General features: G+C 59.0%; 51 protein-coding genes and 3 pseudogenes (2 of these 54 running past the window's edge). 24 read left to right on the forward strand and 30 right to left on the reverse strand.

The window, feature by feature from the left end; translation table 11 throughout:
* Positions 1-3,609, reverse strand: the 5' portion of a protein-coding gene (locus AC1RL4_RS10730; RefSeq protein ID WP_230172595.1) for a M35 family metallopeptidase. Its footprint begins 1,215 nt before the window's first position; 3,609 of the gene's 4,824 nt are visible here — the first part of the coding sequence; its start codon is at positions 3,607-3,609; its stop codon lies beyond the left edge, outside the window.
* Between the two features lie 229 nt (positions 3,610-3,838).
* On the opposite strand from AC1RL4_RS10730, the gene AC1RL4_RS10735 reads away from it, so the two are divergent.
* Positions 3,839-4,879, forward strand: coding sequence for an Ldh family oxidoreductase (locus tag AC1RL4_RS10735; protein WP_230172596.1), 1,041 nt, complete (start codon positions 3,839-3,841; stop codon positions 4,877-4,879).
* Between the two features lie 34 nt (positions 4,880-4,913).
* Here the strand turns inward: AC1RL4_RS10735 and AC1RL4_RS10740 are convergent, their stop codons facing one another.
* Complete coding sequence (locus AC1RL4_RS10740) at positions 4,914-5,231, reverse strand: ElaB/YgaM/YqjD family protein (RefSeq protein ID WP_019579237.1); 318 nt, start codon at positions 5,229-5,231, stop codon at positions 4,914-4,916.
* Between the two features lie 166 nt (positions 5,232-5,397).
* On the opposite strand from AC1RL4_RS10740, the gene AC1RL4_RS10745 reads away from it, so the two are divergent.
* Positions 5,398-5,649: a hypothetical protein gene (locus AC1RL4_RS10745; protein ID WP_007937833.1), complete on the forward strand. Its 252-nt coding sequence runs from the start codon at positions 5,398-5,400 to the stop codon at positions 5,647-5,649.
* Here the strand turns inward: AC1RL4_RS10745 and AC1RL4_RS10750 are convergent.
* Entirely contained in the window at positions 5,642-6,562 is a 921-nt protein-coding gene (locus AC1RL4_RS10750) for a LysR family transcriptional regulator (protein ID WP_096480135.1), read from the reverse strand. The two genes, AC1RL4_RS10745 and AC1RL4_RS10750, sit on opposite strands and share 8 nt — an antisense overlap.
* An 85-nt stretch (positions 6,563-6,647) precedes the next feature.
* On the opposite strand from AC1RL4_RS10750, the gene AC1RL4_RS10755 reads away from it, so the two are divergent.
* The gene (locus AC1RL4_RS10755) at positions 6,648-7,571 is read left to right on the forward strand and encodes a carbon-nitrogen hydrolase family protein (RefSeq protein WP_019579235.1); all 924 of its coding nucleotides are present in this window, start codon (positions 6,648-6,650) and stop codon (positions 7,569-7,571) included.
* Positions 7,572-7,639: 68 nt separating this feature from the next.
* Positions 7,640-9,202, forward strand: coding sequence for an alkaline phosphatase D family protein (locus AC1RL4_RS10760; RefSeq protein ID WP_019579234.1), 1,563 nt, complete (start codon positions 7,640-7,642; stop codon positions 9,200-9,202).
* Positions 9,203-9,437: 235 nt separating this feature from the next.
* On the opposite strand, the gene AC1RL4_RS10765 is transcribed toward AC1RL4_RS10760, so the two are convergent.
* From AC1RL4_RS10765 to AC1RL4_RS10775, 3 genes are all read right to left on the reverse strand, one after another.
* Positions 9,438-9,911: an LEA/WHy family protein gene (locus AC1RL4_RS10765; protein ID WP_026331693.1), complete on the reverse strand. Its 474-nt coding sequence runs from the start codon at positions 9,909-9,911 to the stop codon at positions 9,438-9,440.
* A 54-nt stretch (positions 9,912-9,965) separates the two neighbouring features.
* On the reverse strand, positions 9,966-11,441 hold the full coding sequence (locus AC1RL4_RS10770; protein WP_019579232.1) for a nucleobase:cation symporter-2 family protein: 1,476 nt from the start codon (positions 11,439-11,441) through the stop codon (positions 9,966-9,968).
* Between the two features lie 212 nt (positions 11,442-11,653).
* Positions 11,654-12,547, reverse strand: coding sequence for a LysR family transcriptional regulator (locus AC1RL4_RS10775; RefSeq protein WP_230172598.1), 894 nt, complete (start codon positions 12,545-12,547; stop codon positions 11,654-11,656).
* 101 nt (positions 12,548-12,648) lie between these two features.
* On the opposite strand from AC1RL4_RS10775, the gene AC1RL4_RS10780 reads away from it, so the two are divergent.
* The 7 genes from AC1RL4_RS10780 to AC1RL4_RS10810 all read left to right on the forward strand — a co-directional run bounded on the left by AC1RL4_RS10780 (position 12,649) and on the right by AC1RL4_RS10810 (position 18,669).
* Positions 12,649-13,740: a polyamine ABC transporter substrate-binding protein gene (locus AC1RL4_RS10780; protein WP_019579230.1), complete on the forward strand. Its 1,092-nt coding sequence runs from the start codon at positions 12,649-12,651 to the stop codon at positions 13,738-13,740.
* Positions 13,741-13,762: 22 nt separating this feature from the next.
* Positions 13,763-14,722 (forward strand): agmatinase, encoded by a 960-nt coding sequence (gene speB / locus AC1RL4_RS10785; protein ID WP_230172599.1) that lies wholly within the window; start codon positions 13,763-13,765, stop codon positions 14,720-14,722.
* A 275-nt stretch (positions 14,723-14,997) separates the two neighbouring features.
* Positions 14,998-15,714, forward strand: a complete 717-nt coding sequence (locus AC1RL4_RS10790; RefSeq protein WP_019579228.1) for a helix-turn-helix transcriptional regulator — start codon at positions 14,998-15,000, stop codon at positions 15,712-15,714.
* Positions 15,715-15,766: 52 nt separating this feature from the next.
* A complete protein-coding gene (locus AC1RL4_RS10795) occupies positions 15,767-16,108 on the forward strand; it encodes a nuclear transport factor 2 family protein (protein ID WP_019579227.1) in 342 nt (113 codons plus the stop codon).
* Between the two features lie 231 nt (positions 16,109-16,339).
* The gene (gene zapE, locus AC1RL4_RS10800; protein WP_096480139.1) at positions 16,340-17,458 is read left to right on the forward strand and encodes a cell division protein ZapE; all 1,119 of its coding nucleotides are present in this window, start codon (positions 16,340-16,342) and stop codon (positions 17,456-17,458) included.
* Positions 17,459-17,476: 18 nt separating this feature from the next.
* The gene (locus tag AC1RL4_RS10805) at positions 17,477-18,058 is read left to right on the forward strand and encodes a DinB family protein (RefSeq protein WP_028940506.1); all 582 of its coding nucleotides are present in this window, start codon (positions 17,477-17,479) and stop codon (positions 18,056-18,058) included.
* Positions 18,059-18,177: 119 nt separating this feature from the next.
* Positions 18,178-18,669, forward strand: a complete 492-nt coding sequence (locus AC1RL4_RS10810) for a GNAT family N-acetyltransferase (protein WP_019579224.1) — start codon at positions 18,178-18,180, stop codon at positions 18,667-18,669.
* A 206-nt stretch (positions 18,670-18,875) separates the two neighbouring features.
* On the opposite strand, the gene AC1RL4_RS10815 is transcribed toward AC1RL4_RS10810, so the two are convergent.
* On the reverse strand, positions 18,876-20,621 hold the full coding sequence (locus tag AC1RL4_RS10815; protein WP_230172600.1) for a phosphoethanolamine transferase CptA: 1,746 nt from the start codon (positions 20,619-20,621) through the stop codon (positions 18,876-18,878).
* A gap of 192 nt (positions 20,622-20,813) precedes the next feature.
* A complete protein-coding gene (locus AC1RL4_RS10820) occupies positions 20,814-20,996 on the reverse strand; it encodes a DUF6026 family protein (protein ID WP_019579222.1) in 183 nt (60 codons plus the stop codon).
* Positions 20,997-21,268: 272 nt separating this feature from the next.
* Between AC1RL4_RS10820 and gnd the strand changes: the two genes are divergently transcribed.
* Genes gnd through AC1RL4_RS10835 form a run of 3 tightly spaced genes read left to right on the forward strand, consistent with a single transcriptional unit; the run spans position 21,269 to position 24,590 of the window.
* Positions 21,269-22,249, forward strand: a complete 981-nt coding sequence (gene gnd / locus AC1RL4_RS10825) for a phosphogluconate dehydrogenase (NAD(+)-dependent, decarboxylating) (RefSeq protein ID WP_018926087.1) — start codon at positions 21,269-21,271, stop codon at positions 22,247-22,249.
* A complete protein-coding gene (gene zwf, locus AC1RL4_RS10830) occupies positions 22,246-23,769 on the forward strand; it encodes a glucose-6-phosphate dehydrogenase (protein ID WP_230172604.1) in 1,524 nt (507 codons plus the stop codon). The genes gnd and zwf overlap by 4 nt, the downstream gene beginning before the upstream one ends.
* Complete coding sequence (locus AC1RL4_RS10835) at positions 23,766-24,590, forward strand: HAD family hydrolase (protein ID WP_096480142.1); 825 nt, start codon at positions 23,766-23,768, stop codon at positions 24,588-24,590. The genes zwf and AC1RL4_RS10835 overlap by 4 nt, the downstream gene beginning before the upstream one ends.
* A gap of 97 nt (positions 24,591-24,687) precedes the next feature.
* On the opposite strand, the gene nhaB is transcribed toward AC1RL4_RS10835, so the two are convergent.
* The 3 genes from nhaB to AC1RL4_RS10850 form a co-directional block, all read right to left on the reverse strand.
* Entirely contained in the window at positions 24,688-26,190 is a 1,503-nt protein-coding gene (gene nhaB, locus AC1RL4_RS10840; protein ID WP_204123726.1) for a sodium/proton antiporter NhaB, read from the reverse strand.
* Between the two features lie 67 nt (positions 26,191-26,257).
* Positions 26,258-27,547 (reverse strand): NHL repeat-containing protein, encoded by a 1,290-nt coding sequence (locus AC1RL4_RS10845; RefSeq protein WP_230172606.1) that lies wholly within the window; start codon positions 27,545-27,547, stop codon positions 26,258-26,260.
* A 283-nt stretch (positions 27,548-27,830) separates the two neighbouring features.
* Positions 27,831-28,097 (reverse strand): hypothetical protein, encoded by a 267-nt coding sequence (locus AC1RL4_RS10850; RefSeq protein WP_018926082.1) that lies wholly within the window; start codon positions 28,095-28,097, stop codon positions 27,831-27,833.
* A 343-nt stretch (positions 28,098-28,440) separates the two neighbouring features.
* Between AC1RL4_RS10850 and AC1RL4_RS10855 the strand changes: the two genes are divergently transcribed.
* Positions 28,441-29,766, forward strand: a complete 1,326-nt coding sequence (locus tag AC1RL4_RS10855; RefSeq protein ID WP_096480145.1) for a sigma-54 dependent transcriptional regulator — start codon at positions 28,441-28,443, stop codon at positions 29,764-29,766.
* 67 nt (positions 29,767-29,833) lie between these two features.
* Here AC1RL4_RS10855 and fapF read toward each other — a convergent pair whose 3' ends face one another.
* The 9 genes from fapF to AC1RL4_RS10900 all read right to left on the reverse strand — a co-directional run bounded on the left by fapF (position 29,834) and on the right by AC1RL4_RS10900 (position 38,133).
* The gene (gene fapF, locus AC1RL4_RS10860; RefSeq protein ID WP_019579216.1) at positions 29,834-31,138 is read right to left on the reverse strand and encodes a fibril amyloid transporter FapF; all 1,305 of its coding nucleotides are present in this window, start codon (positions 31,136-31,138) and stop codon (positions 29,834-29,836) included.
* Between the two features lie 46 nt (positions 31,139-31,184).
* Positions 31,185-31,931 carry a fibril amyloid subunit FapE gene (gene fapE / locus AC1RL4_RS10865; protein WP_019579215.1) on the reverse strand — a complete coding sequence of 249 codons (747 nt, stop codon included), beginning with the start codon at positions 31,929-31,931 and terminating at the stop codon, positions 31,185-31,187.
* 45 nt (positions 31,932-31,976) lie between these two features.
* Entirely contained in the window at positions 31,977-32,657 is a 681-nt protein-coding gene (fapD, locus tag AC1RL4_RS10870) for a fibril amyloid maturation endopeptidase FapD (RefSeq protein ID WP_019579214.1), read from the reverse strand.
* Between the two features lie 67 nt (positions 32,658-32,724).
* Positions 32,725-33,672, reverse strand: coding sequence for an amyloid-like fimbrin subunit FapC (fapC, locus tag AC1RL4_RS10875; protein ID WP_028940514.1), 948 nt, complete (start codon positions 33,670-33,672; stop codon positions 32,725-32,727).
* A gap of 64 nt (positions 33,673-33,736) precedes the next feature.
* Entirely contained in the window at positions 33,737-34,327 is a 591-nt protein-coding gene (gene fapB / locus AC1RL4_RS10880; RefSeq protein ID WP_019649954.1) for a fibril amyloid subunit FapB, read from the reverse strand.
* Position 34,328: 1 nt separating this feature from the next.
* Complete coding sequence (gene fapA / locus AC1RL4_RS10885; RefSeq protein WP_493119596.1) at positions 34,329-34,781, reverse strand: functional amyloid chaperone FapA; 453 nt, start codon at positions 34,779-34,781, stop codon at positions 34,329-34,331.
* A gap of 386 nt (positions 34,782-35,167) precedes the next feature.
* Entirely contained in the window at positions 35,168-35,692 is a 525-nt protein-coding gene (locus AC1RL4_RS10890) for an AAA family ATPase (RefSeq protein ID WP_230172607.1), read from the reverse strand.
* Complete coding sequence (gene pnuC, locus AC1RL4_RS10895) at positions 35,689-36,252, reverse strand: nicotinamide riboside transporter PnuC (protein ID WP_028940517.1); 564 nt, start codon at positions 36,250-36,252, stop codon at positions 35,689-35,691. Before pnuC ends, AC1RL4_RS10890 begins: the two co-directional genes overlap by 4 nt.
* A gap of 246 nt (positions 36,253-36,498) precedes the next feature.
* On the reverse strand, positions 36,499-38,133 hold the full coding sequence (locus AC1RL4_RS10900) for a methyl-accepting chemotaxis protein (RefSeq protein WP_096480150.1): 1,635 nt from the start codon (positions 38,131-38,133) through the stop codon (positions 36,499-36,501).
* 295 nt (positions 38,134-38,428) lie between these two features.
* Here AC1RL4_RS10900 and AC1RL4_RS10905 point away from each other — a divergent pair, with 295 nt between their 5' ends.
* Entirely contained in the window at positions 38,429-39,259 is an 831-nt protein-coding gene (locus tag AC1RL4_RS10905) for an undecaprenyl-diphosphate phosphatase (protein WP_019579207.1), read from the forward strand.
* A complete protein-coding gene (locus tag AC1RL4_RS10910; RefSeq protein ID WP_019579206.1) occupies positions 39,256-39,684 on the forward strand; it encodes a DUF1294 domain-containing protein in 429 nt (142 codons plus the stop codon). Before AC1RL4_RS10905 ends, AC1RL4_RS10910 begins: the two co-directional genes overlap by 4 nt.
* A 7-nt stretch (positions 39,685-39,691) precedes the next feature.
* On the opposite strand, the gene AC1RL4_RS10915 is transcribed toward AC1RL4_RS10910, so the two are convergent.
* Both AC1RL4_RS10915 and AC1RL4_RS10920 read right to left on the reverse strand, forming a co-directional pair.
* A complete protein-coding gene (locus AC1RL4_RS10915) occupies positions 39,692-40,051 on the reverse strand; it encodes an MmcQ/YjbR family DNA-binding protein (RefSeq protein ID WP_026286414.1) in 360 nt (119 codons plus the stop codon).
* A complete protein-coding gene (locus tag AC1RL4_RS10920) occupies positions 40,048-40,956 on the reverse strand; it encodes a LysR substrate-binding domain-containing protein (protein ID WP_019649947.1) in 909 nt (302 codons plus the stop codon). The genes AC1RL4_RS10915 and AC1RL4_RS10920 overlap by 4 nt, the downstream gene beginning before the upstream one ends.
* Before the next feature lie 130 nt (positions 40,957-41,086).
* On the opposite strand from AC1RL4_RS10920, the gene AC1RL4_RS10925 reads away from it, so the two are divergent.
* Positions 41,087-41,698: an FMN-dependent NADH-azoreductase gene (locus AC1RL4_RS10925; RefSeq protein WP_230172609.1), complete on the forward strand. Its 612-nt coding sequence runs from the start codon at positions 41,087-41,089 to the stop codon at positions 41,696-41,698.
* Between the two features lie 170 nt (positions 41,699-41,868).
* On the forward strand, positions 41,869-42,906 hold the full coding sequence (locus AC1RL4_RS10930) for an alpha/beta hydrolase family protein (protein ID WP_019579088.1): 1,038 nt from the start codon (positions 41,869-41,871) through the stop codon (positions 42,904-42,906).
* Position 42,907: 1 nt separating this feature from the next.
* On the opposite strand, the gene AC1RL4_RS10935 is transcribed toward AC1RL4_RS10930, so the two are convergent.
* From AC1RL4_RS10935 to AC1RL4_RS10960, 6 genes and pseudogenes are all read right to left on the reverse strand, one after another.
* A complete protein-coding gene (locus AC1RL4_RS10935) occupies positions 42,908-44,101 on the reverse strand; it encodes an MFS transporter (protein WP_204123721.1) in 1,194 nt (397 codons plus the stop codon).
* 169 nt (positions 44,102-44,270) lie between these two features.
* Positions 44,271-45,860, reverse strand: a complete 1,590-nt coding sequence (locus tag AC1RL4_RS10940) for an ABC-F family ATPase (protein WP_026286413.1) — start codon at positions 45,858-45,860, stop codon at positions 44,271-44,273.
* Positions 45,844-46,115, reverse strand: a pseudogene (locus AC1RL4_RS10945) (hypothetical protein); the annotation flags it as partial. The gene AC1RL4_RS10940 and the pseudogene AC1RL4_RS10945, both read right to left, overlap by 17 nt.
* Before the next feature lie 214 nt (positions 46,116-46,329).
* The gene (dapF, locus tag AC1RL4_RS10950; protein ID WP_019579086.1) at positions 46,330-47,166 is read right to left on the reverse strand and encodes a diaminopimelate epimerase; all 837 of its coding nucleotides are present in this window, start codon (positions 47,164-47,166) and stop codon (positions 46,330-46,332) included.
* A gap of 168 nt (positions 47,167-47,334) precedes the next feature.
* Positions 47,335-47,541 carry a hypothetical protein gene (locus tag AC1RL4_RS10955; RefSeq protein ID WP_019579085.1) on the reverse strand — a complete coding sequence of 69 codons (207 nt, stop codon included), beginning with the start codon at positions 47,539-47,541 and terminating at the stop codon, positions 47,335-47,337.
* 182 nt (positions 47,542-47,723) lie between these two features.
* Positions 47,724-48,401 (reverse strand): SOS response-associated peptidase family protein, encoded by a 678-nt coding sequence (locus AC1RL4_RS10960; RefSeq protein WP_019579084.1) that lies wholly within the window; start codon positions 48,399-48,401, stop codon positions 47,724-47,726.
* Positions 48,402-48,635: 234 nt separating this feature from the next.
* Here AC1RL4_RS10960 and lpxO point away from each other — a divergent pair, with 234 nt between their 5' ends.
* Positions 48,636-49,535 carry a lipid A hydroxylase LpxO gene (gene lpxO / locus AC1RL4_RS10965; RefSeq protein ID WP_204123856.1) on the forward strand — a complete coding sequence of 300 codons (900 nt, stop codon included), beginning with the start codon at positions 48,636-48,638 and terminating at the stop codon, positions 49,533-49,535.
* Positions 49,536-49,615: 80 nt separating this feature from the next.
* Here lpxO and ku read toward each other — a convergent pair whose 3' ends face one another.
* Positions 49,616-50,476, reverse strand: a complete 861-nt coding sequence (gene ku, locus AC1RL4_RS10970; RefSeq protein WP_028940523.1) for a non-homologous end joining protein Ku — start codon at positions 50,474-50,476, stop codon at positions 49,616-49,618.
* 213 nt (positions 50,477-50,689) lie between these two features.
* Between ku and AC1RL4_RS10975 the strand changes: the two genes are divergently transcribed.
* Together AC1RL4_RS10975 and AC1RL4_RS10980 are read left to right on the forward strand one after the other, a co-directional pair.
* On the forward strand, positions 50,690-51,052 hold the full coding sequence (locus tag AC1RL4_RS10975) for a hypothetical protein (RefSeq protein ID WP_230172615.1): 363 nt from the start codon (positions 50,690-50,692) through the stop codon (positions 51,050-51,052).
* A gap of 51 nt (positions 51,053-51,103) precedes the next feature.
* Positions 51,104-52,252, forward strand: coding sequence for a PQQ-dependent sugar dehydrogenase (locus tag AC1RL4_RS10980; protein WP_204123717.1), 1,149 nt, complete (start codon positions 51,104-51,106; stop codon positions 52,250-52,252).
* A gap of 55 nt (positions 52,253-52,307) precedes the next feature.
* Here AC1RL4_RS10980 and rimI read toward each other — a convergent pair.
* Positions 52,308-52,754, reverse strand: a pseudogene (gene rimI / locus AC1RL4_RS10985) (ribosomal protein S18-alanine N-acetyltransferase); the annotation flags it as partial.
* 200 nt (positions 52,755-52,954) lie between these two features.
* Here rimI and AC1RL4_RS10990 point away from each other — a divergent pair.
* Both AC1RL4_RS10990 and ilvA read left to right on the forward strand, forming a co-directional pair.
* Positions 52,955-54,433: a RimK family ATP-grasp domain-containing protein gene (locus AC1RL4_RS10990; RefSeq protein ID WP_169342465.1), complete on the forward strand. Its 1,479-nt coding sequence runs from the start codon at positions 52,955-52,957 to the stop codon at positions 54,431-54,433.
* Between the two features lie 222 nt (positions 54,434-54,655).
* Positions 54,656-55,536 (forward strand): annotated as a pseudogene (gene ilvA, locus AC1RL4_RS10995) (threonine ammonia-lyase, biosynthetic) (its annotated part continues 115 nt past the right edge of the window); the annotation flags it as partial.

A 55,536-nucleotide genomic window follows, 5' to 3' on the forward strand; every position in this document is an offset into this window, starting at 1 on the left:
CCGGGTGTCGGGTGCTGCGGGTGTCGGCTCAGTCACGGACAAGGATGAGGGCGTCTGGTTTTCCATCGATTGACGCAAGGTGGCGAGTTGCGCAATACCGCTGATGAACGCCTTTATCGCGGGCCCCCACTTGTGCGTTTGCAGGTCTTCGGCAGACTGCTTGATGTCCCGGTAACTGCGCCATACCGTGATCGGATAAGCGAGTTTGCCCATGAAAAACGTAAAAGCCTGATGCAAGTCCTCACCCAATACATGCTTGATGGTTGCCCATTCGCCCTGAGCATGGTTGTCCGACTGACACCCCAGTAAACGAGCGAGTAATGCGGCGTTGTCGTTGAATAAGTGCCTGAACAGGTTTCCCTTGATCGGACTGGACGCCAGGGTGACTTCGTTGAGGCGATGACTGGTGTGCGCCATCCGGTTTTCCACCAGGATCCGATCAGGCTGCGGCAGATTCTTGAGTACCCAGTGATGCAGCGCGCCCCGGGTCTTCATTTCGGTCACCAGTTGTTGTTCATTGTCATATTCTTTCACCCCATGCCGAGGACTATAGGGCGCTATAAGCACCTGTGGTCCTGCGCTGTCCGACGTTGAACCGATCAAATAGAGGCTTGGCACTTTGATGGTCTGGCCACTCTTGATACCGATGAACTCAAGTGGGCGGATGATCGCATTTGCACCGTCGACTGCGGCACGGGCGATGGCGTCGGGCATGTCCATGACTTGCCGGATCAGATCAAACCCGGTCTCGCTCAGGCGCTCCTGCAGTTTTTCCGAATGGGCGTAGTGCATCAATTGCCAGGGCAATTGCGTGGCGAACCGCTTTCTGCGATCCACCGCGCTGATGTGTGTATCGGCAAACTCTGTGTTCAATATCACTTGCTGATGCTCGCCCAGCTTCAGGTTACGTATCAGGTCTTTGATGTAACTCTGGTCCATGTCGTCAGGAATGGTGGTGGCATTAAGCGACACCAGCTTGAAGGCGGCTTGTTCCAGATCCTTAATGTGGGTCAGCGCAAACTCTGTCAGGGTTTGTATCACTGGCCCAGATGTCGGACGTGGTCTGATGTGTATCTCCACATTGTCTGGGTCAATGTCGAAGGCGTCTGCCTTGAGTTGCTTCTGCAATTCATGGTGTGCCGTGCGCGCCAACGTGCGAACGCCGCTCAGGTAGTCCTTGTCGTCGGTGGTGTTATTCAGATATTGCTGAAGCAGTTCTCCGTGCAGCATCTGGTCTGCGATAGAGGCCTTTGCCAGCCATGCCGGAAGCATTTGCTGGGTTGTCAGGGACCGGGCGATGTCCGTTGCACGTTGTAACCCTGTCTTCGGTTCACGCAGTGCCACCAGGTTCAGCAACCTGGATAGGTTCGTAACGCAAAGCGGTGTCTTCAGCGCATCCTCGATGGACGTCAGGTCGAGGTGGACATTGGGCCTTTGTACATGATCGAAGAAATTGCCGTGTACCCGCTGCAGAGGTGCCAGGTTCACTATCTGCCTGGGCAATCGCTGGTCGCGTCCGAGGTTTTCCAGCAGCGTGCTACGTTCATCTTGGTCTTGCAGGCGTCTTTCTAGTTCGGTCAGCAAGGGTTTGAGTGACGGGAATGCTTCGAAGCCAAGCGCCGGGGTCCATACAATGGCCTTGCCCGAATGTATCGGGTCCAGTCCGCCTCGTTCAGTCAGCACAAAACAACTGGCCAGTTTCAATAAGTCGGCGGAGTCGTCCACCTTGAGCGCCAGAGAAAACACGTCGGGCAGAAAACCGTTAAGTGCAGTGCGTTGCAGGTGCACCGGGGCATCGAGCACCGTTTTGATGATCGCCTGTTCCGTTGCACCTAACGTATGGGCGACGGTTCGCAGTTTGAGTTCGCTGCGCAGTGCCGTTGACAGGGTATGGGTGAAGCTCGATTGCAAGCCTTCCAGCGATGAACCGACAATACGTTGCGCTTCAGCGACCGTACGGGTTAGGGCGGGAATGGCGGGGTGGTTTTCAAGGCGTTGTTCGAGCGCCTGTTCGACCGTGGAGAGCAGGCTCAGCTGTTCTTTGGCCGACTCGGCGCGCACGGTGGCCGGTTGCGCGCTCCAGCGCTGGTCTGCTTGGGTGCTCCAGCGCCCGGCAGTGTCGGGGACCAGCAGCCGATCGTCGATCAGGCCTCGAACATCCAGCGCCTTGTCGAGCAGGGCGTGGAGGTTGAGCGTGCCTTCGCTTTCACGGTACCGGCTCAAGGCGTAGCTCAGGTTTTGCGATTGTTTGGCAAGCACGTCCGCCATCAGTTGTTCAAACACCGGACCGACAATCGGTTCACCGATAAGCATTGTGTCATGGGGTTTCAGGTCAAGAAACGTGCCGCGCTCATCCAGCGACATGAAATTGAGCAGCGTGTCTTCATGACCTTCGCTTTTCAGCATGCGCAACACGATGCTCTTGATGGCGGGCAGGTCGCTCGTGGCTTCGATGCCTCGGGATTGGGTGTACAAAAAACCGAGCGTATCGTCACCGCCAATCATCAAGGTCGAGGCCAGTTCCGCATAGTGCTTATAGGGGGCGGTGACGCGCACTTTTTCAATACGCAGAGACGCGCCCGGGGTGGGCATGAGGCTGATGTTCATAAGGCGCAGGTATTGCTGCACGGACAAAACACCTTGCTGGCATCTGAGCAACAGATTCACGTGATAGGTGTCGCGCATGCACTCGGTTAAAAACTCAGCACGAGATTGTCCGCCATTCATGGGCATGTTCCAGAACGTCTGGAGCAGGCTTTGCAGGTGTGGTGTAAAACTTTGCGCGATTTCCGTGATCGCACTTTCCCATACCTGGTTATCGGCGTCGCTGCTCACGCCGTGTCGGGGGTGGGAAAAAATCCGGTAGTCGCCAACGGGCCATTGATTGGTCAGGTAGTACTGCAGGAGGGCGGTGCCCAGCGGTAGCGCGGACATCTTGTGGCTATATTCGGTATTGTCGAAGGCGGAAACGGTGTTGATAAAGCTCTCCAGTCGCGTGTGGCGTTGGTCCAATTCGGGGAAGGACCTGGCCAAGGCAATCTTGAGGGTTTCATCGAGCATCGCCTGCAGGGTCGGAGTCTTTATCAGCTCGCCCATCATTACCTGGATGTTGTGGGCCCCATTGCGTTCGAGGACAGCCTCCTGATCCTGAAATACCGCCCCTTCGATGGCTTGTAGGGTGATGTCTGGCGTGGCGGCTGCCAGCACAGCGGTGCGTTGTTCGATTGAGAGGTGGCGCAGTAATTCTCGCTTTCCGGTGTCCTGCACCAGCCACTCCTTGAGTTTGCTTTTCACGTCGTCCATGTCGGCGAATTTGATCAGACCTTTCCAGGGTGTGTAGAGCGTTACCTCGCCGTCATTGGGCCGGCTTATTGCGAAGGCTCCGGCCAGTGGAATATCGGCCGCACCGGTTTGGCTTAGAAGCAATCGGTCGACGTGCATAGGTTTGCTGTGTGTCTTGCGCGCTACTTGGGTCGGGAGGTAAACGCCCTTTAACCATTTCAGGTCATCAAGGGTGAAGTTCAGCGCTTTCTCGCGATCACCGGGTTGTTTGGCATTGGATGCACGTTCTGCCTCGTCGAAAAAATACGGCAGTGCTGGAGCAGTCATGATTTTTCCTCGATGGGCTGCGATCGATGGCGATCGCAGGTCGTTGGGTCGAGGGAAAACAGTAGGGCCAATGAAAAGCCCGGGTGCGGTACATATTGCTTGAGCTTATCCTTTGTCGCAGGCTTGACAGGACGCCGGTAAAACAGCGCTTAATCGACGACTTTTTTCGGTTGTCCTGCAACCTCGCTTGACCTGTTGCCCATACCCAATAATAAAACCGGAGCTTCAGATGACTGCATCGCCTGAAATGGCCGTCAACTCGAACACACAAAACCTCGATTTCGAAGCGCTCGTTCAATTGCTCGAACAGATTTTCCTGCGCCATGGCACCTCAGCCGATGTGGCCAGAACCCTGGCCCTCAACTGCGCCAGCGCCGAACGTGACGGGGCTCACAGTCACGGTGTGTTCCGGATTCCCGGTTATGTGTCGACGCTGCAAAGCGGCTGGGTCAATGGCCAGGCCGTGCCGGTGGTCGAGGACGTGGCCTCGGGTTTTGTCCGGGTTGACGCCGGCAATGGATTTGCCCAACCGGCCCTCGCGGCGGCGCGGCCCTTGCTGGTGGAAAAAGCCCGCAGTGCCGGCATTGCGGTGTTGGCGATCCGCAATTCCCATCACTTCGCAGCCTTGTGGCCGGACGTCGAGCCGTTTGCCGATGAAGGATTGGTGGCGCTGAGCGTGGTCAACAGCATGACCTGCGTGGTGCCGCACGGTGCCGATCGTCCGCTGTTCGGCACCAACCCGATTGCCTTCGCCGCGCCCAGGGCCGGCGGTGCGCCGATTGTCTTCGACTTGGCGACCAGCGCCATCGCCCATGGCGACGTACAGATCGCCGCGCGTAAAGGCGAACGCTTGCCAGCGGGCATGGGTGTGGACAGCCTCGGCCAGCCGACTCAGGACCCGAAAGCCATTCTCGAAGGTGGCGCGTTGCTGCCGTTTGGCGGGCACAAGGGCTCGGCGCTGTCGATGATGGTGGAGTTGTTGGCGGCGGCGTTGACGGGTGGCAACTTTTCTTTCGAGTTCGACTGGTCGAACCATCCGGGAGCCAAAACCCCCTGGACCGGGCAACTGCTGATCGTGATCGATCCGAGCAAAGCGGCGGGGCAGAATTTTGCCGAACGCAGTCAGGAACTGGTCCGGCAAATGCATGGTGTGGGGCTCAAGCGTTTACCGGGTGATCGGCGTCACCTGCAACGCGCCAAAGCCAATGTTGAAGGCATTGCGCTCGATCCACAGACGCTGGCGAATCTGCGGGAACTGGCCGGGCTTTGAGCCCGATCCCACAGGTTTCGCAGTGGTCAATGGTTTAACGCCGACCCAACAACAGACCAACCACCAGGCCGAAGCCCGCAGAAATGGCCACGGTTTGCCATGGATGACCGCCGATGTAGGTTTCGGTGGCGTCGACTGCGGGTTGGGTTCGATCGCGGACGCTGGAAACTGAGCTTCGGGCTTGCTGGAGTTTCTGGGCGATTTGTCCACGTAGGGTGTCCGCTTCCTCGCCGACCAGTGAAGCACTGCTTTTCAGCAGTTTTTCCGATTCTTCGATCAGGGCCTGAAGTTCGCTGAAGACCTGATCCTTGATTTGATCCTCGGCGATTTGATCGGTGTATTTGCGGGCCATTGGTGTACTCCTTACAGATGAATGGACAGTGAGCAATGGAGTCTGCGGCGATTGAAAAAGTTGCAGCAATTTTGCGCGGTGGCGTAACCCTGAAGAAAAATCCAGCGCAGGACATTTCTTCCTACAGTGTAAGATGTCGCCTATTTTACGCAGCAGGTAATTCCCCATGAGCTTCAATCTGGCCGACAAACCCCTCGCCGAGCGCGCGGCGCTTGAAGATGAAAAATCCCGTCTGTTCGAACTCTGGCAAAACAACCTGGGCAAAGCCAAGGGCGAAGCCGCACGGTTGTTCGGTGAGCGCGCCAAGCGCAAAGGCAAATGGGCGGAATGGGTACGCTCCGAACTCGACGGCATGTCGCCGCCGGAATTCGCGAACATGGTGCGCAGTGAAGTCAATCGCTTGATGGCCGCTAAATAAACGCCCCGGAAAAAATCTCGGCAATCGCTTCACGTACTTTCAACACCACCGGATCGAGCTGCGTGCTGGTACGCCAGCCCAGCTCGATCGGGTAACGCGGCAGTGCCAAAGGGCAGGGCAGCAGTGCCAATCCGCTGAGCGCGGCGATACTTTGCGCCGCATGGGCCGGAATGGTCGCCACTGCCTGACTGCCCTTGAGCAGATAGGGCAGTGCGGCAAAGTGGGTGGTCGATGCGCATACCCGCCGACTCAATCCCAGCGCAGCCAGACCTTCATCGGTAATCCCGATAAAACCACCCGAGGACACCAGAATGTGTTCGCGGGTGACGAATTCTTCAAGACTGAGACTCTGTTGTCCCTCGGCCAGACTGAGGGGATCCACCAGGCACAGATAACCCCCTTCACCCAGCACCTGGCGGCTGAGCAAACGCTCGGCAAACCCGCCTGCGGTGATCGCCAGATCGATGCTGCGTTCCATCAAGGCCCGGGCGACGATCTGGCTGTGGGTCTGGCGAAAGATCAGGCGCAGTTTCGGCGCACGGTGAGCGATTTCCTCGATCAATCGTCGCCCGTAGGCGATTTCGAAATCATCCGACAAACCCACGGTCACTGAGCGCCCGTCGTATTGATGGGCCGCCGGATCAACCATCGCCAGGCTCTGGCGGCATTTGTTCAGCGCATCGCTGACCACCGGTTTGAGCTGGTTGGCCTTGAGCGTCGGCGCAAGACCTCGGCCAGTGCGCACGAACAACTGATCGCCATACACCTCGCGCAACCGGCGCAATGCCGCGCTGACCGCCGATTGCGTCACGCCAAGGCGTAGCGCGGCGCGGCTGGCGCTGGACTCCTCGTGCAGCGCTTCGAAGACTTTGAGTAAGTTGAGATCGACGGTGGCGATATTCATTTGGCTCATATCATTCAGCAGTGAGTCGGGCTTTATTCATGATCCTGTGGCGCCGGAGAATGAGCAACACCTCATTCCTGACGGAGCCACCGTAATGCCCAAGTCAATCGTTGCTGCCCTGCAAATCGGCGCCTTGCCCGGCGGCAAGGCCGACACCCTCGATCAAATCCTCTCTTGGGAAACCGCCATTATCGAATCCGGCGCGGCGCTGGTGGTCATGCCTGAGGCGTTGCTAGGTGGCTACCCCAAAGGCGAGAGCTTCGGCACGCAACTCGGCTATCGACTGCCGGAAGGTCGTGAAGCGTTTGCCCGGTATTTCGCCAACGCCATCGACGTGCCCGGTACCGAGACCGACGCCTTGGCCGGGTTGTCGGCCCGCACCGGGGCCAACCTGGTGATCGGTGTGATCGAACGCGCCGGCAGCACCTTGTACTGCACCGCGTTGTATTTCGATCCGCAGGCCGGGCTGGTGGGCAAGCACCGCAAATTGATGCCCACCGGCACCGAGCGACTGATCTGGGGCAAGGGCGACGGCTCGACCTTGCCGGTGATCGACAGCCAGGTCGGGCGGATCGGCGCGGTGGTGTGCTGGGAAAACATGATGCCGTTGCTGCGCACCGCGATGTACGCCAAGGGCGTGGAGGTCTGGTGCGCGCCGACTGTGGACGAGCGCGAGATGTGGCAGGTCAGCATGCGTCACATTGCCCATGAAGGACGCTGCTTTGTGGTCAGTGCCTGTCAGGTTCAGGACTCGCCACAAGCCTTGGGCGTGGACGTTGCCAACTGGCCGGCGGAGCGCCCGTTGATTGCCGGCGGCAGCGTGATTGTCGGGCCGATGGGCGACATTCTCGCTGGGCCGCTGCGTGGCGAGGCGGGATTGCTGACCGCCGAAATCGACACCGATGACCTGATCCGCGCCCGGTACGACTACGACGTGGTCGGGCACTATGCGCGCCCGGACGTGTTTGAGTTGACGGTGGATGAGCGAGCCAAACCGGGTGTTCGGTTCAACACATAATCCGTCGGGGGGTGTGATTGTCGTCTAGTCTCCAGACGTTCACACCCCCGTCAACGGATGGACTCGCCATGAGTTTGTTACTCGGCCCGATTCTGCAGTTTCGTGGCATCAATAATAATATCTACAACGTGTCTGCCTTGGTGGTTTCACCCTTGGGTGAGCCACCTCCCACGGTAAAAGTGCCCAAGGGTGTGACTGCCGACACACCCTTGGCCATCGCCGATATCCCGCTGCTCAACCCTAATTCCCGCGTCTGGCGCATCGATTTCAAAGTGGCGCAGGATCAGGCCGTTGCCACCAGTTACACGGTCACCGTAGACGGTGCGCAGGCCAACTTCGTCGTTCCGGCCAAGGGCCAGTCGCCGCGCATTGCCTATGTATCGTGCAACGGTTTCTCCGACCCCAAGGAAATGGAGAAGGTAGACCGGAACAACGAGCGTTGGGAGCACATGTGGGGCGCTCACCAAGGCGAGCCCTACCATCTGCTGTTGATGGGCGGCGATCAGGTTTACAGCGACGACATGCGCAGCAGTGTGCCGTCGATGAAAGCATGGTTCGCCAAACCCTTCGCCGACCGTCAAAAGGCCGCTTACAGCAAGGTGATCGAAGCCGATCTGGACAAGTTTTTCACCAGGCTCTACCTGGAATGCTGGAAACAGCCCGAGATGGCCAAGGTGTTCGGCGCCATTCCGACGGTGATGATGTGGGATGACCATGACATCATCGATGGCTGGGGTTCCTACGATGAGATATTGCATTCGAGCCCGGTGTTCCAGGGGTTATTTGCCACAGCCAAACGCTATTTCAGGATTTTCCAGCAGCAACTGATCCAGACGCATCCTCACCTCAAACCGTCCGCTGATACCCATCCGTGTGCGATTCCCGGCACTGCTGATGGCTTTCACCTGGGGTTCACCGGCCTGGGCGAGTTGGCCTTGCTGGTTCCCGATTTACGCAGCGAACGCGCGCCGGACTTGACCACCCCGCAGGCCCAACAAACCCGGGTCATTTCCCCGGTCAGTTGGGATGCGATTTATGCCTGGCTGGACAAGGTCAAGGCGCACAAGCACTTGTTGCTGATGTCGAGTATTCCGGTGGGCTACCTTGATTTGCAGGCGGCCGAAAAGGCGCTGGACGTGATGGTGGGGCAACAGGAGCTCGAGGACGATTTACGCGACCACTGGCGAAGCCTGCCGCACCGCAGTGAACGCAGGCGCTTGATCATGCGGCTGCTGGATTTCGCCAAAGCCCAATCATGCAAGGTCACGCTGGTGTCTGGCGACGTTCATGTGGCCGGGGCCTGTGTGATCGAATCGAAATTGCCCCGGCATGGCAGCGATGGTGCGGGGAAAATCTACCAATTGATTTCCACCGGCGTCGTGCATCCTGCGCCGCCAGTGTTGGCGGTGCACTTTCTGGAGTCCATCGGTGCGAACCAGGAACAGATCGACTATGGCATCACCGGAACCATGTTGCCCGTCGGCGCAAGGGGCCGCTACCTGATCGCCGCTCGAAACTGGCTGGCGATAGAACCTGACGAAGGCGGCAACGGCAAGACCCGACTGTGGGCCAATTGGCACGTAGAAGGTCTGAAGCATAGTGTGACGCAGGTGATCGACCCCGTTACATAGCGTGCTGCGGTTCACTTAAGCGATTTCAGCCGCGACGCATTCCTTGTAGCAGCTGCCGAGCTCGCGAGGCTGCGTTCGGCTGCGCAGCAGTCGTCAAATAAGACAATGCGGTGCATCAGATACACCACGGCAGCCGGACTCACGACTGCTTCGCAGCCGAACGCAGCCTCGCAGGCTCGACAGCTGCTACAGATCGCATTACGGCGTAAGTGAACAGAATTACGTTACTAGCGCGTTACCAGGTGCCGGAGATCGAGCCCGGCAGGCTGAGCTTGCCGCTATCGACAAAACGCATGGTGCCGAACGCACCTCCGGCCAGTTTGCCGCGCAGTACGTAAGGCAGATTGTCCAGTGTCTGCGTCTGACTCAGCCCGAGGGTCTGACGCAGCACAGAGAAGGCCGAAACGCTCACCGGCACCACGATCACTGCTTCGGAGAATCGTGGGATCGAGCCCGACTGGTCGCTGACGCCGGAAGCTAGCGGCTGGCCATTAACCTCCAGGTCCAGCGCCACGCCGTTGTAGGCGATTGCGGTTTCATTGGGGTTTTGCACGCGCAGTTTTACTGCGAAGCGCACTTCCAGCTCCTGGCTTTGCAGCGGCTCGATACCGACCACGTTGATGTGCAGCGGGTCGCGACTGGGGAACAGGGCGCAGGCGCTCAGGGAGAGCAATAGAAGGGATAGGGACAGGGCTAGCAATCTGCGCATGAACATATTCTCGTAAAGAAAAGGCCGAACCGCTCAAAGCTCGGCCTTCGAGCATTACGGACGGTTCAACTGTGCGACAGCCACAGGTGACGCGGGTTCACCCTTGGCCGCAACATCCGGGTTCTGCATCACCTGAAGCACCGAGGCTTCCGGGTCGAACTCGTCTTCTTCCAGCTCGATGAACTCTTCGGGCAGGAAGATATTCAGCACGATAGCGCACAACGCACCGACAGTGATCGGCGATTCGAAGATGTTGTGTAGCGCCTTCGGCAGCTCGCGCAACACTTCAGGCACCGCCGCGACACCCAGGCCCATGCCGAGGGAAATCGCCACGATCAGCATGTTGCGCCGATGCAGGCCGGCCTCGGCGAGGATCTTGATCCCGGCCACGGCCACAGTGCCGAACATCACCAGTTCGGCACCGCCGAGCACCGGTTTCGGCATCAATTGCAGCACGGCGCCGATCATCGGGAACAAGCCCAGCAGCACCAACAGACCGGCAATGAAAAACGCCACATAACGGCTGGCCACGCCAGTGAGCTGAATCACCCCGTTGTTCTGGGCGAAGGTCACCATCGGCATGCTGTTGAACACCGCCGCCATGGCTGAGTTGAGGCCATCGGCCAGCAGCCCGGATTTGATCCGACGGATATAGACCGGGCCTTTGACCGGCTGCCGGGAAATCATCGAGTTGGCCGTCAGGTCACCGGCGGCTTCCAGGGGCGACACCAGGAAAATCACCGCCACCGGCACGAACGCGACCCAATCGAAGGAGAAGCCGTACTTGAACGGCACAGGCACGCTCATCAGCGGCACGGCGGGCAGGCTGGCGAAATCGACCTGGCCCATGAACCATGCGACTGCATAGCCGAGGGCGAGGCCGATGACGATCGCCCCCAGGCGCAGGAATGGTACGTCCACCCGGTTCAACACCACGATGGTCCCCAGCACCAATGCCGCCAGAGCCAGGTGGCTGGCCGCGCCGAGATCCGTCGCGCCGAAACCGCCGGCGATGTCGGTCATGGCAACCTTGATCAGCGACAGACCCATGAGGGTGATGATGGTGCCGGTCACCACCGGGGTGATCAGCATCCGCAGCTTGCCGATGAACTGGCTCAACACCACTTCGATGAACGCGGCGAAAAAGCACACACCGAAAATCGTCGACAGGATTTCATCGGTGCCGCCGCCTCGCGCCTTGACCATGAACCCGGCGCTGAGGATCACGCTGATGAACGAAAAACTGGTGCCTTGCAGGCACAACAGGCCGGAGCCGACCGGGCCGAACCGCCGCGCCTGCACAAACGTGCCCAGCCCCGAAACGAACAGCGCCATGCTGATCAGATAAGGCACTTCACTTTGCAGGCCCAAGGCACTGCCCATGATCAGCGTCGGGGTGATGATGCCGACGAAACTCGCCAGTACGTGTTGCAGGGCGGCGAAGACCGTGGCGGTCAGGTGAGGGCGGTCGTCGAGGCCGTAAATCAGATCGTTGTGGCGTTGGGAAGCGGTTTGTTCAGCTGCGGTCATGGTCAGGTGCGTGCCAGAAGGCGGGCCGGTCAGAAAAGGGAGCGCAGGATGCCAGAACGGTCTGGCCACGGCAAAAGCAAGGTCAAATGATTGCAGCCTTCGGCAGCTGCGCGATGAAAGTATTGTAGGAGCGAGGCTTGCCCGCGAAGAATGCGCCGCGGTTTTTCAGGTATTACGCGTCATCGTTCTTCGCGGGCAAGCCCACTTGCTCTTCAAGCAAACGCCGCAAGCAGATCCTCTTCAAACGCCTTTTGCGCATCCCCCGGCACCTGTGCGCGATGGCGCGCCAGGTGGAACGCTACCTCGAAGCTCATATCACCCTGACGCACGGCACGCAGTAACCCTTTGTCTTCCCAGCTCCGGGCGAAGTGATCGGGCAAGTAACCCACGTGCTTGCCGGACAGAATGAAGGCGAGGGTGCCTTCGACCTGCTCGGATCGCGCTGAACAGAGCTTCCCCTGAAACGGCTCATCGCTGCGCAGGAAACGATAGGGGTGATCAACCCGGTCGCAGGTCTGGAGCGCTTGATCGTCAGGTGCGTCATCGGTGAACAGCGGATGCCCGGAGGCGCAGTACAGGTGTTGGGTTTCGGTGAACAGTTCACGGTAGTCAAAAGCACGCTGCGCCTGTGAGAAATAGCCGATCGCCAGGTCCAGCCGTTGTTGCAGCAACAGCCGCTCCATTTCGCCGGGCATGGCGCTGATCAACTCGATGCGCACCGATTCGTCCCGATCGCGAAAGCGTCGGATCGCCTCGGCCACCCGTTGCAGCACCGACTGATCAAGCGCTTCGGACAAACCCAGGCGCACTTCGCCAATCAAACGTCCGGCCACACCGTTGGATTGATGGCGGAACGCTTCAATGGATTCGAACAAGGCACGGGTGGCAACGAGCAACTGTTCGCCCTTGGGCGTGATCTTGAACCCGCCCTTGCCGCGACTGCACAGGCGATAACCGAGTCGGGTTTCGAGCTTGGCCATCTGCTGGCTGATGCTCGACTGACTCAACCCCAAGTCACCCTGGGCCGCGCTGAAGCCTCCGCATTCCACCACGCTGACAAACAGGCGCAGCAGGTGCAGGTCCAGATCATGCAGTTGACCGAGCATCAAACATTACTCCGCTATAAAGTCAGGATAACTAACTTGGTATTTTTCCAATGTAATCGACGAAGCATCCTGCAACCACTTCCTCCGGTCAGGTGTTCGTCATGGCTCCGCTCTTCAAGCTGTGTTTACCCGCGCTGTTCCTCGCCATGGCCGTGCCGGCCCAGGCTGAAGAAAAAGTCCTCAATCTCTACAGTTGGGCCGATTACGTCGCGCCCGAGACCTTGCAGCGGTTCGAAAAGGAAACCGGCATCCACGTGCGCTACGACACGTTCGATACGCCGGAAGTGCTGGAAACCAAACTGCTCACCGGCGGCAGCGGTTACGACGTGGTGGTGCCGTCGTCCAGCGTCCTGGCGCGCGGCCTGGCGGCGGGAGCGCTGAAGGAAATTCCTCACGATGGCCTCAAGGGATACGCCAACCTCGACCCGGACATGCTGGAAAAACTGGCGGCGGTCGATCCCGGCAATCGGTATGGCGTGCCTTACACCTGGGGCACGCTCGGGCTAGGGATGAATGTTGAAGCGGTAAAACAACGCTTGCCCAACGTACCGCTCAACAGCCTGGACCTGCTGTTCAAGCCCGAATACGCCAGCAAACTGAAAGACTGCGGCATCGCGATTCTCGATTCGCCGCAAGAGGTGATTGGCCTGGCGCTGCATTATTTGGGTAAAGATCCCTACAGCACCGACAAGGCTGATCTGACAGCCGCCGACGCCCTGTTGCGTCAGCTACAGCCGTCGGTGCTGTACGTCGCCACCGGGCGGCAGATCAATGATCTGGCCAATGGCAGCGTTTGCCTGGCACTGACCTACAACGGCGACGCGAGCATGGCCGCCGATCAGGCGCGCAAGGCCAATAAACCGTTCGAGGTGGCTTACCGCATTCCACGTGAAGGCACACTGGTATGGCAGGACAACCTGGCAATTCCCAAGGACGCGCCGCACCCCGAAGCCGCCCGAGCCTTCATCGAGTTCATGTTGCGCCCCGAATCCGTTGCCGCACTGACCAATACGCTGTTCTTCGCCACGGCCAATCAGGCGGCGACGCCCCTGGTGGATGAGGCGGTGCGCAGCGATCCCGACATCTACCCGCAGGCCGAGGTGCGTGAGCGGCTGTATGCCGACCGCAGCATGAGCCTCAAGGACATGCGTCAGCGCACCCGCCTGTGGACCACTTTCCGTAGCCGCCAATAAGCCAACAATAAGGAACACACCCATGGACGTCCCTACACAGAACGATCAGGCCATGACCCGCGACAGTCTTTACGGGACTGCCGCCGAAAGCACCTACGCCGGTATCACCAGTTTCATGCGCCGTCGCTACAGCCGCGACTTGCGTGGCGTCGACGTGGTGGTCAGCGGCGTGCCGTTCGACACCGCCACCAGTAACCGCCCCGGTGCGCGTTTCGGACCTCGCGGTATTCGGGCGGCGTCCACTGGTATTGCCTGGGAACGCCATTGGCCGTGGACGTTCGACCCGTTCGATCACTTGGCTGTCATCGACTACGGCGATTGCGCTTTCGATTACGGCGCGCCGCATTCGGTGCCGGAAAGCATCGAAGCCCACGCCGGGCACATCCTGGATAACGGTTGCGCGATGCTGACCTTCGGCGGCGATCACTTCATCAGTTATCCGCTGCTCAAGGCTCATGCCCGCCAGCACGGCCCGTTGTCATTGATTCACTTCGACGCCCATAGCGACACCTGGCCGGATGAAGAGGGCAAGCGCGTGGATCACGGCACGATGTTCTGGCATGCGGCCAGGGAAGGGCTGGTGGATCCGTCGCGTTCGGTGCAAATCGGCTTGCGCACCACCAATGACGATCATCAGGGCTTTCAGGTGCTGGATGCGCGGCAGGTGCATCGGCAAGGGGCCGAGGCGATTGTCGAGGCGATTCGTGCGCGGGTCGGCGATCACCCGGTGTATTTGACCTTCGACATCGACTGCCTCGACCCAGCTTTCGCGCCCGGCACCGGGACGCCGGTGTGCGGCGGCTTGAGCACGGTGCAGGCGCTGGAGATTCTTGGCGGTTTGCGCGGGATCAACCTGGTGGGAATGGATGTGGTGGAGGTGGCGCCGGCCTACGACCACGCCGACATTACCTCACTGGCTGCGGCGACCCTGGCCATGGAAATGCTGTGCTTGTATGCGGCCAGGCATAAGGTCGATCGGTAACGGGCAAGCCGATGTGGCGGGTGGGGCTTGTGTGGCGAGGGGGCTTGTCGGACCGCCGCACCGCCCCGTTCGATTGCGAAGCAATCGTAAACCGGTCACTGCATTTTCTAATGCAAGACCGCGAAGGCTGGTTTTAGGGGCGCTTCGCACCCCAACGGGGCAAGCCCCCTCGCCACATAAACCCGCTCCGGGCTGTGTCAGACTTTCGCTCCTGCCACTTTCTGACAGCAGCCTCTGCTAAGCTCCGGCGACTTCCAGAAAGGAGCCTGCCGACCGTGTCGCGAACCACTCGTTTACTGACCTTGTTACAAGTGCTACGCGGCAAAAGTCGTCCGGTGACTGCCGCGACACTGGCCAGCGAGCTGGAGATTTCCGAGCGCACGCTGTACCGCGACATCGCTGAACTCACCGCACTCGGCGCGCCGATCTTTGGCGAGGCGGGGATTGGCTATGTGTTGCGCAGCGGTCTGTTTCTGCCGCCCTTGATGCTCAATGCCGATGAGACCGAAGCCATCGTGCTCGGCCTGCGCTACGTGGATCAGCGGGGCGATGAGGTGTTGAGCAAAGCGGCGGCCGATGCCCTGGCAAAAATCGCCGCGGTGCTCGACCCGACGGCCCAGGACGCCTTGCGTAACCCGACGGTGTTGCCGGGGCCGCCGGGTTATGGCTATCCGCAAAACGCCGTGCCGTTGAATGTGTTTCGCCAAGCCATCCGCGATCAGGCCAAGTTGCATATCGATTACGCAGACGCCAACCAGGTGCCCAGCCAACGGTTGATCTGGCCACTGGCCCTGGGGTTTCTCAATGAGGTGCGGATCATCGTCGCCTGGTGTGAGTTGCGCAGTGCCTATCGCACCTTTCGCACCGACCGGATCTCGGCCGCCAGTGAACAGGGTGAGCGCTACCCGGGGCGGCGCAGCGACCTGTTGCGCACCTGGCGCAAGCAGATGCAACTGGACGAAGCAGGGCGTTTCACTCCTGACAAGAACTGACACTGACTTGTTTTAGCATGGCTCCAGAATCAACTCACAAGGAGCCGTAAACATGTCCAATCCAGCCTCTTCACTGGCCCCCGCCATTGCCGCCTACATTGCTGCCGCCAATGCTCGCGACACCTCGAGGATCGCCAGTTTTTTCGCTGAGGATGCCAACGTGTTCGATGAGGGGCAGCATCAGGTCGGCACGCAAGCCATCGCCCAATGGATGCAAGACACTGCGCAACGTTATCAGCCGCGGGTCGAGGTGCTTGACGTTCAACTGCGCACCGGCAAAGTGCTGGTGCACAACCTGATCTCCGGCACCTTTCCCGGCAGCCCGCTGGAATTGCGCTACATGTTCCGCCTCAATGAACAGGGCAAGATCGCCCGGCTGGACATCTCGCTGTAAGCCGACGCAGAACCTGTGGGAGTGGGCTCGTGTGGTGAGGGGCTTATGTGGCGAGGGGGCTTGCCCCCGTTGGGGTGCGAAGCACCCCCAGCATTCTCAACGTTAAACCGCATGTAAAGGTTGTACGACTGCTTCGCAGCCGAACGGGGGCAAGCCCCCTCGCCACACAAGTCCTCTTCACTACAATAAGCCCGTTCCCACATGAATCGCGCTTTGCCTATACTGCCGCGCATGAATGTCGACTCTCCCTTAACCGCCTGGCAACACGCCATCGAACAGAAGGGCTTCGTCCAGGACGAAGCCCAGGAACATGCCGTGTGGGCGCTGCAAAAATGTCACGAAGCCTTGCAGGAAGGCCGCGCGCCCATCACCGGCGTGTACCTCTGGGGGCCGGTTGGGCGCGGCAAGACCTGGTTGATGGATCAGTTCTATCAAAACCTGCGCGTCCCGGCCCGGCGGCAGCACTTTCACCACTTTATGGGTTGGGTGCACCAGCGCTCCTTCCAGTTGACCGGCACCGCCGACCCGCTGAAGGCCCTGGCCCGCGAGTTGAGCCAGGAAGTGCGGGTGCTGTGTTTCGATGAACTGTTCGTCAACGACATCGGTGACGCGATCATTCTCGGGCGCTTGTTCCAAGTGATGTTCGAGCAGGGCGTGGTGGTGGTCTGCACTTCCAACCAACCGCCGGATCAGCTGTACGCCGATGGCTTCAACCGCGACCGCTTTGTGCCGGCGATTAGCGCGATCAAGCAACACATGCAGGTGATTGCGGTGGATGGCGGGGAAGATCATCGGCTGCACCCCGGCACCGGCCTGCAGCGTTACTGGGTGAACGTTCCGGGTCAACCCGGTGCCCTCGGCGACGTGTTCAAGGCCTTGACCGTCGGCCAGGCGCTGTCCAGCGCTCCGGTGCAGATCGGCTACCGTTCGGTCAATGTCATGCAGGCCAGTCGAACCGTGCTCTGGTGCCGTTACACCGAGGTCTGCGAGCAGCCTTTTGCCGCCATGGACTTCATGGCCCTGTGCGACACCTTCAGCGCTATTCTGTTGAGTGACGTGCCCAATCTCAGCGCGCAAAAACGCGAAGGACGCATCGCCCGCGGCACTGAAGACGGTGTCGAGCGGGTGGCGGCGGGGGATCGCGAGTTGCCGCAATTGTCGGTGCATGACGACGGCGTGCGGCGGTTCATTGCCCTGGTGGACGAATGCTACGACCGCAAGGTGCCGCTGTACCTCGAAGCGCAGGTACCGATGGAGGCGTTGTACACCGAGGGCTATCTGGAATTCCCGTTTCGCCGCACCCTCAGCCGTTTGCAGGAGATGCAGCTAAAACGTTTTGCCGAGGCTTGATGGCCGGGAGCAGTGAACATGAATCAGCCCTTGTCCCACCATTTGCTGACCATGGCCTATCAGAACGCCTGGGCCAATCACCGGCTGGCCAAGGCCTGGATGCAACTGAGCCCGGCTGAGTTGGCGGCGCCGCGCGTCAGTTTTTTCCCCAGCCTGCGCGCAACCCTCAACCACATTCTGACGTGCGACTGGTTCTATGCGGACGCCCTGGAGCGGGAGTTGCGCGGTGACGAGCCGCATCCCGATTGCTATGTGTTTTTCAACCAGGATGAGCCATTCACCGACGGCACCGATCTCAAGCGCGAGCAAGCGCTGGTCGACCGTCGACTGATTGCCTACTGCGAGCAATTGCGTGACGCAGAGCTCGGGCGAATCGTGACCATTGCGCGCGATACCCCGCAACACGACAGCCGATTACGCCTGCTGTCCCATCTGTTCGAGCACCAGATTCACCATCGCGGGCAGGTTCACGCGATGCTCAGCGGCACTTCGGTCAAGCCGCCGCAACTGGACGAGTTTTTCTGTGCCGGTGAGGCGGGGTTGAGGGCCGAGGATTTTGCCGAGCTGGGATGGACCGAGGCACTGATCTGGGGTGCTTGAGCACGCGCGATCACAACAGGATCCAGTTGTCGGCACCCCGGTGCTCGCGATAAGGTCGCAGGACCTTTCAGTGCGCAAGAAGCGAACTGGGGCAACTTCATGTGTGATCGAGGGTGGAAATGGAATCCGCAGAAATTCTTGTGCTTCAGGCCAGTTACAGCAATCCGACACATGCCGAGGCGATTTGTCTTGTATTGAACCATTACGCCGAAGACCCGATGGGTGGCGGTAAGTCGTTGCCTACCCATGTGTTGCAACAACTGCCGGGGGAGCTGGCCAAGCGGCCCCATGCCTTCAGTGTATTGGCGTTTGTCGGTGGCGAGCCGGCAGGGCTGGTCAATTGCTTCGAAGGCTTTTCGACCTTTGCCTGTCGGCCATTGGTCAACGTGCACGATGTGGTCGTGGTGTCGAAGTTTCGCGGGTTGGGACTGAGCCAGAAAATGCTGCACAAAGTCGAGGACATCGCACGTCAGCGCGGCTCCTGCAAAATCACCCTGGAAGTGCTGGAAGGCAATCCAGTGGCCCAGGCGTCTTATGGCAAATTCGGTTTTTCGCCAGGCATGTTCGACCCGGCGCATGGCCGGATGCTGTTCTGGACCAAAGCGCTTTAGTCCGCAATCCATGCGGGAGTGTGTGGCGAGGGAGCTTGCTCCCGTTGGGTCGCGCAACGACCCCGGTATTTCAAAGTTAAACCGCATGTAAAGGGTTTACGACTGCTTCGCAGCCGAGCGGGAGCAAGCTCCCTCGCCACAGAAACCCCTCGCCACGCAGGCCCTCTTTGCCACACAAGCCCGCACCCACAGGGGGCGCGCCAAAATTACTGCTTAACGACCGTCGGAGTGACAGGCGCAACCTTGGGTTTTATCAGGCTGAAGTCGATCAACGGCCGCTGCTCACGCTCGTAAGGGTTGCCGATCATCAATGGCCGAGGCTTGAAGCTGTCGCTGACCAGGCTTTTGCTGCGGTCCAGTTCATCGAAACTCAGGCCGGCCAGATCCGCCCAGGTGTGAATCAGCTGGGAGCTGCTGTACGGCCGACCCAGATCAGCGGCAAAACTCCAGTCATGGGTTTCGCGCCATTTCGGCGAGGCCCAGGCCATGAATGGAATGGTGTACATCGGCGCGGTCGGCTTGTTCTCGTTGCGGCCCAGGGTGTTGTGGCCCGCGGAGTCGAACACGTCTTCGCCGTGGTCGGAGAGGTACAGCAGGAAGCCGTTCGGATCGGTCTTGGCGTAGTCCTTGATCAGGCTCGAGACCACGAAGTCGTTGTACAACACCGCGTTGTCATAGCTGTTGTACGTCGGCACCTGATCGTCACGTACACCGTCCGGCACGCCTTTGCGGTCGGTGAACTTGTTGAACGTCGGCGGGTAACGGTACTGGTAGCTCATATGCGTGCCGAGCAAATGCACGACGATCAGCTTGCGTGGCGCCGCATCGGCCAGCGCCTTGTTGAACGGCTCGATCACATCGCCATCGTACTGGGCGGCGTTCTGGTTGCGGTTGTTGTTCAGGTACGCCTGCTCGTCGGCCTGTTCGGAGAAGGTCGTGAGCATGGTGTTGCGCTTGGTCATGGTCTGCTGGTTGGTGATCCAGAAGGTTTTGTAACCCGCCTGCTTCATCATGCTGACCAATGACGGCGTCGTCAGGTAGAGGTTCGGGTTTTCTTCGTCGGCGAACGTCAGCACCTGCTGCAACGCTTCAATGGTGTAGGGGCGTGGGGTAATGACGTTATCGAAAACCGCCAGTTGGTCCTTGAGCTTATCCAGTTCCGGAGTGGTTTCCCGCGGGTAGCCGTACAGGCTCATGCGCTGACGGTTGGTGGACTCGCCGATCACCAATACCAGGGTCGCCGGCTGATTGGCCATCGAGTCGGTGAAGTTCTTCAGCGGCGGGATCTTGCTGGTGCTGTCGAGCATGTCTTGCATGCCGGCCAGGGTACCGAGGTAACGGTGATAGGCCACGGCCATTTGCCACGGCACCGCGGGCTCGATGCGGGTTTCGAATTTCTCGAAGCCTTCCGCAAGGCTGCCGGTGTGCGCGGTCTGCTTGATCAGCGGGTAACCGATCACGGCCAGCACAATCGCCGTCGCGGCAATCAGGGCCTGGGCGCGTGGCAGGTGCACCGGACGCACGCGGGTCCAAAGGAAATACGCGAATGCGGTGTGGGCGAGGAACGCCAGCACCATCCACCAGGCAAAATACTGTGTCATGTACTCGCCGGCTTCAGACACGTTCGATTCGAACATGATGAAGATGACGCTCTGGGAGAATTCCTGCTGATAGATGAAGAAATAACCCAGGCTGGCCATCGAACAGGACCACAGCACCACGCCGATCAGCGCGGACATCACACGGGTTTGTTTGGGGAATAACAGCATTGGCGCGAGCCAGACGGCGCTCATCACAAAGGCCTGGCGGAACCCGCTAAAACCGGAGGTGCCCGTCAGTTGAATCAGCAGTTGGGTGATACCGGAGAAATACCAGAAGAACAAAAATAACCAGAGAAATCCTGCCCAATCAAAACCAGTCGCAGACGTTTTGCTGCGTTTAAGCAAAGCCATTCAACACTCCAGCCTGATGATCGGCCGTCGGCACTCTCCTTGTCACAGACGAACGGATGCCGCTCGCAAAGCAAGCAGCCACAAGGGCCGGAGTATCGCCAAGCAAGTGTGAAAACTTTGTGAGATGTCGCAGCGGACAGGATTGCAGCGAGTCAGAAACAGCAGTGACTGTTTCTGACTCAAGCGAGGGGATCAGGCGTGAGGAGCACGTTGGGTGATGGGCAAGGGCTGAGCCTGATTGCCTTGGGTCAGCAGGCGCAATTGCGCAACTTCCCGTTTCAACTGATCGCGCTCGTCTTTCAACTGGCGCAGTTCATCGCGACGGATCGTGACGTAAAGGGTTTGTGCTGGCAGTGCTGTGTGTACGGTGCCCATTGCTCACCTCGCAAATGGCGGTATCAACTGTAAGTCGGCTCCCGAAATCGGGTGCTCACTTACTATCGGCGCCAATTTTGATTTCTTTTGCCCCTGAAGGGAACTTTTTTATTTTTCATGGTCGTTGTGTCTTCGGCACGATTCCCGACGTTATCAGTCTGGATCGGGCACAATGCCCGGAAACTTCATCCCACCGCTCTGGACTAACCTTCACTAGTCGCGTTGGGCTATAACCTTAGACACACTTTATTTGTAGTAGGGAGCATCAGTACATGCAACTCGGGATTATTGGACTGGGCCGCATGGGCGGTAATATTGCGCGGCGCCTGATGCTCAACGGGCACACCACCGTTGTTTACGACCGCAATACCGCTTTTGTCGACACCCTGGCCGAAGAGGGCGCCACCGGCGTCGCCGATTTGCCAGCCCTGGTCGCTGGCCTGGCCAAGCCGCGCGCGGTGTGGGTCATGCTGCCCGCCGGCGCACCGACCGAAGACACCATCGACACCCTGAGCACCCTGCTTGAAGCGGGCGATACCATCATTGATGGCGGCAACACCTTCTATAAGGACGATATCCGTCGGGCCAAAACCCTGTCGGAAAAAGGTCTGCATTACATCGACGTCGGCACCTCCGGCGGCGTCTGGGGCCTGGAACGAGGCTACTGCATGATGATCGGCGGCGATGCCGAGACGGTTAAGCGTCTTGACCCGTTGTTCGAGTCCCTGGCCCCGGGTATGGGCGACATTCCGCGCACCAAGGATCGCAAGTCCGATGACGATCGCGCCGAGCGCGGTTACATCCACGCAGGCCCCGCCGGTGCCGGCCACTTCGTCAAGATGATCCATAACGGCATCGAATACGGAATGATGCAGGCCTTCGCCGAAGGCTTCGACATCCTCAAGACCAAAGCCAGCACCAACCTGCCGGAAGATCAGCGTTTCGACCTGAACGTGGCCGACATCGCCGAAGTCTGGCGTCGTGGCAGCGTGGTCTCGTCGTGGCTGCTCGACCTGACCGCCGATGCGCTGGCGTCCGATCCGAAACTCGACGGCTACTCGGGTGAAGTGGCCGACAGCGGTGAAGGGCGCTGGACCATCGAAGCCGCCATGGAACAAGCGGTGCCGGTACCGGTGCTGTCGAACTCGCTGTTCTCTCGCTACCGTTCGCGCGGGCAAGGCAACTTTGGCGACAAGATTCTCTCGGCCCAGCGCTTCGGCTTCGGCGGCCATGTGGAGACTGCGAAAAAATGACCCACGTGATCCGCAGGAAATCCAAGGCAGAACCCGCACCGCCCACCACGCTGTTTTTGTTCGGTGCCCATGGTGATCTGGTCAAGCGCCTGCTGATGCCGGCGCTGTACAACCTGAGTCGCGATGGTTTGCTGGGGAATGGACTGCGGATCGTCGGCGTTGATCACAACGCCATCAGTGACGAAGCCTTTGCCAAAAAACTCGAAGATTTCATTCGGGCGGAAGTGGCAGCCAAGGTCGGCAAGGGCGATCACGCCCTTGATCCGGCGTTGTGGGCCAAATTGGCCAAACACATCAGCTACGTCCAGGGCGATTTCCTGGATGAACGCACTTATGACGCGCTGGCGGCGAAAATCGACGCCAGCGGCACCGGCAACGCCATCTTCTACCTGGCCACCGCCCCGCGCTTTTTCAGCGAAGTGGTGCGGCGTCTCGGGGCTGCCGGATTGTTGCAAGAAGCCCCTGAAGCGTTCAGAAGGGTGGTGATCGAAAAGCCTTTCGGCTCGGATCTGTACACCGCCGAAGCCTTGAACGCGTGCTTGCTCAAAGTGATGACGGAAAAGCAGATCTACCGGATCGATCACTATCTGGGCAAGGAAACCGTGCAGAACATTCTGGTCAGCCGGTTCTCCAACAGCCTGTTCGAAGCCTTCTGGAACAACCATTACATCGACCACGTACAAATCACCGCCGCCGAAACCGTCGGCGTGGAAACCCGTGGCAGTTTTTATGAGGTCACCGGCGCCCTGCGGGACATGGTGCCTAATCACCTGTTCCAATTATTGGCGATGGTCGCTATGGAACCACCGGCGGCGTTTGGCGCCGATGCGGTACGTGGCGAGAAGGCCAAAGTGATCGGCGCGATTCGCCCCTGGTCGATCGAGGAAGCGCGAGCCAACTCAGTGCGCGGCCAATACACCGCCGGCGAGATCGATGGCAATCGGTTGCCCGGTTATCGTCAGGAAACCAACGTCGCGCCCGACAGCACCACTGAAACCTATGTCGCGCTCAAAGTGATGATCGACAACTGGCGCTGGGTCGGTGTGCCGTTCTACCTGCGTACCGGCAAGCGCATGAGCGTGCGCGACACCGAGATCGTCATTTGCTTCAAGCCGGCGCCGTACGCGCAGTTCCGCGATACCGAAGTCGAAGAGCTGCAGCCGACCTACCTGCGAATCCAGATCCAGCCCAACGAAGGCATGTGGTTCGACCTACTGGCCAAACGGCCGGGACCGGCGTTGAACATGGCCAATATCGAACTGGGTTTTGCCTACAAGGATTACTTTGAAATGCAGCCGTCCACCGGCTACGAAACCTTGATCTACGATTGCCTGACCGGTGATCAGACGCTGTTCCAGCGCGCCGACAACATCGAGAATGGCTGGCGTGCCGTGCAGCCGTTTCTCGACGCCTGGCAGCAGGACGCAACCCTGGAGCGCTATGCGGCCGGCGAAGACGGGCCACAGGCCGCTGACGAGCTGCTGACCCGTGATGGTCGCGTGTGGCATAGCGTCGGATGAGTGACGTCACGCGACAACCCATCCGTTTTCTGCTCAGCGACATGGACGGCACGTTGTTGTTGCCCGATCACAGCCTCAGCCAGCGCACGATCGAGGCGGTCAGTGCCTTGCGCGAAGCCGGTGTGCTGTTCAGCCTGGCCACCGGGCGTCCACCCAAAGCCATGTTGCAGCAGATCGAAGCCCTGGGCATTGATCTGCCGACGGCGGCGTTCAATGGCGGCACGATCGTCAACCCGGACGGCAGTTTGCTGGTGGCGCATTATCTACCGGCAACCGCAGCGCTGACGGCGTTGGCGGTGTTTGCCGATCAGCCGGACATTGAAGTCTGGGTGTTCAGCGGTGGCGACTGGCTGTTGAAGGACCCGTACGGCCCGATGGTCCCGCGAGAGCAGCATGGCCTGGGTTATCCGCCGGTGGTGGTCGAGAGTTTCGAGCCTTGCCTGGCACGCATCGACAAGATTGTCGCTGCCAGCAATAACACCGAACTGTTGATCGAGCTGGAGGCGCGGTTGCTGCCCAAGGTCGAAGGGCAGGCGCAGGTGTCGCGTTCACAACCGGTCTATCTGGATGTGACGGCGGTGCAGGCCAACAAGGGCGCGGCACTGGCGACGCTGGCCGAGTTTCTCGGGGTGTCGCTGGAACAGACCGCCGCCATGGGCGACGGCGGCAATGACCCGGCGATGTTTCATCGTGCCGGGCTGTCGATTGCGATGGGGCAGGCGGAAGAGGCGGTGAAGCGTCAGGCCGACGTGGTGACCGGGGCCAATACCGAAGACGGCGCGGCTCAGGCGATCGAGCGATACATCCTGAGTTCAGTCTGAACCGCGTTATCGTTCTTCGCGGGCAAGCCTCGCTCCTACAGGTTTTACACATTCCGTAGGAGCGAGGCTTGCCCGCGAAGGCGTCAGACCTGCCACCTCAAAGCCAATAGCTTACGGCGTACCAGCCAAGCCCTCCCATCACCACGGTGTATGGCAGCGCCATCCACACCATCCGCCCGTACGACAGACGAATCAGCGGGGCAATCGCCGAGGTCAGCAGGAACAGGAACGCCGCCTGACCATTAGGCGTCGCCACGCTCGGCAGGTTGGTCCCGGTATTGATCGCAATCGCCAGGGTTTCAAAGTGCTCGCGGCTCATGTGGCCGGAGATGAATGCCTGTTTCACTTCGGTGATGTAAATGGTCGCCACAAACACGTTGTCGCTGATGGCCGACAGCAAGCCGTTGGCAATAAACAGCATGCCCGGCTGTTGATCCGCCGGCAGCGCTAACACCCACTGGATCAGCGGCGCGAACAGCTGCTGATCGTGAATCACCGCCACCACGGCGAAAAATACCACCAGCAGCGAGGTGAACGGCATGGCGTCCTTGAAGGCGGTGCCGAGGCGGTGTTCGTCAGTGATACCGGTGAACGCGGTGATCAACACGATCACCATCAAGCCGATCAGGCCGACTTCGGCGATGTGAAACGCCAACCCGGCAATCAGAATCAGCGCCGCCGCCCCTTGAACCAGCAATGCGGCGCGCTGACGCGAAGTACGCTCGGCGTTGTCTTCAGCGGCGTAGTTGGCCAGCACTGCACGCACGTTGTCCGGCAGCAACGTGCCATAACCGAACCAGCGCAGTTTCTCCAGCAGTACGCAGGTCACCAGGCCTGCTGCCAGCACCGGCAACGACACCGGGGCGATCTTCAGAAAGAACTCGGCGAAGTGCCAGCCCATCTCATGGCCGATCAGCAGGTTTTGCGGCTCGCCAACCAGCGTGCAAACACCACCCAGCGCTGTGCCGACCGCGCCGTGCATCAGCAGGCTGCGCAGGAAGGCGCGGAATTGTTCGAGGTCGGCATGGTGGAGGGTGGGCAAATGCTGGTCATCGGCGAACTCGCTGTCTTGACGCGGATCGTTGCCCGAGGCGACGCGGTGATACACCGAGTAAAAGCCCACGGCCGCGCTGATGATCACCGCGGTCACGGTCAATGCATCGAGAAACGCCGAGAGAAACGCTGACAGGAAACAGAACATCAACGCCAGCAGCGCCTTGGAGCGAACTCCCAGCAGCAGGCGCGAGAACAGAAACAGCAGCAGGTCTTTCATGAAGTAGATGCCCGCCACCATGAACATCAGCAGCAGGATCACCGGGAAGTTGTGCACCAGTTCGTCATAGAGCGCCTGGGGCGTGGTCATTTTCAGCAGCAGAGCTTCGATCAGCAGCAACCCGCCGGGCATCAGCGGGTAACACTTGAGCGCCATAGCCAGGGTGAAGATGAACTCCAGCACCAACAACCAGCCGGCCGCCACCGGGCCGATCGTCCACAACACCAGGGCGTTGAGAATCAGGAATCCGATAATGCTTGCTTTGTACCAGCGGGGTGAATGCCCAAGAAAATTGTGTGCGAAGGCCTGGGCCATTGAGCCGGACATCGGCTACTCCTTGTATTAAGAAGCGCGCAACTTGCCGTAAGCGGAAGGGAAGATCAAGTGCAGGAGACTAGGGTTGATAACGGGCGACGACGGCGCGGTAGTTGCCATCCAGTGAATAACCGCCGACGACGATGCAACCATCGGCCTGCAAGGCCAATGAAGTGGCGGTGTCCGGGCCTCGACTCAGGCGTGTGCGGACCCAGCCCATGCCATTGGCGAAGCTGCGATCCAGCGCCCCATTGGGTAAGTACCGGGCGAGAATGAAATCGCCCTCGAGCCCGCCGCCCGTCGCTCCGACCGTCAGCACACAGTCGTCCGGTTGTATCTGGGCGGCGGTCCACTGGCAGCCGCTGTGGCTGATTTCCAACAGTTGTGGCTGGCCGCTATTGCAATGCATGTCAGGTCGGCCATTGCTGTGAACGTTCAGGGCGAGGCAGTGCATCGGGTCGCGACTGCTGCCAAAACAATGCAAATCACCATTTTCGTGCTGGACGATCTGGCAGACCTGGGCACTCTGACTCCAGGCCTTGAAGGTCATGAAGCCATCCACGGCGAAGCCGTCATCCAGCTGGCCATCGGCGTGATAACGCGCCAGCAAACCTTCCTCGGGGAAGTTGATCGATCCGCCCACCAGGATTCGGCCGTCATGTTGCACCATCAGACTGTTCAGCCAGGTGTTCATCAATAAGTGCCGGACCATGACAAAGCCACGACCATTGAAGGTGCTGTCCAGCGAGCCGTCGGCATTGAGTCGAATCAGCATGCCGACGTGATCGGCCAATTCAAAGTGATGATTGGCCAGCAGCAGGATTCGACCATCGTCCTGCACGCAGATATCACAGGCCTCGGTACCCGGCACGCCGGGTGGTAACCAGGCATCGCGAGCGCCTTCGGAAAGCTTCCCCGGCAGGCGCACCACGCAGCGGCCGTGCTCACCAAAACCCTGTATCGGACAGCCCCGTTGATCAAACATCGCCAGGGCGGGCAGCGTACGATGAGCATTTTCGTAGTGCAGGCCGGCCACCAGAATGGTCCCGTCGGCCAGCACCCGCACCGTGCCTGCCATAGCCTCGTAGCCGTGGGCGAATTGCCCGATGATGCTGCCTTGTTTGCCGAAGGCCAGATCCGCCGAACCATCCTCACGCAGGCGTGCCAGGCCAAAGCGGCAGCCACCTGGCGTGCCGACCTTGGCTGCCACCAGAATTCGGCCGGTGTGGTCAATCGCCACACCATTGACCCTGCTGGAGGTACTGCCGGCGAAATACACTTGAGTCTTGCCGCTGCCGGCGAAATGGCTATCGAGTTGCCCGGCGTCTTTCACCGCTGCCTGTATGGCAAAAGCAGTCTGGAGTGACATGCACGCATCTCCTTGCCAGTCGTCCTTGTCCGGGTGTCCGGAGGTTGACTGCATGAGAAGAACATTCAATCCCTGAAAGCGATGATGCGCAACTGCCATTACGCTCGGGAGGAGCGGCGTTTTGTGCCAGAACAGTGTCTTCTCGAACCACTGACAAGCCTGCCAAGTAATCTGGCGGCTAGAAGTTGGAAAATGTAAATGGCGTTATGCAGCGGACCGTAGAAAACCGTCAACTAAGGAGAAGAAGGGACGCGGATTACCGGGCGGTAATCCGCGAAAAAGATTAATGCGGCATGGACCACGATTGCAGTGTGTAACCTTCCTCGCTCAGCTCGGCGCGGGCTTGTTCCAGCAAGTGTGCAAGTTGCTGCGGATCGGAATAGGCACTGCTGGGGATTTGTTTGCTGCTGATGCGAGTGTTAGTGCGATCAATGATGGCCAGGCTGAGCTCGCCATTACCGTCTTGTGGGGCCCAGGCCACGCATTGAAAGGGTTGGAATGCGCGGTCGGCAATCAAAAGAGCTTCGTTGATACGGAGCGGGGCGTTCATGGGGTCTTCTCTCTGTGTGCCCAATCAAGTGATGTGCCGTCGGTTGGGCTTACCGTTCGGCTGGTTACTTGTACTGATGTCCGCAACCGGGGGTTGGGTCACACACAATCAAAAGAAATTTCAACTTTCTTTGATTTGCCGGCGATTCAGGCAGTTGCTGAAAGCTGAATGAAAGGTTCAATTCGTTAGGCAACTCATTAAGTGATTTTTTATAACTAATAAGCCGACGTCCCTATAAGCAATCGATACAAGCCCGCGTCAATATTTTGCTAGTGTTACACCGAAGCCCGCCAAATGACTGTTTTTAATAATATTTCCTAAAATTTGGCGCCAAGGAACAGTCATGATCGAAGCGCCTGCTTTACGACGTCTTTTAGTAGTGGATCCTTGCGACGACTGCCACCGTTTGCTGCCGGGTTTACGCGCTGTGGGTTGGGATGTCGACAGCTGTACCCTGGAAAACGCCGTGGAACGAACCTGCGACGTCGGCCTGCTGCGCTTGCAGCCATTTCATCTGGAACGTCCGGAAGCCGTCAAGGAACTGATCACCCGTAGCGGTACCGAGTGGATCGCCGTGCTCGATCAGGATGTCCTGCGAATGCAGAATGTCGGGGATTTCGTCTGCGAATGGTTTTTTGACTTCCATACCTTGCCGTTCGATGTTTCAAGGGTTCAGGTCACTCTGGGCCGAGCGTTCGGCATGGCGCGCCTGCGCGGGCAGGGCACGGTTCATATCGATCAGCCTGAACACGAACTGCTCGGCGACAGCAAACCGATTCGCGAGCTGCGCAAATTGCTGAGCAAACTGGCGCCCACCGAATCGCCGGTGCTGATCCGCGGCGAAAGCGGCACCGGTAAAGAATTGGTCGCCCGTACCCTGCATCAACAATCCCAGCGCCACAGCAAGCCATTCGTGGCGATCAACTGTGGCGCGATTCCCGAACATTTGATCCAGTCCGAATTGTTTGGTCACGAGAAGGGGGCCTTTACCGGCGCCCATCAGCGCAAGGTCGGGCGGATAGAAGCGGCCAATGGCGGCACCCTGTTTCTCGATGAAATAGGCGATCTGCCCCTGGAGCTGCAAGCCAATCTGCTGCGCTTCCTGCAGGAAAAACACATCGAGCGGGTTGGCGGCCATCAACCTATTCCGGTGGATGTGCGGGTATTGGCGGCGACGCACGTCGACCTTGAAGAGGCCATCGAGAACAAACGCTTTCGCGAAGATTTGTACTACCGTTTGAACGTCCTGCAAGTGGTCACCGTGCCGCTGCGTGAGCGCCATGGTGATCTATTGATGCTGGCCAACCACTTTTCCCATTTCTACAGCAGTGAAACCGGCCGTCGTCCGCGCAGCTTCAGCGAAGATGCATTGGTCGCCATGGGCAAGCACGACTGGCCGGGCAATGTCCGCGAGCTGGCCAATCGGGTACGTCGTGGGCTGGTATTGGCCGAAGGACGGCAGATCGAGGCGCGAGACCTGGGGCTGCTCAGTCAACACGCCTTCGCCACGCCGATGGGCACCCTTGAAGACTACAAGACCCGCGCCGAACGCCAGGCGCTGTGCGATGTGTTGAACCGGCACAGCGACAACCTGAGTGTTGCTGCCCGAGTCCTGGGCGTGTCACGGCCGACTTTTTACCGATTGCTGCACAAGCACCAGATCCGCTAGGGCGGGTAAACGAAAAGGCCCGCTGCGACATCCATCGCAGCGGGCCTTTTCCATTGGGGTGAAGCGATCAGAAGTAGTACGGGAATTTCAGGCTGAAGGAAAAGTCCGGCGCATCGTCCGTGATGCCGATGGACAGGTTGGGAACGATGGTCAGGTTGTCGCTGGCGGCGATGGTCATGCCGACGTTGAAGTAGCCGGCGTTGGCGTCACTGGACACCACAGACTCCCAATCCCCGCCATCCTGCTTGAGCTTGCTTTTGCGTTGCACCAGGTCAGACATCGAGAACGACATACTCATTTTTTCGTTCAGTGCAAACGCGATCCCCGCGCCAATCTGGAAGCTGTCCCCGATCCGCACCTTGCCCGGGACTTTCTGATTGACGGTGGCGCTGATGTCGTCGAAGGATTCTTCGAAGTTGTGGGTATAGGACAGGCTTCCGAACAGAACCGCCGGATCGTAAGTCTTGACCAGCGAGATACCGGGGCTGATCGACCAGACGCCGTTGCCGGTCGGCAAGGTGTCAGGCACGAACAGGTTGGTATTGGCGTCGGTCTGGCGCAGCTTGATGCCGAACGGGTCCTTGCCGGTCGGCGCCTTGACCCGGAAGGTGAACACGGCATCCGGGGTGTTCACCGATTCGTCCATGAATTTGTAGGCGATCCCGAAGTTGATGTCGCCCAGCGTCGGATCCCGGGTGACGGTTTCTTCGCTGGTCACCCCCGCTGCACCGTTGTTGGCACCGCCGGACTGATACGTTGATTCGCGGTAGACCACCGGTACGTTCAGGTCGAACTGCCAGCGATTGTCGAAGTTGTAGCGCCCGGTGAGGTCCAGCGTCCAGGTGTCGGCCTTGATCCGGTCCAGGTTGATGTTGCCCAGAAAGATCGAGTCCAGTGCGAGGAAGCCATTGAGGATCAGCTGTCGGGTGTCGTAACGCGAATAGGTCAGCCCGGTTTCGAGGCTGAACTTGCCGCCGCCGAAGAATCCGCTGGCCTCGTCATACAAGTTGGAAACACTCTGTGCCGGTTGAGAGTCATCGGCCAGTGATTGTCCATAGGAACTGCCGCTGCCTGCGGCGCCTCCTGAAGCCGCAGCCGCTCCCGTCCCGGTGGCCACTTGCGGGTTGCCTTTCATGTCGGCTGGCGACTTGGCCAGACGTTTAGGCGGTGCCGCCGCCGGTTGTTCCTCCACTTGGCGGACTCGTTGTTCGAGTACTGCCAAGGCCTTTTGTTGTACTTCGTATCGTTGCTTGAGCTCCATGAGTTGTTGCTTCAAAGCCTCCACGTCCGCATCGGACGCTGCTTGCAGCAGCGCCGACGGGAACAAAGTACTCAGACAAACGATCGCGCGCAGTGGTACTGACCGATACATGATAAGCCGTCCCCCATGAAGCCCGATGATCGAACATCAGCGTAGTTCAATATCCCAGGCTGCGTAGTGCCTTGAGTTGATTCAGATTGCAGTTGACTGCTCCGGCATTTCGGCCGTTGTTGTTAAGCACCACATTAAGTTGCGTCAGGTTATTGACCCTGTTGCTGTTGCCCAGAAGCCGGGTGTTCTGCACCAGCCCCCCCTGAGCCGCCTGTTGCATGGCCGTGCCTTGGTTGTTGTTGGCCTGGATCGCCATTTGCACGCCACCACCGGTGGCCGCTACTGCGACGTTACCGGCGGCATTGCTGTCGGTAATGGTTTGCCCGCTCGTCAGCACCTGCCCTTGGACGGGACTCGGCGCCGGCGCCTGGTTGGCCTCCTGGACGTTGATGGCGACATTGTTGTAGGCGGTATTGCCGTCACCAGCGGCGCGCACAGTTTGGGTGACTCCCTGGGTGGTGGTCAGTCCTGCGCCACCGATTACATTCCCGGTGCCCGATGGCGGCGCACTGCCGTTACCGGACTCTTTAATGGTCGACACGTAAAACTGCGGCTTTACGGTAGAGGCCTGGATCTGCATCAACGTCGTTGCGCCAATCAAGTCTCCACTGGCATTGCGCCAGGTACTGCTCATGACAATGCCGAAGCTGATGATCCGCCCCGGCATGACATAACGACCGCGTAGCTCGGCGAGCTCATGGTCCTTGAGTTCGATGGGTTTGAATCCTGCATTGGCATAGCCCGATGCGCTTGCTGCCAGGCAAGCGGCGGCCAGCCAGTATGAGGTTTTCATCTGCTGCTCCCGGGGCATCCGGCCCTCTCTATCATCAGTGGGCGATTAGAAGAAGTCGCTCTGAATGAAGCCAAAGTCCATCAATTCGGCATCTTTGACCGGGTTGAAAGTGTCCAGTTTGTTCTTGGCCGTCAGCGGTTCCGGAGGGCTGCGCAATGCATTGGTTTTGTCGTACCCGGGACCCACGATAGCGAAGACGATGCCGTTCCAGCCTTTGACAAAGTCATCATGGGAATAGCGTTTGTGCCCAAGCACCGGGTCGCCGATATAGACCCAGTTCTTGTCCGCCCGCTGCATCACCACGAAATGCTTGTAGCCGCGAATTTCCATCAGCACCACCACCGGAATGGTCACCGCTTCGAGTTTCTCGGGCGGTATCCGGTAGCCACGCGCGCGCATGCCGATTGCTTCGATGTAGCGCTTCATGTCCAGCATGGAGAAACCTTGAGTACGGACAAGGTTCTGATCAGCATTGACCAGCATGCCTTTGATGATGTGTTCCTCATCGACATCGAGCCAGTAAGCCTGGCGTAGCACCGTGGCCAGTGCGGCGGCGCCGCAGCTGAAGTCGGTTTTTTGTTCGACGATGTCGCTGAACTTGCGCTCACGCACGCTTTGCACCTGCTTGTAAACCAGCATGCCGCCCGGTAAGGCGGCCACCGGCATCTGCGCCGCCTGAGTCAGGCCGCACAAGCACAGCAGGGCGAAACAGGCTGTCGTACGCATGATCGATACGCCTTTGGTGAACCGTGGAAAGAAAGCCCCGTTGCCGGGGCTTTCATTTCGATCGCGATTACATGCAGGCTCTGCAGCCGGCAGCAATGGACAGAGAGTTGCTTTGTTGGTTGCCCACACCCGCCGACACGTTGGCACCGCCGTTGCCGGAGAAGCTGTTCATCGAGTTGGTCATGGAGGCGTTGTTCACAACAGGGTTTTTCCAGCCGTCTGGAGTCAGCACTTGATGGGTGGTGACGCCAGCCAGATCGAAGGTGCCCACGGCGCTGAATTTGAACTTGTCATCGCCTCTGTGACCCCAGCCACTGTCGTCGATCGTCCCGGTGCCTTTGGCCTTGAAGGTGCCTGAGGACGTGGTGGTATCGGTGAGGGTGGTGGTGACGTGGGTCCGGTCAGCCTTGTTGTCGACATCCAGGCCGGTGGTGGATTGGTAAGCGTCAGCCGAGGCTGTTGCTACCCGGCCGCCAGACACGGCAATCGCCAGGTTGTTTTTCTGTTGGTTGAAGTTGCCGGCAGTCACGTTGATGCCAATGTTGCCGGAGCCGTTGTTGCCAGCATTGTTGAGCGTGGCGTTATTTTGAGTAGAGCGGTTTTTGACGTAGTTATTGGTGTTGTACTGATACGCGGTGGAGGTTGCCTCGGCAGAACCGAAGATGAAACTTTCATCAGCGGTAGCCAGCGCGGCGGCGTTGTCTTGTTGGTTGCCATCGCCACCCGCGACGTTGGCGCCCATGTTGCCGTTGGAGCCGTTGAGCGAGTTGTCAGCCTCGGCGGTGTTGTTGGTGCCTTGGTTGAGTACCGAGTTGCCGCTGCTGTCCTGTGTATCCCCTACATAGGCGCTGGCGGCGGAGTCGATTGACAGTTGCTGTTCCCAGGTTGGGCCTTTGGGGCCGTGATGATGGTGGCCGTGACCACCGTCGTGATCGTTATCGTTGGCTTGCGCAGCCATCGCCATGACGGCTGCCAGGGCGAAGACGAGAGGCTTGAGAGCCATTGTGGGTTTCATGGTGTTTCTCCGTGCTTATTAGTTGGTTAAGTGTTGGTTACTTTCTAATCGCACTGCGTTCGGGTCAGTCAGCGACCCGTATGCTCAGGGTGTTAGCCATTCGGTTCCCCACCCCGGCACTCTGGTTCACCTGAATCACTCCTCGGCTGCCGGTGAAGGCCTGGTCGCTTGTCACGACCTGGCGACTGCCTTTTGAAGCGTCAGTTGCCCCTGAGCTTGGTAACAACGCCACGTTCTGTTGAGAAAGGGCGCTATCGTCGACGCTTTGCGGCGCAGCACTGATGCTGATGCGCATTGCGTTGGCCATCTGGTTATTGGCCCCGGCGCCCTGGTTGACACCCAGTGCACCGTTGCCTTGACTGAAAGAGTTGCCGCCGATGGTGGCCGTCGCGTTCATCGACGGGTTGGCGGGCGTGTCGAGTTTCTGGATGACGCGAGTGGTCGCCGAGGCATCGGTGCCGATGGCGATAGCGCGGGTGTTGGCCTGTTGCTGTTGATCGCCGGAGGCCTGGTTGACGTTGAAGTTGCCGTTGTACCGGGCGCCGGAATCCAGGATGTTGGCGGTGTTGACCACCGGAACGCTGGAGTCGGCCATGGCGCCTGGGCTCACACTGGCACCGATGACCAGGGCGAGAAGGATCAGGGAGCGGCTCATGTCATTGACCTCCCGCCAGTCTGCCCAACGGCGCGAGGCCGGAACTCATGGCATGGTTGATCGTTCCCGAAATCGCGCCACCGCTACCGCCGCCGTGACCGGCGCTCATGCCGGGCATGCCATTGGGATTGGTCACGACATTGAGGCTGCCGGGTATATTGCCGTTCTGGTTGATGCTGTTGCTGATGGACGAACCGCTGGCCACGCTGGCGAACTCACCATCGCTCAGTTCGGTGCTGTTGAGTGTCGAGGTGACACGATCCGAAGGGTTGGCGTTGACAGTGGTCGGGTAGGGGGCTTTCTGGAACGGCGGCCTGCCGACGGTGTGGGGCTGTACATCACGAGTGAGTACGATGACGCCGTTGCCTTCAGCCTGAACGTCAAAACTGAGGAGTGAGACGGTGGCACATCCGAGCAGCATCAAGCGCGTAAAGCCTTTACGAAAAGTCCCCACGACTGCGATTCCTTCTGTTGTGCGCTGGCCCTAATCAGCGTTGTGAAGGAGAGAGCGAAAGTCGTGCCGTTTTTTGATTGTTGTTTTGATTCAATGGGTTATCGATCAAGGGAAATGGATCCTTGATCGAGCTGTTTCAGGCCTGAGACAAAAGCGGGGGGCTATAACGGGGAAAAGGAGGCGCAACACTCTGGATCCATAGCTTGCGTTGTGATGTATCAGCGCTTTAACACAGATCATGACGCAATGATGAATAGCGCTGAAACGGGCTGTTCGAGTGTAAAGGTATGTTTCACAAACGGACGCATTTGCAAAAATATCGCAACAAATGCTGGGGGGCTGTAGCAGCTGTAGCAGCTGTAGCAGCTGCTACGGCCGGATACAGGTCAGTGTCCAAGCAGCAGAGTGACGGCCTGCAACGCTTGGGCTCGGCGTTCTGCCCAGTCACCCTGGATCACTTGAACAGGTTTGCGATGCTGCTCCAGCCATGCCTGAGTCGCGTTGAAAAAAGCCCGGCGTTGATCCAGCTGCGGCTGACAACGCTGACCATCGTCGGTCCAGTCGACGAGTTCAGGCGACAACAGCAAGTGCAAGTCGTAATGCCGGGCCAGCAGCGCTTGTTCGAGCCAGGCCGGGCAATCGCTAAACAGGGTCTGGCTCCAAAGCATGTTGCTCAGCAAGTGCGTGTCGAGAATCAGCAACGGTGGCGCAAGGGCGCGGGCATCATCTTCCCATTGCAACTGGCCGCGGGCGATCTCGGGGATATCCGCGAGGCAGGTGTCCCGTGCCTCCTGTTCAATGAACCAACGCACGTATTCGCCCACCAGAACGCCGCCGAATTGCTGTTGCAGCTCGGTGGCGAGCCAGCTCTTTCCGCTCGATTCGGGGCCCGTGAGCACCAGCACTTTCATGTGCGCAACGCCGGGTCGGCGCGCCACGTCCGCCAGCCTTGCACTGCCAGCAGGGCGAAAACCCCATAGAGGGCGGCGGTCAGGTACAGCTCTTTGTAGATGAACAGGCCGACGAAGATGACGTCCAGCGCGATCCACAGCGGCCAGCATTGCAGGCGTTTTTGCGCCATCCATAACTGTGCTACCAGGCTGAAACCGGTCAAGGCAGCGTCGAGCCAGGGCTGGGCGGCGTCGGTCCAGTGAGCCATCGCAGCCCCCAGCAGCAGGCTGCCGACCGCGCCCACGGCCAGACCGAGCGCGACGGATTTGCCATCGAGCACGCTGACATGCCGCCCGTCATGCGTCACGCCCGCGCGAGTCCACTGCCTCCAGCCGTAAAGCTGCAACGCGGCGTAGATCACTTGCAGCAACATGTCCGAATACAGCTTCACCTCGAAAAAGATCCAGCTATACAGCAGCACCATGACCAGACCGACCGGCCAGCACCAGGGGTTCTGTTTGACCGTCAGCCAGACGGCAATCACACCGAGGGCGGCGGCAAACAGTTCAAGCCCGGACATGGAGGATCCTTGGTGAAGACGAGTAGGGGGGCGGATTGTAGCGGCAGGCGCTGCCAAGTAGAACCGGCTTGCACGGTCCGGTGTAGCAGCTGCCGAGCCTGCGAGGCTGCGTTCGGCGGCGAAGCCGTCGTGAAATCAGGCGACGCGGTGTTCCAGATGACCGCGTGCTCAGAAATTACGACGGTTTCGCCCGAATGCGGCCCACACCGAACGCAGCCTCGCAGGCTCGGCAGCTGCTACAAGTGATCAGACCCGAAACTGCTTGAGCAACCCGTTCAACTGTTCGCTCAATTCCTTGAGATGAACACTGGCCACGCTCGACTGCTCGGCCGCCAATGCCGTGCTGTGGGACAACCCGGCGGCCTGGGTGACGTTCTGATTGATGTCTTCCACCACATGCGCCTGCTGCAAGGTTGCACTGGCAATCGAGGCATTCAAGCCGTTGAGGTTGCGCAAGGCCTGGCCGATGGCATTCAGGCTGGCACCGGCCAGACCGGCCTGCTCGATGGTCAGTTGCGAGGCGCGGCTGCTGTCGCCAATCACCTTGACCGCCGCCTCGGAATGGCTTTGCAGGCGTTCGATCATCGACTGGATTTCTGCCGTCGACTTCTGGGTGCGCTGGGCCAGCAGGCGCACTTCATCGGCGACCACCGCAAACCCTCGACCTTGCTCACCGGCCCGGGCGGCTTCGATGGCGGCGTTGAGGGCCAGCAGGTTGGTTTGCTCGGCGATAGAGCGAATCACTTCCAGGACACTGCCGATTTGCGTGCTTTCGTCGGCCAGCGTACGAATCACTTCTACCGCTTGATCGATGGTCGAAGACAGCTTGTCGATCTGCTGCAGGCTGCCATCAATATTGATCTGTCCCTGCTGCGCCTGAGATTCGGCATCGCGCATTTCACTGGCCGCGTGTTCGGCGTTTTTCGCCACATCCTGCACGCCGTAGGTCACTTCGTTGATCGCGGTCGCCACCAGTTCCATTTGCTGGGACTGCTGCTGGCTGCGTTGCTGGGCTTGCACGGCGTCGTTGCCCAGTTCGCTGGAAGACTGGCCCAGCGCGCCGGCGGACACTTGCAATTGACTGATCACCAGGCGCAGCTTGGCGGTAAAGGCATTGAAGTGCCGGGCCAGTTGCGTGACTTCGTCCTGGCCGTGGGTATCGAGGCTGCGGGTCAGGTCGCTTTCACCGCTGGCGATATTGGCCATGGCATTCACGGTTTCCTGCAACGGGCGCACGATGCTGCGGGCAATCATGATCACCAGCAGCGCCATGATCAGGGCAATCACCAGGCCGACGAAAGACGCCTTCCAGACCTGCGCATTAAACTCGGCCTGCATGTCGTCGATGTACACGCCCGAGCCGATCACCCAACCCCAGGGCTCGAACAGTTTGACGTAGGAGGTTTTTTCCACCGGCGCACTGGCGCCCGGTTTCGGCCAGCGGTAGTTGACCATGCCGGCGCCCTTGGCCTTGGCGATGGCGGCCATTTCGTTGAACAGTGCAAAACCGTCCGGGTCGCGGATCGTCGAGAGGTTCTGGCCTTCAAGTTTTGGATTGGTCGGGTGCATGACCATGACCGGCGTCAGGTCGTTGATCCAGAAATAGTCATTCTGGTCGTAGCGCAAACCACGCACGGCGGTCAGTGCCTGCTGTTGCGCGGCGGCGCGGGTGAGGGTGCCGGCGGTTTCCAGGCCGTGGTAGTAGGTCAGGATGCCACTGGCGGTCTGCACCACATGCTGGGTCTTCTGGGCCTTGGCCTGATAAAGGTCGTCGTGGATCTGTTTGAGCATCAACGCGCCCAACGTCAACAGCATCACCACGGCCACGATCAAGATAAGCCACAAGCGTCGGCTGATCGACACACTGCGCAAGCTGTTCATAACGCTGTTACTCCGTTTTCTTGTTCTTGTCATAAACGATCGCCAGCATCCAACCACACTGTGCCGATCGGAGCCTATACGACTCAGGTCCTATTACACGGCAGCGCAAATGAGGCTTGTCTGATAGGATTTCGGCCCCGCGCGGAAAAACCTGAGTCCAAGTCGATTTTTCACGGAATTTTTACGGTTTTGTGTGGATCTTGTGCGCGCGGGGTTTCAGCGCACGCTGATCGCGAATAACGCTCTACAAATTATTAACGGGGCATGCCTGGGGGCATGGCTTCTTGGGGGAACGATGGATCTTTGGACAGCCTTTCAGGCATTGATTTTAGGCGTTATAGAAGGGCTGACCGAGTTCTTGCCCATTTCCAGTACCGGGCACCAGATCATTGTGGCGGACTTGCTCAATTTCGGCGGTGAACGAGCGATGGCCTTCAACATCATCATTCAGCTCGGCGCGATCCTGGCGGTGGTCTGGGAGTTCCGTCGCAAGATCCTCGACGTGATCATCGGTTTGCCGACGCAGCCCAGCGCTCGACGCTTTACCGCGAACCTGTTGATCGCCTTCCTGCCGGCGGTGGTATTAGGGGTGATTTTTGCCGACCTGATCCACAAGTACCTGTTCAACCCGATCACCGTGGCCAGCGCATTGGTCGTGGGCGGGATCATCATGTTGTGGGCTGAGCGCCGGCAGCATGTCGTGCATGCCGAAAGCGTCGATGACATCACCTGGAAAGAAGCCCTGAAAGTCGGCTTCGCCCAGTGCCTGGCGATGATCCCGGGGACCTCACGTTCCGGTTCGACGATCATCGGCGGTTTGCTGTTCGGGTTGTCGCGCAAGACGGCTACTGAGTTTTCGTTTTTCCTCGCCATGCCAACCATGGTCGGCGCGGCAGTGTACTCGGGCTATAAATACCGCCACCTGTTTGTACCGGCTGATTTCCCGGTGTTCGCCATCGGCTTCGTCACCGCGTTTATCTTTGCAATGATCGCCGTCCGGGGGCTGCTCAAGTTCATCGCTAGCCACAGCTACGCGGCGTTCGCCTGGTACCGCATCGTGTTCGGCCTGGTGATCCTGGCGACCTGGCAGTTCGGTTGGGTCGACTGGACCGCGGCCAAGCCATGAGCGACGCCACCGCACGCAACAACCCCGGGCGCAAGTCCGGGGGAGCGATTCAAAACCTGCGGTTGAAATTGCTGGTGTTCGTTGCGCTGTGCGCAGTGCCGTTGTTTGGCTCGGTGTCGCTGTGGCTGCGCGGGGTGTCGGTGATTCCCCTGGCCGCCTATGGCGTCGTCAGCGTGCTGGCGTTTTTCCTGTACTGGGGCGACAAGTACAAGGCCCGCGCCGACAGCTGGCGCACGCCGGAGAACGTCTTGCACGCAGTGGAACTGGCGGGCGGTTGGCCGGGTGCCTTGCTGGCCCAGCAAGTGTTTCGGCACAAGACCCGCAAGGTTTCGTTTCAACTGGTGTTCTGGCTCATCGTGCTGATGCATCAGGTGTTCTGGATCGACCAGTTGTTTTTGGGTGCCCAGCTGTTCGCGCTGTTCTAAAGCTGTTTTAAAGCAGCAAGCCGATCTGCGTGCGCTTGGGCAACTTGCTCACCACCAGTTGGTGGGAGCGTTGCAGCAAGCCTTGCAGCTCTTCGGTGCCCAGCGGGTAGGGCGTGTCCATGATGATCCACTGCGCCCGGGCCAGATACGGCGCCGGGTGAATACCCGGTCGGTCGCAATGGCCCAGGAACAGGTCCTTGTCGACCTTGAAGGCCAGGGACTGGCCCCGCAGGTTCTGCAAGGCGAACATCTTGCTCCCGGCAATCGAAAACACCCTCACGCCCCCCCACTTGTAATCCTCCCGCGCGCCGGGCAGCGCCAGGCAGAATTGCGCGACATCCTCTTCGCTCATTGGTCTTGCCTTCATAACAGTCGGTCCCCACAGGCATTGAATGATTCGATCAAATGGTCGATCCAGGCGCGTACCGCCGGCATTACCCCGCGCCGATGAGGGTAGACCGCTTGCAGCCAACCGCCCGGCAAAGACCAGTCGGGCAGCAATTGCACCAGCGAGCCGTTTTCCAGTTCCTGCTCGCAGTACATCATCGGCAACACGGTGAAACCCAGCCCGGACAGGGTACATGCCTTGCGCACGAGAAAATCGTCGATGCCCAATCGAGCTTCGAATGTCATTTCACAGGCCTTGCCCTGCTGGTCGAGCATCCGCAGATGCACCAGCCGATCGGCTTCCAGTGCGCCCAATATCGGCACGTTTTTCAAGTCGTCCGGGGTCTTGATCTGCCGCTCGCGAAGAAACGCCGGGCTGGCGACCATGACAGTCTGCGCCTGACGTAAGCGGCGGGTGACCAGCAGTGGGTCTTCATCTCCCAGTTCCCGCACTCTCAAGGCGACATCGACGCCTTCGGTCACCAGGTCAACCCGGCGATTGAGCAGCAGCATCTCCAGCTGAACCTGCGGGAATTTCTCCAGGAACTTGCTGATCACCGACGGGAACATGTCGTGGGCCAACCCCACCGGGCAGGAAACCCGCAGTCTGCCGCGCGGTTCGCTGGACATGCTGGCCACTGCTTCGTCGGCCATCTCGGCCTCCAGCAGCATCGCCTGACAGTGCCGCAAGTAGCGCTCGCCCACGGCGGTCAGGTTGAGTTGGCGGGTGGTGCGTTGCAGCAGGCGCGCGCCAAGGCGTTCTTCCAGTTCGGCGATGCGTCGTGACAGCCGGGACTTGGGAATCCCGAGCAAACGCCCGGCCGCCGCGAAGCCGCCGGCGTCGACCACCTTGGCGAAGTAGTAGAGGTCGTTGAGATCTTGCATGCTTTAAATCCAACTGTTCTATCGGTGGGACGAACTATCGCATTATTGCCATCTAATCAGCTATTGGTTTCGTCGGTAGGATTGTCTCCATCAGATCGCCGGGTGGCGATCCTCACCTTGGAGATCCCACATGAAATTACTGCATATCGATTCGAGCATTCTGGGTGACAACTCGGCTTCCCGTCAGTTGAGCGGTGAAGTCGTCAAAGCCTGGCAAGCCGCCGAGCCTGGCGTTGTGGTGACTTACCGCGACCTGGCCGCCGATGCCATCAGCCATTTCTCCGCCGCCACGCTGGTCGCTGCTGGCACCGCCGCTGAACTGCGCAACGCCGCGCAACAGCATGAAGCCGATTTGAGTGCGCAGGCCTTGGCCGAATTCCTCGCCGCCGATGCCGTCGTGATTGCAGCGCCGATGTACAACTTCACTATCCCGACCCAACTCAAGGCCTGGATCGACCGCATCGCCGTAGCCGGCCAGACTTTCCGCTACACCGAAGCCGGCCCTGAAGGCCTGTGCGGCGGCAAGAAAGTGGTGATCGTTTCGACGGCTGGCGGTTTGCACGCTGGCCAACCGACCGGCACTGCTCACGAAGAGTACTTGAAGGTGATGTTCGGCTTCCTCGGTATCACCGACATCGAGTTCGTCCGCGCCCATGGCCTGGCCTACGGTGATGAAGTACGCAACAAAGCCATGAGCGACGCTCAGGCGCAAATCAGCGAACAATTGTTCGCCGCCGCGTAAGGCTTGCGTAAAGACGTCAAACGACGCAGGCAATACCCCTGAAACTCTGTATTCTGGTCATCGTGATGGCCAGGTACAGAGTTTTTTGTTTCTGGCGGCGATCAGTTTCTGGCCCAGGTTATGCAGTCGAGGGTTAATATCTGCGGTCAGGTAATAAGGTGGGGCATCCCATGGTGCGTCTTTGTGCAACATTACTGATTTGCCTGTTCGGCAGCCTGAATTCAGTGCACGCCGCGCCTGTGCTGTTTCCTCACTGGAGCGTCGGTTTCCATGAGATGACATTCCTCGACCCGCTGGACTTGCAGCCGATGCGCGCCATCGCCTTTTATCCGTCCAGTGAGAGGGAGCACTCCAGCAAGCTCGAGGGTTACACGGTCGAAGCCGGTGAAGACACCAAAGTCGCTATCGGACGCTTCCCGATGCTGATGCTGTCCCATGGCAACACCGGAACCCCGCTGGCGCTGCACGATCTGGCCACCTCGCTGGCACGCAAGGGGTTTGTGGTGGTGGCGGTGATCCATCCCGGCGACAACTCCAAAGACCACAGCCGCCTCGGCACCTTGAGCAATCTTTACGGGCGGCCGATCCAGATTTCCGAAGCCATTACCGCGACCCTGGGCGACCGTATGCTTGCGCCCTTCGTCAATGCCGATCAGGTTGGGGTGATCGGCTATTCGGCGGGCGGTGAGACCGCGTTGATCTTGTCCGGCGCCACTCCGGACCTGGACCGTCTGCGCCGTTATTGCCATGAGCGCCCGGACGATCATGATGCCTGCAACACGCAAGGTGAATTGATCGTCGACCGCGATGACTTGCAGCCAGTGCCAGACCCGCGAGTACATGCCTTGTTGCTGATGGCGCCACTGAGCCTGAAGTTCGGCCGTCATACCCTGGCCGATGTGCATGTGCCGGTTCTGCTATACAGCGGCGATGGCGACAAGCTGGTGGCGTTCGACAAAAACGCCGCAGCGCTGGCGCGCAAACTGCCGACTGCACCGGATTTCAAATTGCTGGCCGGGGCAGGGCACTTCGTGTTCCTGGCACCGTGCAACGAAGAACAAATCGCCACCATGCCGGCGCTGTGCACCGACGCCGACGGCGTCGACCGCAAGGACATTCACCGCAACCTGATCTCTGAAGCCGGCCGTTTCTTCTCCCATGCCCTGGGCAAACCAAGCCGGGCCGGCATGCAAACCGCGGATCAATAAATCAATCCTGGCCGATGGCGCGGTGTTTCAGTAACAAGGTCAAACCGAGTCCAGTCACGGACAACAACGCCGCACTAAAGAAAATCCACGAATATCCCAGGTTCAATGCCACCGCACCCATCAGCGGCCCGGCAATCGCCAGTGCCAGATCGAAAAACACCGCATAAGCACTCAAACCCGCCCCGCGACTGGAATTGGGCACCTGCTTGATCGCTTCCACCCCCAGCGCCGGATAGACCAGCGACAGACCGAACCCGGTCAAGCCTGCGCCGATCAAGGCGTAAACGGTCGAGGGCGCCAGCCACAACAGCACCAGTCCAACGGTTTCAATGCTCATGCAGGCAATGGCCGAGGTGAAACCACCGAAACGGCTGATGCTGGAAATGAACAACAGCCGCGACAGAATGAAGCACACCCCGAACACCGTCAGGCAGTAAGCCGCACCAGTCCAGCTACGACTGGCGTAATACAGGGTTATAAAAGTAGTGAGTGTGCCGTAGCCGATGGATGCCAGGCTCAGGCTCGCGCCAAAAGGGGCGATGCGCCCGAACACCGCCCAGAACGGCAGCCGCTCGCCGCGAATCACCGGCACCGAAGGTTTGTTGCGGATCAACAGCAGTGCCAATAGGGCCAGTAACGACAGCACGATCCCGAGGCTGGCGAAGCCCAATTCAGCCACCATCACCACGCCCAACGGTGCGCCAATGGCAATGGCGCCGTATGAGGCGATCCCGTTCCAGGAAATCGAACGCGCCGTGTGCTCGACACCGACCTGGCCCATGCACCAACTGATGGTGCCGACCCCGATCAACCCTTGGGCGATCCCCAGCAACAACCGGCCGGCGATCAGGATGATCAGGCTCAACAACGGCAAACTTTGCAGCAGGGTCGACAGCAGCGTCAGCACGCCGCTCAACACAATCCCCGACAACCCGTAAACAATCGCCCGTTTGGTGCCGACGCTGTCCGACAAGCGCCCGGCCATCGGACGGCTGAGCAGGGTGGCCAGGTATTGCGAACCGATGGTCAGCCCCGCAACGATGGCGCTGAACCCCAACTGTTCATGGACATACCCCGGTAACACGGCAATCGGCAGGCCGATGCAGAGGAAGGCAATAAAGGTATAGAAAACGATGGATACGATCTGCAGGGTGATCGCCATGGAGCTTTGCGGGGGCAGTTGCTGCACAGACATGAGAGCTCGTTCGCGGGCGGCGGTAGGAGAACTGCATCATGGCGCGGGTGTGAAATAAAAGAAAGCAGGCTAACGATGTGGATGATAGATCGGCAGTAAGTGGATCAATCTGAAATGCAAAAAGCCCCGTCACCAGGACGGGGCTTTCCATTTGCAGCCAGAAGCCGCCTTACATCAACACACCCTGACTACGCAGGTAGTCGTCATAGGTGCCGCTGAAGTCGATCACGCCATCGGCGCTCAACTCGATGATACGGGTGGCCAGGGACGATACGAACTCACGGTCGTGGCTGACGAAAATCAGCGTGCCCGGGTAGTTCTCCAGCGCCAGGTTCAGCGCCTCGATGGATTCCATGTCCAAGTGGTTGGTCGGTTCGTCCATCACCAGCACGTTCGGCTTTTGCAGGATCAGCTTGCCGAACAGCATGCGACCTTGCTCACCACCGGAGATGACCTTGACCGACTTGAGGATCTCGTCGTTGGAGAACAGCATGCGCCCGAGGGTGCCGCGAACCAGTTGCTCGCCGCCCTGGGTCCATTGGCCCATCCAGTCGAACAGGTTGCAGTCGTCTTCGAAGTCGTGCGCGTGGTCCTGGGCGTAGTAGCCCAGCTCGGCGGCGTCGGTCCATTTCACGGTGCCGGCGTCCGGGGTCAGTTCGTTGACCAGGGTGCGCAGCAGGGTGGTTTTACCGATACCGTTCGGGCCGATGATTGCCACGCGTTCGCCGGCTTCAACGGTGAAGCTGAAGTCCTTGAACAGGGTCTTGCCATCGAAGCCTTTGGCCATGCGCTCGACGATGACCGCCTGACGGTGCAGCTTTTTGGTCTGCTCGAAACGAATGAACGGGCTGACACGGCTCGAAGGTTTGACTTCGGCCAGCTGGATTTTGTCGATCTGCTTGGCGCGGGAAGTTGCCTGCTTGGCTTTCGAGGCGTTGGCCGAGAAGCGGCTGACGAACGATTGCAGTTCCGAGATCTGCGCTTTCTTCTTGGCGTTGTCCGACAGCAACTGCTCGCGGGACTGGGTCGCCACGGTCATGTACTCGTCGTAGTTGCCTGGGAACAGGCGCAGCTCGCCGTAATCCAGGTCAGCCATGTGGGTGCACACGCTGTTCAGGAAGTGACGGTCGTGGGAGATGATGATCATCAGGCTGGAGCGCTGGGTCAGCACGTTTTCCAGCCAGCGGATGGTGTTGATGTCCAAGTGGTTGGTCGGTTCGTCGAGCAACAGCACTTCAGGATCGGAGAACAGCGCCTGCGCCAGCAACACGCGCAGTTTCCAGCCCGGCGACACTTCACTCATCGGGCCGAAGTGCTGCTCGATGCCGATACCCAGGCCCAGCAACAGCTCGCCGGCACGGGACTCGGCGGTGTAGCCGTCCATTTCGGCGAATTCGGTTTCCAGCTCGGCCACGGCCATGCCGTCTTCTTCGGTCATTTCCGGCAGCGAGTAGATGCGATCGCGCTCGGCCTTGACCTTCCACAGCTCTTCGTGACCCATGATCACGGTGTCGATCACGGTGAATTCTTCGTAGGCGAACTGGTCTTGACGCAACTTACCCAGACGCACGTTCGGCTCAAGCATGACCTGGCCGCCGGACGGCTCGAGATCGCCACCGAGGATTTTCATGAAGGTCGACTTGCCGCAACCGTTGGCGCCGATCAGGCCGTAGCGGTTGCCCGCGCCGAATTTGACCGAAACGTTTTCGAATAGCGGCTTGGCGCCGAACTGCATCGTGATGTTAGCTGTGGAGATCAATTACTTTACCTATCAATGGGTTGCGAGCTGCGCATTTTGGCGCTTGGGCCATACCTGGGGCGTTTTGGAGTTTCTCCATCTCTCCCCAGTCACCGCTAGACTTCAACCGGCGCGCATAAGTCGAGAGCAGCATCTGGACGCTTGTCCAAGCTGTTGGGCAATAAAGGCGGGATTCATGCCAGACATTCTGCATATTGTCGCATAAGTGTGACGGCAGTTGTACGGCGCGCGATAACGTGTCGCGAGCTTCTTCAGGTTGGCCCCGCTGCTTGGGTCTACCTGAGGGGATGGTTCATCCTGGTGGGTGGCGAAACGCTACGCAAATCCTTGATTACACGCCAATGTTATTTTTGTTCAGCGTTGTGTTAGGGACACCGGGCGCTGCTCTGGGTAAAGTCGGCAGCGCTTGCCCGGCCAGGTGTGTTTCAGAAGGATTGCTGAATGGCCAGCACTTGGTCAGGGTGGGCACCTATCCGGATTCGCCTCTGCGGGTGGGACGATATAGCTGATCGGTAATTGTTCCCGAAAAAATAGTCTCTACCGGCCCGATGAGAAAGACCGGGCCCACGCCATCCCATTGAACCGTTACGGTGCCGCCATCACATTCAACCTCAACGGAATGGTCTAATAAACCACGACGAATTCCGCTGACTGCGGCGCCACAAGAGCAAGAACCTGAACCAAGCGGAATACCACCCCAGCGCTCCCAAATGCGCAACCGAATGTGTTGTCGGTTAATGATCTGGACAAAATGCACGTTCGTCCTGAGGGGAAACAGTGGGTTGGTTTCAATGGTCGGTCCGAGGGTCGCTATATCAATGGCTGACAGATCATCCACAAAATAGGTGCAGTGAGGATTGCCCATGCTGCAAGCTGCCGGGCCACCAGCCAGTGGCAAAACAGCAGTATCCAGTTCCTGAGCCAGGGGAATATCCGACCAGCCGAAAAGCGGCTCGCCCATGTTGACCGAAATTGCGCCGGCTGAAGTTCGTTCGCAAGTGAGTAGGCCACGGTTGGTTCGCAGCGCTATCGAAGTCATATTGGATTCGCGCATCAGCATGTCCGCGGCCCCCCGCGTTGCGCTGCCACAAGCATCCAGCGTGGAGCCATCTGCATTCCAAAACATCAAGCGGGCATCGGCATCATCGCAATCAAGCACTGCTGCGAGTTGATTGAATCCGACGCCTCGGTTCCGATCACCCATTCGCCGAGCCAAACTACTTGTCACTGGATTGGCCGAGTTTCGCGAGTCCACAATGACGAAGTCATCGCCATTGGCGTGCATCTTGTGAAAACTCAGCGGCATACATTGATCCTGGTGACGAGGCATGGAGTGAATTGACGTTTTAGGGCGATCTAGCCCCATTCGCATAGCCTTTACAAGCTGTGGTCGGGTAAAGATCAATAGATCGCAGCCTTCGGCAGCTCCAATGGGGCTGCCGTGCGACAAACTGGCGATCGTTCGGGTCGAGACTCAGAGCAAGTAGCCCGCTGCTTGTCCAAGGTGATTGTCCTGTACGCCAGTGATCAGGTGCAGTGGAATGTGCTGTTGCTCATCAATGCATGTGATTTCGAAACTGCCCACTATTTGAGGGTGTCGCTCACTCAGCCCGGTCGACTCTTCTTCCCTTGCCTTAGCCATTCTCGCGTGGTTCGCTGCGATTTCGTTGAGAGTTGACACGTTACATCTCCCGGTGACTGACCAAGCGGATCGCTGGAGTCCTTAAACGTTAATGTGAATGCCGCCGCGTCAGAATTACGTCGTTCTGGGGCTGCTACCGCCGGCATGTGCAAACCCTAAGCCAGACATTGACGCGTATTCCGCGCCACGCTTTCCATACGACGAATGGTGTCGCGCGATGTTCAGATAGGTTCGATCAGTCCAGGGCCATCGTTGTGCACATTGCCCACGGCTTGATCAACCTTGAACCACTCGAATGTCTCGGCCGGCTCGCCCTGCGACAGTACTATCTCCTCGGCTCGCTCTTTCGGCGTGGCCGGATCCAGCCATTCCCGGGCCAGTTCGGCATTCAGCGTCACCGGCTGCCGATCATGAACATCCACCATGCCGCCCTTGCTGTCGGCAGTGATGATCACGAAGCCGTCATGTTCGTCCGGCTGATGTTCGTACCTCGGATATTGACCGATCGCCGCGCACAGGATCGGTGCGCGATCCTTGCGGCGGATGAGGTAGGGCTGCTTCTTCGGGCCGCCCTCGTAAACCCATTCAAACCAGTTATCGATGGCAACGATCGCCCGGTGCGGCCATATGGCTTTGAAGAATGGGCCGTGACTGACTTTCTCAACCCTGGCATTGATCGGCATAGGGTGTTCTTCGGACCAATGCGGCCGCCAGCCCCAGCGAACCCTGTCGGCGTGCAGTACGTCGCCTTCTTGGTGGAAGAGGGCGAGCTGAGTCGTCGGTGCGGCGTTGTAGAGCTCGAATGGCTGATCGCCGGCATTGTTGACCAAGGCGTTGGGCATGCTCAGCGCCTTGACGAAGTCGTGAATGCCTCGGTACTGCGAAAGTCGTCCGCACATGGCTGAGCCCTCATGCTTACATCTGAGCTTAGACGATCCTTTGAACTAATAGGGCGTTAAAGCCGCGTGGCGTTTTGGTACGTATGAGTAGACACATTTTCACAGTTGAAGGTTAACTATTGGTTACAAAGTATGGCTAAAATGACATCTTTCGCCCCCATGTCGATTGTCGGCATGGCTCAAGAACGCGCCATCGGGACGCACTTTGTTCATTTCAGACGTGTGACGATTTCCGTGAAACTCATTATTGCCGCTATCTATGTCATCTCCATCGCGTATGTCCACTTGCGCGGTAAGGTGCGCCACAAACTAGGCCGCCAACTAAGCGACCACTCGACATTTCTGGCGCCGATCAATTGCTTCCTTTATATGTTCTCGAAAATCCCCAATCGGCCTTATCTCAATCCCGCGGACTTTCCTGACTTGAGCCCATTGCAGGCTCATTGGGAAGAGATTCGCGCCGAAGGCCAGAACCTGCTCAAGGCCGGGGAGATCAAGCGCTCGAATCAGTACGACGACGTCGGTTTCAACTCGTTTTTCAAAAGTGGCTGGAAGCGTTTCTATCTCAAGTGGTATGGCGACAGTCACCCGTCGGCCGCGAAGCTCTGCCCGCGTACTACTGAACTGGTGCAAAGCATTGGCTCGATCAAGGCAGCGATGTTTGCCGAACTGCCACCGGGTTCCAAACTGGTCCGCCACCGTGATCCGTATGCCGGCTCGTACCGTTATCACCTGGGGCTGGAAACGCCGAACGAAGCCGGTTGCTACATCAACGTCGACGGTGAGAGCTACCATTGGCGTGACGGCGAAGCGGTGATGTTCGATGAAACGTTCATTCATTACGCTGAAAACAGCACCCAGCAGAACCGCATCATCCTGTTCTGCGACGTCGAACGGCCGATGAAGTATCGCTGGGCGGCGGCGTTCAACCGCTGGTTCAGCCGCACAGTGATGGCGGCGGCGGGTGCACCGAACGATGCGGGTGACAAGACCGGTGCTATCAACCGTTTGTTTGCCAAAATCTACACGGTTCGCCTGCGCGGCAAAGCACTCAAAAAGCGTAACCGCGCTCGCTATTACCTGGAGAAGTGGGCGATTTTTGGCGGGTTGCTGGCGATTTTTGTGCTGATCTGAGTTTTGCTTTGCGGCGCATTTAGTCATTGCAAGCAGGCCAGTATTTTCACCGCATAACGTATGGGCACTCCACTAACCGATCAGCCACGAGAACGCTTCGTGGCTTTTTTATCTGTGCTCGCTTTGGCTTTTTCTGCCGTTTTACCGGCATTCCTGGCACCGAGGCTGCGCTTGAGCAGTTCAGTCAGATCGATGACATCCGCGGTCCTGCGTTCCTCCTCACCCGTAGCGGTTTCGACGATTTCGATCTTGCCTTCATTCGCCTTCTGCTCAACCAGCGCCATGATCTTGTCTTCAAAGCTGTCGCGGTACTCTTCGGGCGTCCAGTCGGCGCTCATGTCCTCCACCAACCGTTTGGCCATCTCCAGCTCGCCTTTGGCCAGGTCCGGCTTGGTCACTTCACTGCCCAACTCCAATTGATCCAGGCTGCGCACTTCGGCCGGCCAGCGCAGCATCACCAGAACCAGAGCGGATTCCAGCGGCATGACGGCCGCCAGGTGCTGGCGGGTATGCAACACCACGCGTGCGAGGGCGACCTTGCCGGTTTTGCTGAGGGTTTCGCGTAACAGCGCATAGACCTTGCCACCGCGTTTGTCCGGCGCCAAGTAATAGGGTGTGTCGATGTTTTGCAGGGGGATCTGCTTGCTGTCGACAAAGGCAAAAATGTCGATGGTTTGGGTCGACAGTGGATGGGCCGAGCGAATGTCCTCTTCGCTGAGCACCACGTAACGACCCTTTTCGTACTCGACCCCTTTGACGATGTGTGCCTGGGTGACCTCCTTGCCAGTGACCTTATTGACGCGTTTATAGCCCACCGGCTCCATGCTGCGACTGTCGAGCCAGTTGAAATCGATCCCGTGGGAAGACGTCGCCGAGACCAGCGCCACGGGGATGTGCACCAGACCGAAACTGATTGCGCCTTTCCAGATTGCCCGTGCCATCGTCGTGTTCTCGTCAGCCCATTGATGTTCAGGTGACCTGTTGCCCGGAGGAAAGTTTCAGTCGGCTGCGACCCGCTTTTGCGGGCTGATCGACAGTGCAGTCAACTGGTGTTACATCTTCTGAAGGAGGTTTTAGTTAACAAATCCGAACCCCGGGCGTAGCGTGGCTCTATTCATCCATGAAGCGTTGCACGCGCTTTTAGAGAGGTTTCCATGAACCGATGTGTGTTCGGTGTCATCGCACTGGCGTTGAGTGGCGTGCTAAGCAGCCTGGCCCTGGCCGATGCCGCCGCGCCGCCATCCTCGCCCTTGCTGCTGACCCAGAACCTGCCGGGCAGCACCAATAACAATCCTTACAACAACCCGATCCGCCGGGCCAATCCCAACAGCATGCAAGGCACGCGACCCGGCATCCCGGTGATCCGCGGGCCGAATACGGCGCCTGCGCCGCGACCACCGACCCTGGAGAACGGCGGTATCGGCAACCGTTATCCGCAGGATCGCCAGACTCCCGCCAGCCCACCGACATTCATACCCAATCCGCCTCATCGGGACGCAGACACCAGCAACCGTTGAACGGTAGGACAGAGGTCTTACCAGCCATTTTGACGACAAAAGGAATCGTGCATGTTGCGTAAGACCCTCCTGACCACACTATTTACCGGCGTACTGTTCACCAACTCGCCCGTGTTTGCTGCGCCTGCCCAGGAATTGAAAAGTGAGGAGGGCACCCTTGAGGTCACGCCGATCGTTAAAGGTCTGGAGCATCCCTGGGCGCTGGCGTTCCTCCCCGGTCGCCAAGGGATGCTGGTGACCGAACGGCCGGGCAACCTGCGGGTGGTCAGTGCCGATGGCAAACTTTCGAGTCCGCTCAGCGGTGTGCCTCAGGTCTGGGCCAAGGGGCAGGGCGGGTTGCTCGATGTGGTGTTGTCGCCCGACTTCAAGCAAGACCGCATGGTCTATCTGTCTTATGCCGAAGGCGGCGGTGAGGGCGGCAAGGCGGGTACGGCGGTCGGTCGCGGACGGTTGTCGGAAGACCTGACGGTCCTCAAGGATTTCAATGTGATCTTCCGCCAGGAGCCCAAGCTTTCGGTTGGCAATCACTTCGGCTCCCGTCTGGTGTTCGACCGCGACGGTTATCTGTTCATCACTCTGGGCGAGAACAACGATCGACCCACGGCGCAGGACCTCGACAAGCTGCAAGGCAAGGTCGTGCGGATCTATCCGGACGGCAAGGTGCCGAAGGACAACCCCTTCGTCGGGCAAAAAGGCGTTCGCCCGGAAATCTGGTCCTACGGCCATCGCAACCCGCAAGGCGCGGCGCTCAACCCCTGGAGCGGCACGCTCTGGGAAAATGAGCACGGCCCCCGGGGCGGTGACGAAGTCAACATCATCGAGCGCGGCAAGAACTATGGCTGGCCGATAGCAACCCACGGCATCAACTATTCCGGCCTGCCGATCCCGGAAGCCAAGGGCAAAATCGTCGAGGGTACCGTGGGCCCACAGCATGTCTGGGAAAAGTCCCCCGGTCTCAGCGGCATGGCGTTCTACGATGGCGATCGCTTCAAGGCCTGGCAGCACAACGTGTTTATCGGCGCGCTGGTGGGCCAGGAGCTGATCCGCCTGCAGTTCGACGGCGATAAGGTTGTTCACGAAGAGCGGCTGCTGGGTGAGCTGAACAAACGGATTCGCGATGTGCGGCAGGGGCCGGATGGTTATCTGTATGTACTAACCGATGAAGACGATGGTGCGTTGTATAAGGTTGGGTTGAAGTAAACAGACTCGCACAACCTTTGTAGCAGGTGGCGTAGCCTGCGTTCGGCAGCTGCTACAGGACGTGTTTCTCCAGTCGCAGTGCGTCGGCATGGTCCTGGTAATAGTCTTGAATCAGCCCGAATCGCCGATAACCGTTGCGCTCGTACAGAGCGATTGCCATCGGGTTGTCGATGCGTACTTCAAGTCGCAGGTAGGCGCAATCGTGCTCAAGGGCGCAGGCTTCGGCGCGTTCGAGCAATTGCTTGCCCAGCCCACTGCCGCGAGCATCAACGGCGATCGCAATCGAATACAGACGTGCCCGTGAAGTACCCCGGTGAAATAACACCAGCGCATACCCCACCAATCGCTCGCCACGTTGGGCCACCAGCAGTTGCCCGTGAGCCCGGCTGATCATCCATCGAAAACTGCGCCGGTTGAGCCGGTCGGTGGTGAAGCATTGCTGTTCGAGTGCCAACAGTGCTGGAAGGTCTTCAATGACCGCCAGGCGAAAAACAGGATTCATATGACCGCCGTAAAAGTTGCGTAACGAAACGGGACTTTCGAAAAAGTTCGTGCTTAATAGGAAAGGTCTTGTTCTCCAACGGATAAATCACTATGTCAGCGGTACAAGGTCATTGGCGCGAAGTATCCGAACAAACTTTGCCGACGGCAATAACTTCTGCAAACTATTTAAATGCCTCGATCAGAACTTCCAGTCCGTTGATGATAATCGTCGAACGCAAGGAAGACTGGACCTCCTACTTTCCCAGTGAAGACATCGTCACCGCCCAGGAATACCTCGAACAGACCCGCAACAACGAGCAGGGCAAACGGGTTCAGGTGATCAACCTGTGCCGCAGTTACAAGTACCTCGGGCACGGCTATTACTGCTCGCTGCTGGCCGAAGCACGGGGGCACAAGGTGATTCCGTCGGTGCGGACCATCAGCGAACTGACCCGAAAGTCCCTGTATGGCCTGGCCTTGGACGATCTGGATAAAACCCTGGAAAAAGCCTTAAGTCATCATGTTTACAGCGACACCGAAGGTTTCACCTTGACCCTGTACTTCGGCCAGACCTCAATCGAGCCATTACAGGAATTGGCTCGACAGTTATTCGAGGTTTTCCCTTGTCCAATATTGTTAGTTGAATTTCGTCGAACTAACGGTTGGCACATCGAAGGTGTAAAGTTCGGCACCCTGCATAAGTTGCGTGAAGATCAGGAAGATCAGTTTGCAAACGCGCTGGATAGTTTCAGTCGCAAGATCTGGCGCCTGCCACGCTCTCGGCGCTTGGCCCGTTATGACTTGGCCATTCTGCACGACCCGCAAGAAGCATTGCCGCCCTCCAACCCCAAGGCTCTGGACAACTTTGTCAGGGTCGGCAAGATGCTGGGCATCGACGTTGAGCTGATCGAACGCAAGGACTACGCCCGAATCGCCGAATACGACGGGCTGTTGATACGCGAGACGACAAGCGTCGACAACCACACCTACCGTTTCGCGAAAAAAGCCGAGAGTGAAGGCCTGGTGGTGATGGACGATCCGGCGTCGATCCTGCGCTGCACCAACAAGGTTTACCTGACTGACTTGCTCAAGAGCCATCAACTGGGCATGCCGGCCACTGAAATCCTCTACAAGGAGCGACCGGAAGACTTTGAGCGGGTAGGCGAGCGACTGGGGTTTCCTTTGGTGTTGAAAATCCCCGACGGCTGTTTCTCAAGGGGCGTGATCAAGGTCGAAAGCCAGCAAGCCTTGCTCAAGGCCACTGCCGAACTGTTCGAACACTCGGTGTTGCTGCTGGCTCAGGAATTCTTCTACACCGAGTACGACTGGCGCATTGGTGTGCTCAACCGCAAACCAATTTTTGCCTGCCAGTACTTTATGTCCAAGGGCCACTGGCAGATCTACAACCATAAGGCCAAAGGCCAGGACATCAACGGCGAATGTCGCACCCTGGCGGTTCACGAAGCGCCGCGAGCGGTGGTCGAACTGGCGGTGAAAACCGCGAATCTCATTGGCGACGGACTCTATGGCGTCGACCTCAAACAGTCCGGCGACAAAGTGGTGGTGATCGAAGTCAACGACAACCCAAACATCGACGCCGGCATCGAAGACGCGTACCTGCAGGACGATCTGTACACGCTGGTGCTGGAAGAGTTCGTCCGGCGGCTGGAGCTCAAACGCCGTGGTCAGGCTTGGTGAGTGGCCTCAACCTACCGAGCTCGTTGAAAATTGGCCATTGACTTGCCATCAGCGGCCGGCTAATTTCCAGCCATGACTTCCACCGTATTGCGCTGCCAGCCAAGCATTATTACCGCCATTCCTTATTTGGCGGGCTAGCTCACGACTGCAGCACCCAACCCGCCCTAGAGGCGGGTTTTTAGTTTCTGTCTCTTGGGCTCCGATCAGAGTCAGGAGACGACCATGAACAGCACCCCCGTCCAGCAGAGTTTGCTTGAGCATTACGTGAAAAAGATCCTCGCCGCGCCGGTCTACGAACTCGCCGTGCGCACGCCGTTGCAAGCAGCACCGGCCTTGTCCGAGGCGTTGGGTAATCAGATCCTGCTCAAGCGCGAAGACTTGCAACCGACTTTTTCCTTCAAGATACGTGGTGCTTACAACAAGCTGGTGAACCTGAGCGATGAACAGAAGGTTCGGGGCGTGATCACCGCATCGGCAGGCAATCATGCCCAAGGCGTAGCGTTGGCGGCTCGCGAGTTGGGGATTGCCGCCACTATCGTCATGCCCTGCACGACGCCGGAGTTAAAGGTGCAGGGTGTGCGCAGCCGGGGTGCCAATGCGGTGCTGCACGGCGAAAGTTTTCCGTTTGCCCTGGCCTATGCGCTGGACCTGGCACAGCAAACCGGCCGCACCTTTGTCTCGCCCTTCGACGACCCGGACGTGATCGCCGGGCAGGGCACCGTCGGTATGGAGATCCTTCGTCAGCACCAAGGGCCGCTGGATGTGATCTTTGTGCCGGTGGGCGGTGGTGGCTTGATCGCCGGTATCGCTGCGTACGTCAAATACCTGCGCCCGGAAGTGCGCATCATTGGCGTCGAGTCGGAACATTCCGCCTGTTTGCGGGCGGCCTTACAGGCCGGCGAACGGGTTGTGCTGCCAACCGTCGGCACCTTCGCCGATGGTGTGGCCGTCGCTCAGATCGGCGCGCATGGTTTCGAGGTCTGCCGGTTTTGCGTCGATGAAGTGCTGACCGTCAGCAACGACGAACTCTGTGCCGCGATCAAGAATATCTACGACGATACCCGCTCGATCACCGAACCTTCCGGCGCCCTGGCCGTGGCGGG

The organism is Pseudomonas sp. GW822-FHT07A10, assembly GCF_058798795.1.

What these genes read in the sequence shown, in the direction of transcription:
- AC1RL4_RS10735 (WP_230172596.1), top strand. Translation starts at nt 3,839, where the DNA reads ATGACTGCATCGCCTGAAATGGCCGTCAACTCGAACACACAAAACCTC.
- AC1RL4_RS10740 (WP_019579237.1), bottom strand. Translation starts at nt 5,231, where the DNA reads ATGGCCCGCAAATACACCGATCAAATCGCCGAGGATCAAATCAAGGAT.
- AC1RL4_RS10745 (WP_007937833.1), top strand. Translation starts at nt 5,398, where the DNA reads ATGAGCTTCAATCTGGCCGACAAACCCCTCGCCGAGCGCGCGGCGCTT.
- AC1RL4_RS10750 (WP_096480135.1), bottom strand. Translation starts at nt 6,562, where the DNA reads ATGAGCCAAATGAATATCGCCACCGTCGATCTCAACTTACTCAAAGTC.
- AC1RL4_RS10755 (WP_019579235.1), top strand. Translation starts at nt 6,648, where the DNA reads ATGCCCAAGTCAATCGTTGCTGCCCTGCAAATCGGCGCCTTGCCCGGC.
- AC1RL4_RS10760 (WP_019579234.1), top strand. Translation starts at nt 7,640, where the DNA reads ATGAGTTTGTTACTCGGCCCGATTCTGCAGTTTCGTGGCATCAATAAT.
- AC1RL4_RS10765 (WP_026331693.1), bottom strand. Translation starts at nt 9,911, where the DNA reads ATGCGCAGATTGCTAGCCCTGTCCCTATCCCTTCTATTGCTCTCCCTG.
- AC1RL4_RS10770 (WP_019579232.1), bottom strand. Translation starts at nt 11,441, where the DNA reads ATGACCGCAGCTGAACAAACCGCTTCCCAACGCCACAACGATCTGATT.
- AC1RL4_RS10775 (WP_230172598.1), bottom strand. Translation starts at nt 12,547, where the DNA reads ATGCTCGGTCAACTGCATGATCTGGACCTGCACCTGCTGCGCCTGTTT.
- AC1RL4_RS10780 (WP_019579230.1), top strand. Translation starts at nt 12,649, where the DNA reads ATGGCTCCGCTCTTCAAGCTGTGTTTACCCGCGCTGTTCCTCGCCATG.
- speB (WP_230172599.1), top strand. Translation starts at nt 13,763, where the DNA reads ATGGACGTCCCTACACAGAACGATCAGGCCATGACCCGCGACAGTCTT.
- AC1RL4_RS10795 (WP_019579227.1), top strand. Translation starts at nt 15,767, where the DNA reads ATGTCCAATCCAGCCTCTTCACTGGCCCCCGCCATTGCCGCCTACATT.
- zapE (WP_096480139.1), top strand. Translation starts at nt 16,340, where the DNA reads ATGAATGTCGACTCTCCCTTAACCGCCTGGCAACACGCCATCGAACAG.
- AC1RL4_RS10805 (WP_028940506.1), top strand. Translation starts at nt 17,477, where the DNA reads ATGAATCAGCCCTTGTCCCACCATTTGCTGACCATGGCCTATCAGAAC.
- AC1RL4_RS10810 (WP_019579224.1), top strand. Translation starts at nt 18,178, where the DNA reads ATGGAATCCGCAGAAATTCTTGTGCTTCAGGCCAGTTACAGCAATCCG.
- AC1RL4_RS10815 (WP_230172600.1), bottom strand. Translation starts at nt 20,621, where the DNA reads ATGGCTTTGCTTAAACGCAGCAAAACGTCTGCGACTGGTTTTGATTGG.
- AC1RL4_RS10820 (WP_019579222.1), bottom strand. Translation starts at nt 20,996, where the DNA reads ATGGGCACCGTACACACAGCACTGCCAGCACAAACCCTTTACGTCACG.
- gnd (WP_018926087.1), top strand. Translation starts at nt 21,269, where the DNA reads ATGCAACTCGGGATTATTGGACTGGGCCGCATGGGCGGTAATATTGCG.
- zwf (WP_230172604.1), top strand. Translation starts at nt 22,246, where the DNA reads ATGACCCACGTGATCCGCAGGAAATCCAAGGCAGAACCCGCACCGCCC.
- AC1RL4_RS10835 (WP_096480142.1), top strand. Translation starts at nt 23,766, where the DNA reads ATGAGTGACGTCACGCGACAACCCATCCGTTTTCTGCTCAGCGACATG.
- nhaB (WP_204123726.1), bottom strand. Translation starts at nt 26,190, where the DNA reads ATGTCCGGCTCAATGGCCCAGGCCTTCGCACACAATTTTCTTGGGCAT.
- AC1RL4_RS10845 (WP_230172606.1), bottom strand. Translation starts at nt 27,547, where the DNA reads ATGTCACTCCAGACTGCTTTTGCCATACAGGCAGCGGTGAAAGACGCC.
- AC1RL4_RS10850 (WP_018926082.1), bottom strand. Translation starts at nt 28,097, where the DNA reads ATGAACGCCCCGCTCCGTATCAACGAAGCTCTTTTGATTGCCGACCGC.
- AC1RL4_RS10855 (WP_096480145.1), top strand. Translation starts at nt 28,441, where the DNA reads ATGATCGAAGCGCCTGCTTTACGACGTCTTTTAGTAGTGGATCCTTGC.
- fapF (WP_019579216.1), bottom strand. Translation starts at nt 31,138, where the DNA reads ATGTATCGGTCAGTACCACTGCGCGCGATCGTTTGTCTGAGTACTTTG.
- fapE (WP_019579215.1), bottom strand. Translation starts at nt 31,931, where the DNA reads ATGAAAACCTCATACTGGCTGGCCGCCGCTTGCCTGGCAGCAAGCGCA.
- fapD (WP_019579214.1), bottom strand. Translation starts at nt 32,657, where the DNA reads ATGCGTACGACAGCCTGTTTCGCCCTGCTGTGCTTGTGCGGCCTGACT.
- fapC (WP_028940514.1), bottom strand. Translation starts at nt 33,672, where the DNA reads ATGAAACCCACAATGGCTCTCAAGCCTCTCGTCTTCGCCCTGGCAGCC.
- fapB (WP_019649954.1), bottom strand. Translation starts at nt 34,327, where the DNA reads ATGAGCCGCTCCCTGATCCTTCTCGCCCTGGTCATCGGTGCCAGTGTG.
- AC1RL4_RS10890 (WP_230172607.1), bottom strand. Translation starts at nt 35,692, where the DNA reads ATGAAAGTGCTGGTGCTCACGGGCCCCGAATCGAGCGGAAAGAGCTGG.
- pnuC (WP_028940517.1), bottom strand. Translation starts at nt 36,252, where the DNA reads ATGTCCGGGCTTGAACTGTTTGCCGCCGCCCTCGGTGTGATTGCCGTC.
- AC1RL4_RS10900 (WP_096480150.1), bottom strand. Translation starts at nt 38,133, where the DNA reads ATGAACAGCTTGCGCAGTGTGTCGATCAGCCGACGCTTGTGGCTTATC.
- AC1RL4_RS10905 (WP_019579207.1), top strand. Translation starts at nt 38,429, where the DNA reads ATGGATCTTTGGACAGCCTTTCAGGCATTGATTTTAGGCGTTATAGAA.
- AC1RL4_RS10910 (WP_019579206.1), top strand. Translation starts at nt 39,256, where the DNA reads ATGAGCGACGCCACCGCACGCAACAACCCCGGGCGCAAGTCCGGGGGA.
- AC1RL4_RS10915 (WP_026286414.1), bottom strand. Translation starts at nt 40,051, where the DNA reads ATGAAGGCAAGACCAATGAGCGAAGAGGATGTCGCGCAATTCTGCCTG.
- AC1RL4_RS10920 (WP_019649947.1), bottom strand. Translation starts at nt 40,956, where the DNA reads ATGCAAGATCTCAACGACCTCTACTACTTCGCCAAGGTGGTCGACGCC.
- AC1RL4_RS10925 (WP_230172609.1), top strand. Translation starts at nt 41,087, where the DNA reads ATGAAATTACTGCATATCGATTCGAGCATTCTGGGTGACAACTCGGCT.
- AC1RL4_RS10930 (WP_019579088.1), top strand. Translation starts at nt 41,869, where the DNA reads ATGGTGCGTCTTTGTGCAACATTACTGATTTGCCTGTTCGGCAGCCTG.
- AC1RL4_RS10935 (WP_204123721.1), bottom strand. Translation starts at nt 44,101, where the DNA reads ATGTCTGTGCAGCAACTGCCCCCGCAAAGCTCCATGGCGATCACCCTG.
- dapF (WP_019579086.1), bottom strand. Translation starts at nt 47,166, where the DNA reads ATGCCGCTGAGTTTTCACAAGATGCACGCCAATGGCGATGACTTCGTC.
- AC1RL4_RS10960 (WP_019579084.1), bottom strand. Translation starts at nt 48,401, where the DNA reads ATGTGCGGACGACTTTCGCAGTACCGAGGCATTCACGACTTCGTCAAG.
- ku (WP_028940523.1), bottom strand. Translation starts at nt 50,476, where the DNA reads ATGGCACGGGCAATCTGGAAAGGCGCAATCAGTTTCGGTCTGGTGCAC.
- AC1RL4_RS10975 (WP_230172615.1), top strand. Translation starts at nt 50,690, where the DNA reads ATGAACCGATGTGTGTTCGGTGTCATCGCACTGGCGTTGAGTGGCGTG.
- AC1RL4_RS10980 (WP_204123717.1), top strand. Translation starts at nt 51,104, where the DNA reads ATGTTGCGTAAGACCCTCCTGACCACACTATTTACCGGCGTACTGTTC.
- AC1RL4_RS10990 (WP_169342465.1), top strand. Translation starts at nt 52,955, where the DNA reads ATGATAATCGTCGAACGCAAGGAAGACTGGACCTCCTACTTTCCCAGT.